This is a genomic window from Streptomyces sp. NPDC007205 (assembly GCF_040634095.1).
Classification (GTDB): domain Bacteria; phylum Actinomycetota; class Actinomycetes; order Streptomycetales; family Streptomycetaceae; genus Streptomyces.
In genome coordinates this window covers 57,672-115,342 of the sequence record NZ_JBEYEW010000022.1, presented here as the reverse complement: position 1 = coordinate 115,342, position 57,671 = coordinate 57,672, and the positions used below count along the sequence as shown (strand labels likewise).

General features: G+C 70.2%; 48 protein-coding genes (2 of these 48 cut by a window edge). 11 read left to right on the top strand and 37 right to left on the bottom strand.

The features are described 5' to 3' along the window. Positions 1-1,609: the 5' portion of a polyribonucleotide nucleotidyltransferase gene (locus tag ABZ624_RS29630; RefSeq protein ID WP_360095499.1), read on the bottom strand. 614 nt of this gene lie to the left of the window's left edge; the window shows 1,609 of its 2,223 coding nt (coding positions 1-1,609); it begins with the start codon at positions 1,607-1,609; its stop codon lies beyond the left edge, outside the window. Positions 1,610-1,947: 338 nt separating this feature from the next. Next, positions 1,948-2,235 (bottom strand): 30S ribosomal protein S15, encoded by a 288-nt coding sequence (gene rpsO / locus ABZ624_RS29625; protein ID WP_360095496.1) that lies wholly within the window; start codon positions 2,233-2,235, stop codon positions 1,948-1,950. A gap of 265 nt (positions 2,236-2,500) precedes the next feature. Between rpsO and ABZ624_RS29620 the strand changes: the two genes are divergently transcribed. Continuing rightward, complete coding sequence (locus ABZ624_RS29620) at positions 2,501-2,794, top strand: DUF397 domain-containing protein (protein WP_351240478.1); 294 nt, start codon at positions 2,501-2,503, stop codon at positions 2,792-2,794. A 47-nt stretch (positions 2,795-2,841) separates the two neighbouring features. Here ABZ624_RS29620 and ABZ624_RS29615 read toward each other — a convergent pair whose 3' ends face one another. After that, the gene (locus ABZ624_RS29615; protein WP_360095493.1) at positions 2,842-4,323 is read right to left on the bottom strand and encodes a PQQ-binding-like beta-propeller repeat protein; all 1,482 of its coding nucleotides are present in this window, start codon (positions 4,321-4,323) and stop codon (positions 2,842-2,844) included. A 90-nt stretch (positions 4,324-4,413) separates the two neighbouring features. Next, positions 4,414-5,907: a type VII secretion integral membrane protein EccD gene (gene eccD, locus ABZ624_RS29610; protein ID WP_360095490.1), complete on the bottom strand. Its 1,494-nt coding sequence runs from the start codon at positions 5,905-5,907 to the stop codon at positions 4,414-4,416. 304 nt (positions 5,908-6,211) lie between these two features. Between eccD and eccCa the strand changes: the two genes are divergently transcribed. Then, positions 6,212-10,177, top strand: a complete 3,966-nt coding sequence (gene eccCa / locus ABZ624_RS29605; protein ID WP_360095487.1) for a type VII secretion protein EccCa — start codon at positions 6,212-6,214, stop codon at positions 10,175-10,177. Between the two features lie 191 nt (positions 10,178-10,368). Here eccCa and ABZ624_RS29600 read toward each other — a convergent pair whose 3' ends face one another. The 11 genes from ABZ624_RS29600 to eccB all read right to left on the bottom strand — a co-directional run bounded on the left by ABZ624_RS29600 (position 10,369) and on the right by eccB (position 20,439). Further along, entirely contained in the window at positions 10,369-10,746 is a 378-nt protein-coding gene (locus tag ABZ624_RS29600; RefSeq protein ID WP_360095484.1) for a hypothetical protein, read from the bottom strand. A gap of 146 nt (positions 10,747-10,892) precedes the next feature. Beyond that, positions 10,893-11,390: a hypothetical protein gene (locus tag ABZ624_RS29595; RefSeq protein WP_360095481.1), complete on the bottom strand. Its 498-nt coding sequence runs from the start codon at positions 11,388-11,390 to the stop codon at positions 10,893-10,895. Between the two features lie 28 nt (positions 11,391-11,418). Beyond that, positions 11,419-12,645, bottom strand: a complete 1,227-nt coding sequence (locus ABZ624_RS29590; protein ID WP_360095478.1) for a hypothetical protein — start codon at positions 12,643-12,645, stop codon at positions 11,419-11,421. Positions 12,646-12,746: 101 nt separating this feature from the next. Next, positions 12,747-13,067 carry a hypothetical protein gene (locus tag ABZ624_RS29585; protein WP_360095475.1) on the bottom strand — a complete coding sequence of 107 codons (321 nt, stop codon included), beginning with the start codon at positions 13,065-13,067 and terminating at the stop codon, positions 12,747-12,749. 239 nt (positions 13,068-13,306) lie between these two features. Beyond that, complete coding sequence (locus ABZ624_RS29580) at positions 13,307-13,612, bottom strand: WXG100 family type VII secretion target (RefSeq protein WP_360095472.1); 306 nt, start codon at positions 13,610-13,612, stop codon at positions 13,307-13,309. A gap of 23 nt (positions 13,613-13,635) precedes the next feature. Continuing rightward, entirely contained in the window at positions 13,636-13,974 is a 339-nt protein-coding gene (locus ABZ624_RS29575; RefSeq protein WP_360095469.1) for a WXG100 family type VII secretion target, read from the bottom strand. A 78-nt stretch (positions 13,975-14,052) separates the two neighbouring features. Next, positions 14,053-15,216, bottom strand: coding sequence for a S8 family serine peptidase (locus tag ABZ624_RS29570; RefSeq protein WP_360095537.1), 1,164 nt, complete (start codon positions 15,214-15,216; stop codon positions 14,053-14,055). Positions 15,217-15,301: 85 nt separating this feature from the next. Next, a complete protein-coding gene (locus ABZ624_RS29565) occupies positions 15,302-15,496 on the bottom strand; it encodes a hypothetical protein (protein ID WP_360095466.1) in 195 nt (64 codons plus the stop codon). Positions 15,497-17,061: 1,565 nt separating this feature from the next. Continuing rightward, complete coding sequence (locus tag ABZ624_RS29560; protein ID WP_360095463.1) at positions 17,062-17,430, bottom strand: hypothetical protein; 369 nt, start codon at positions 17,428-17,430, stop codon at positions 17,062-17,064. A gap of 211 nt (positions 17,431-17,641) precedes the next feature. Further along, positions 17,642-18,901 (bottom strand): type VII secretion-associated serine protease mycosin, encoded by a 1,260-nt coding sequence (gene mycP, locus ABZ624_RS29555; protein ID WP_360095460.1) that lies wholly within the window; start codon positions 18,899-18,901, stop codon positions 17,642-17,644. A gap of 11 nt (positions 18,902-18,912) precedes the next feature. After that, positions 18,913-20,439, bottom strand: coding sequence for a type VII secretion protein EccB (gene eccB, locus ABZ624_RS29550; RefSeq protein ID WP_360095457.1), 1,527 nt, complete (start codon positions 20,437-20,439; stop codon positions 18,913-18,915). 196 nt (positions 20,440-20,635) lie between these two features. Between eccB and eccE the strand changes: the two genes are divergently transcribed. The 3 genes from eccE (at position 20,636) to ABZ624_RS29535 (ending at position 26,163) form a co-directional block, all read left to right on the top strand. Then, complete coding sequence (gene eccE, locus ABZ624_RS29545; protein ID WP_360095454.1) at positions 20,636-21,973, top strand: type VII secretion protein EccE; 1,338 nt, start codon at positions 20,636-20,638, stop codon at positions 21,971-21,973. A 23-nt stretch (positions 21,974-21,996) separates the two neighbouring features. Next, positions 21,997-22,749, top strand: coding sequence for a hypothetical protein (locus ABZ624_RS29540; RefSeq protein WP_360095534.1), 753 nt, complete (start codon positions 21,997-21,999; stop codon positions 22,747-22,749). A 345-nt stretch (positions 22,750-23,094) separates the two neighbouring features. After that, positions 23,095-26,163 (top strand): SCO5717 family growth-regulating ATPase, encoded by a 3,069-nt coding sequence (locus tag ABZ624_RS29535; protein ID WP_360095451.1) that lies wholly within the window; start codon positions 23,095-23,097, stop codon positions 26,161-26,163. A 66-nt stretch (positions 26,164-26,229) separates the two neighbouring features. On the opposite strand, the gene ABZ624_RS29530 is transcribed toward ABZ624_RS29535, so the two are convergent. The 9 genes from ABZ624_RS29530 to rimP all read right to left on the bottom strand — a co-directional run bounded on the left by ABZ624_RS29530 (position 26,230) and on the right by rimP (position 38,961). Next, positions 26,230-27,177, bottom strand: coding sequence for a bifunctional riboflavin kinase/FAD synthetase (locus ABZ624_RS29530; RefSeq protein WP_360095448.1), 948 nt, complete (start codon positions 27,175-27,177; stop codon positions 26,230-26,232). A 138-nt stretch (positions 27,178-27,315) separates the two neighbouring features. Then, a complete protein-coding gene (locus ABZ624_RS29525; protein WP_360095445.1) occupies positions 27,316-31,683 on the bottom strand; it encodes a hypothetical protein in 4,368 nt (1,455 codons plus the stop codon). A gap of 259 nt (positions 31,684-31,942) precedes the next feature. Beyond that, complete coding sequence (truB, locus tag ABZ624_RS29520; protein WP_360095442.1) at positions 31,943-32,848, bottom strand: tRNA pseudouridine(55) synthase TruB; 906 nt, start codon at positions 32,846-32,848, stop codon at positions 31,943-31,945. After that, complete coding sequence (gene rbfA / locus ABZ624_RS29515; protein ID WP_360095439.1) at positions 32,845-33,300, bottom strand: 30S ribosome-binding factor RbfA; 456 nt, start codon at positions 33,298-33,300, stop codon at positions 32,845-32,847. Before rbfA ends, truB begins: the two co-directional genes overlap by 4 nt. Positions 33,301-33,341: 41 nt before the next feature. Next, the gene (locus tag ABZ624_RS29510; RefSeq protein ID WP_067008837.1) at positions 33,342-33,635 is read right to left on the bottom strand and encodes a DUF503 domain-containing protein; all 294 of its coding nucleotides are present in this window, start codon (positions 33,633-33,635) and stop codon (positions 33,342-33,344) included. Positions 33,636-33,831: 196 nt separating this feature from the next. After that, positions 33,832-36,909 (bottom strand): translation initiation factor IF-2, encoded by a 3,078-nt coding sequence (gene infB / locus ABZ624_RS29505; RefSeq protein WP_360095436.1) that lies wholly within the window; start codon positions 36,907-36,909, stop codon positions 33,832-33,834. A 145-nt stretch (positions 36,910-37,054) separates the two neighbouring features. After that, positions 37,055-37,351 carry a YlxR family protein gene (locus ABZ624_RS29500; RefSeq protein ID WP_360095433.1) on the bottom strand — a complete coding sequence of 99 codons (297 nt, stop codon included), beginning with the start codon at positions 37,349-37,351 and terminating at the stop codon, positions 37,055-37,057. Positions 37,352-37,441: 90 nt separating this feature from the next. Next, positions 37,442-38,440, bottom strand: a complete 999-nt coding sequence (gene nusA, locus ABZ624_RS29495; protein ID WP_360095430.1) for a transcription termination factor NusA — start codon at positions 38,438-38,440, stop codon at positions 37,442-37,444. Positions 38,441-38,442: 2 nt separating this feature from the next. Then, positions 38,443-38,961 (bottom strand): ribosome maturation factor RimP, encoded by a 519-nt coding sequence (gene rimP / locus ABZ624_RS29490; RefSeq protein ID WP_360095427.1) that lies wholly within the window; start codon positions 38,959-38,961, stop codon positions 38,443-38,445. Positions 38,962-39,193: 232 nt separating this feature from the next. Here rimP and ABZ624_RS29485 point away from each other — a divergent pair, with 232 nt between their 5' ends. From ABZ624_RS29485 to ABZ624_RS29475, 3 genes are read left to right on the top strand one after another with little or no spacing between them, the layout of a single operon-like run. Further along, a complete protein-coding gene (locus tag ABZ624_RS29485; RefSeq protein WP_360095424.1) occupies positions 39,194-39,691 on the top strand; it encodes a hypothetical protein in 498 nt (165 codons plus the stop codon). Continuing rightward, positions 39,688-40,197 carry a ferritin-like domain-containing protein gene (locus ABZ624_RS29480; RefSeq protein ID WP_360095421.1) on the top strand — a complete coding sequence of 170 codons (510 nt, stop codon included), beginning with the start codon at positions 39,688-39,690 and terminating at the stop codon, positions 40,195-40,197. The genes ABZ624_RS29485 and ABZ624_RS29480 overlap by 4 nt, the downstream gene beginning before the upstream one ends. Positions 40,198-40,247: 50 nt before the next feature. Next, positions 40,248-41,150: an aminoglycoside phosphotransferase family protein gene (locus ABZ624_RS29475; RefSeq protein WP_360095418.1), complete on the top strand. Its 903-nt coding sequence runs from the start codon at positions 40,248-40,250 to the stop codon at positions 41,148-41,150. Between the two features lie 229 nt (positions 41,151-41,379). Here the strand turns inward: ABZ624_RS29475 and ABZ624_RS29470 are convergent, their stop codons facing one another. From ABZ624_RS29470 to ABZ624_RS29435, 8 genes are all read right to left on the bottom strand, one after another. Then, entirely contained in the window at positions 41,380-43,086 is a 1,707-nt protein-coding gene (locus ABZ624_RS29470; RefSeq protein ID WP_360095415.1) for a proline--tRNA ligase, read from the bottom strand. A 124-nt stretch (positions 43,087-43,210) separates the two neighbouring features. Further along, complete coding sequence (locus tag ABZ624_RS29465) at positions 43,211-43,753, bottom strand: GNAT family N-acetyltransferase (protein WP_360095412.1); 543 nt, start codon at positions 43,751-43,753, stop codon at positions 43,211-43,213. A 29-nt stretch (positions 43,754-43,782) separates the two neighbouring features. Next, positions 43,783-44,631: a GNAT family N-acetyltransferase gene (locus ABZ624_RS29460; RefSeq protein ID WP_360095409.1), complete on the bottom strand. Its 849-nt coding sequence runs from the start codon at positions 44,629-44,631 to the stop codon at positions 43,783-43,785. A gap of 217 nt (positions 44,632-44,848) precedes the next feature. Beyond that, positions 44,849-45,202 (bottom strand): hypothetical protein, encoded by a 354-nt coding sequence (locus ABZ624_RS29455; protein WP_360095406.1) that lies wholly within the window; start codon positions 45,200-45,202, stop codon positions 44,849-44,851. Positions 45,203-45,308: 106 nt separating this feature from the next. After that, the gene (locus ABZ624_RS29450) at positions 45,309-49,634 is read right to left on the bottom strand and encodes a DUF6531 domain-containing protein (RefSeq protein ID WP_360095403.1); all 4,326 of its coding nucleotides are present in this window, start codon (positions 49,632-49,634) and stop codon (positions 45,309-45,311) included. After that, positions 49,631-50,014 carry a hypothetical protein gene (locus ABZ624_RS29445; RefSeq protein ID WP_360095531.1) on the bottom strand — a complete coding sequence of 128 codons (384 nt, stop codon included), beginning with the start codon at positions 50,012-50,014 and terminating at the stop codon, positions 49,631-49,633. The genes ABZ624_RS29450 and ABZ624_RS29445 overlap by 4 nt, the downstream gene beginning before the upstream one ends. 103 nt (positions 50,015-50,117) lie before the next feature. Continuing rightward, the gene (locus tag ABZ624_RS29440; RefSeq protein WP_360095400.1) at positions 50,118-50,315 is read right to left on the bottom strand and encodes a DUF397 domain-containing protein; all 198 of its coding nucleotides are present in this window, start codon (positions 50,313-50,315) and stop codon (positions 50,118-50,120) included. Then, a complete protein-coding gene (locus ABZ624_RS29435) occupies positions 50,312-51,154 on the bottom strand; it encodes a helix-turn-helix transcriptional regulator (RefSeq protein WP_360095397.1) in 843 nt (280 codons plus the stop codon). The genes ABZ624_RS29440 and ABZ624_RS29435 overlap by 4 nt, the downstream gene beginning before the upstream one ends. Positions 51,155-51,291: 137 nt before the next feature. Between ABZ624_RS29435 and ABZ624_RS29430 the strand changes: the two genes are divergently transcribed. Continuing rightward, complete coding sequence (locus ABZ624_RS29430) at positions 51,292-51,711, top strand: ATP-binding protein (RefSeq protein ID WP_360095394.1); 420 nt, start codon at positions 51,292-51,294, stop codon at positions 51,709-51,711. A gap of 26 nt (positions 51,712-51,737) precedes the next feature. Here the strand turns inward: ABZ624_RS29430 and ispG are convergent, their stop codons facing one another. The 4 genes from ispG to dxr all read right to left on the bottom strand — a co-directional run bounded on the left by ispG (position 51,738) and on the right by dxr (position 56,368). Beyond that, a complete protein-coding gene (gene ispG, locus ABZ624_RS29425) occupies positions 51,738-52,895 on the bottom strand; it encodes a flavodoxin-dependent (E)-4-hydroxy-3-methylbut-2-enyl-diphosphate synthase (RefSeq protein ID WP_360095391.1) in 1,158 nt (385 codons plus the stop codon). Between the two features lie 626 nt (positions 52,896-53,521). Continuing rightward, on the bottom strand, positions 53,522-53,650 hold the full coding sequence (locus ABZ624_RS29420; protein ID WP_360095388.1) for an ALF repeat-containing protein: 129 nt from the start codon (positions 53,648-53,650) through the stop codon (positions 53,522-53,524). Positions 53,651-53,795: 145 nt separating this feature from the next. After that, the gene (locus ABZ624_RS29415) at positions 53,796-55,088 is read right to left on the bottom strand and encodes a site-2 protease family protein (RefSeq protein ID WP_360095528.1); all 1,293 of its coding nucleotides are present in this window, start codon (positions 55,086-55,088) and stop codon (positions 53,796-53,798) included. 8 nt (positions 55,089-55,096) lie between these two features. Beyond that, positions 55,097-56,368 carry a 1-deoxy-D-xylulose-5-phosphate reductoisomerase gene (dxr, locus tag ABZ624_RS29410; RefSeq protein WP_360095385.1) on the bottom strand — a complete coding sequence of 424 codons (1,272 nt, stop codon included), beginning with the start codon at positions 56,366-56,368 and terminating at the stop codon, positions 55,097-55,099. A 177-nt stretch (positions 56,369-56,545) separates the two neighbouring features. Here dxr and ABZ624_RS29405 point away from each other — a divergent pair, with 177 nt between their 5' ends. Together ABZ624_RS29405 and ABZ624_RS29400 are read left to right on the top strand one after the other, a co-directional pair. Then, positions 56,546-57,004, top strand: a complete 459-nt coding sequence (locus ABZ624_RS29405) for a lamin tail domain-containing protein (protein WP_360095382.1) — start codon at positions 56,546-56,548, stop codon at positions 57,002-57,004. Positions 57,005-57,089: 85 nt separating this feature from the next. Further along, a complete protein-coding gene (locus tag ABZ624_RS29400; protein WP_360095379.1) occupies positions 57,090-57,563 on the top strand; it encodes a hypothetical protein in 474 nt (157 codons plus the stop codon). A gap of 34 nt (positions 57,564-57,597) precedes the next feature. Here the strand turns inward: ABZ624_RS29400 and ABZ624_RS29395 are convergent, their stop codons facing one another. Continuing rightward, positions 57,598-57,671: the end of an acyl-CoA dehydrogenase family protein gene (locus tag ABZ624_RS29395; RefSeq protein WP_360095376.1), read on the bottom strand. Its footprint extends 1,864 nt past the window's final position; 74 of the gene's 1,938 nt are visible here — the last part of the coding sequence; the start codon falls outside the window, past its right edge — the gene reads right to left on this strand; its stop codon occupies positions 57,598-57,600.

Genomic DNA, 57,671 nt, shown 5'->3' with positions numbered 1-57,671 from the left:
TGTCGAGCTGGAGGGCGGTCACGAACTCCTTGGTGCCGGCGACCTTGAAGTCCATGTCGCCGAAGGCGTCCTCGGCACCGAGGATGTCGGTGAGGGTGACGTAGTGCGTCTCGCCCTCGATCTCCTGGGAGATCAGGCCCATGGCGATACCGGCGACCGGGGCCTTCAGCGGCACACCGGCGTTCAGCAGCGACATGGTGGAGGCGCAGACCGAGCCCATGGACGTCGAGCCGTTGGAGCTCAGCGCCTCGGAGACCTGACGGATCGCGTACGGGAACTCCTCGCGCGTGGGCAGCACCGGCACGAGCGCGCGCTCGGCGAGAGCTCCGTGGCCGATCTCGCGGCGCTTGGGGGAGCCGACGCGGCCGGTCTCACCGGTGGAGTACGGCGGGAAGTTGTAGTTGTGCATGTAGCGCTTGCGGGTCACCGGGGAGAGGGTGTCCAGCTGCTGCTCCATGCGGAGCATGTTGAGCGTGGTGACGCCCAGGATCTGGGTCTCGCCCCGCTCGAACACCGCGGAACCGTGCACCCGCGGGATGGCCTCGACCTCGGCGGCCAGCGTACGGATGTCCGTCACGCCACGGCCGTCGATGCGCTTCTTCTCCTTGATGACGCGCTCACGGACCAGGGCCTTGGTCAGCGAGCGGTACGCGGCGGAGATCTCCTTCTCGCGGCCCTCGAACTCCGGCAGGAGCTTCTCGGCGGCGAGCCCCTTGACGCGGTCCAGCTCGGCCTCGCGCTCCTGCTTGCCGGCGATGGTGAGCGCCTGGGCGAGCTCGGGCTTGACCGCGGCGGTCAGGGCCTCCAGGACGTCGTCCTGGTAGTCCAGGAAGATCGGGAACTCGCCGGTCGGCTTGGCGGCCTTGGCGGCGAGGTCGGCCTGGGCACGGCACAGGACCTTGATGAAGGGCTTCGCGGCGTCCAGACCGGCGGCGACGACCTCCTCGGTCGGCGCCTCGGCACCGCCCTCGACCAGCTTGATGGTCTTCTCGGTGGCCTCGGCCTCGACCATCATGATCGCGACGTCGCCGTCCTCCAGGACACGACCGGCGACCACCATGTCGAAGACGGCGTCCTCGAGCTCGGTGTGCGTCGGGAAGGCGACCCACTGGCCATTGATCAGCGCGACGCGGACGCCGCCGATCGGGCCGGAGAAGGGCAGGCCGGCCAGCTGCGTGGACGCGGACGCGGCGTTGATCGCCACGACGTCGTACAGGTGGTCGGGGTTGAGGGCCATGATCGTGGCGACGACCTGGATCTCGTTGCGCAGGCCCTTCTTGAAGGACGGGCGCAGCGGGCGGTCGATCAGCCGGCAGGTGAGGATGGCGTCCTCGGAGGGACGGCCCTCACGGCGGAAGAAGCTGCCGGGGATCTTGCCGGCGGCGTACATCCGCTCCTCGACGTCCACCGTCAGCGGGAAGAAGTCGAGCTGGTCCTTGGGGTTCTTGGAGGCGGTGGTGGCCGACAGCACCATGGTGTCGTCGTCCAGGTACGCCACGGCGGAGCCGGCGGCCTGCTTGGCCAGGCGGCCCGTCTCGAAGCGGATGGTACGGGTGCCGAAAGTGCCGTTGTCGATGACGGCCTCGGCGTAGTGGGTCTCGTTCTCCACTAGCGTTTTCTCCGTTACATATCGTCTTTCGTCCCTTGGCTGCCCGTGTGACAGGGGGACGGTGGTGGAGAAGCGCGCCGTCTGGTGCGGGCCGGTCTTCGATCGAAGCACCCGGGGCTCGCATCCCCCGGGGGCCACTACCGAGGACCGGCGGCGGCGAGGAGCGCTTCTCCTCGTTCTTCGTCGTACGTCGTGCTGTCTCGTACGCCGTTCTGTGTCGTGCGTATTGCGTTGTGCTACCACACTACAAAGCGTGAGTGACACTCCGCACGTTTCCGCATGTACGACGAAGGGAGCGGTCCCCGGGTGCTACCGGGAACCGCTCCCTTCACGGCGTACTACTTGGCGCCCGCCGCACCACGGCGGATGCCGAGGCGGTCGACCAGCGTACGGAACCGGGCGATGTCCTTCTTCGCCAGGTACTGCAGCAGGCGGCGGCGCTGACCGACGAGGATCAGCAGGCCACGACGGGAGTGGTGGTCGTGCTTGTGGGTCTTGAGGTGCTCCGTCAGGTCGGAGATCCGACGGGAGAGCATAGCGACCTGGACCTCGGGGGAGCCGGTGTCACCCTCCTTGGTACCGAACTCGGCGATGATCTGCTTCTTCGTAGCGGCGTCGAGCGACACGCGTACTCCTCATAGTCTGTTGAGTGCCACCGAGTGCCCCCGGTCCACATCTCGGGGGAGCTTCCGTTACTCGGGAGGCGGGGATCCGCTGGGCGCGGCCACCAGAACCGACAGTTCCGGGGGTGCGTACACAAACGGCCGTCACCCAGGGTACCAGCAGGTGGCCGGCGTCTTTCCCCCGCTCCGGAAACCGCCCGGGCGGGACGCCGCGGACCACTAGGGTGAGCGCCGGACCGTACGCAGGCCGGAAGGGGATCACGCCACGATGACGGAGACGGAAGCGGAGATGAAGGCCCGCAAGGAGCGGGAGCGGGACGAGCTGTACGCGCTCGACATCTCGGGCGTGGAGTGGCACTGCGCACCCGGCACGGAGGAGCACGAGGAGCGCGTCGAGATCGCGTACCTGCCCGACGGCGCCGTGGCGATGCGCTCCTCCCTCGACCACGACACCGTGCTGCGCTACACCGAGGCGGAGTGGCGGGCGTTCGTGCTGGGCGCGCGGGACGGGGAGTTCGATCTGGAGCCCAGCGAGCGCAATGGCGGTCTTGCGGCGCAGTGAGCGGAACGTGAGAAAGGGCGGCACGCATGCGTGCCGCCCTTTCTCTTTCAGTGTTTCAGCCCTGCGGTGCCCACTCCGATCACCGAGAGCACCGGGTTCTTCGGATGGACGACGTCGCGCGCCAGCATGCGGCGAGCGAAGAAGACGTGTCCTTGTTCGTAGAGGATGTCCGACTGCTCCGGGTCGCTGAGTTCGTTCTCATCGTCCTCCGGGAGGTGGAACAGGAGGTATGGGGTCTCCTTGCCGGTCCGCAGATTCCAGTCCACCACGGCGGCCGGCTGCACGTCGTCCAGGGTGCTACGAAAGATGATCAGGTCTTCACCGTTCATGCGGACGGGGACGACCTGCTGGAAGGGCCGTCCCTCGAACCTGGTGACGACGGTGCCCGTCTTGAGGTCGAAGGCCGTGATCTGGTTCTCGGGCTTCGTGATGACGTCTTGGGTGTCCTTGCTCATGACGAAGACCCGGTCTCGGCCGACCACCATGCCGTAGCACTTGTCGACGGCGTCGAAGTAGCCCTCGACGTTGCCGCCGCACTTGGGGTCGTAGCCGTTCATCGAGATGGTGGCCAGTCGCTCGCCGTTCTCCGGATCCAGAGTGATCAGGTCTGTGACCCGGTAGTCCCCCGCCTCAACAGCGATCACAGGCGGGTCTGCTGACGGCAGGTAGATGGTCCGCAGACCGTTGCTGACTGCGTAGCGCCACAGGACCTTGCCGGTGCGCGGCTCAAGCTTCTCCACCCGGTAGGTGGGCTCGCTGGAGTCGCCGCACTTGACGAGGGCCAACAGGGCCCCACCACCGACGTAGGCCGAGTCGTGGCACTGGTTCGTGCCGAGCGTGTTCCACAGCCGCTTGCCGCTCTCCATGGCGTACGCCACCGACCCGTCGTCCCAGGCGATGGCCACGACGCCCCGGGTCAGCGAGATGTTCGTGCCGGTGATGGTGGCGCCCTCGGCCGCCGGCATCTTTGCCTGCCAGATCTTCTTGCCGGTGTCGAGATCGACCATGAGCACCTCGTCACAGACACCGTTCTGGGGGGCGTCGGTGCGCCCGGGCTCAACCACGACGGCGGTCCGGCCGTCGGCGGTGACGTCGCGGCTGACGGCACAGATGTGGCCACCCAGTTGGAGGGTCCATGCCTTCGCGTCCCAGTCAGGGTGCGGCTCGATCTTGTAGCCCTCGATGCGGTTGGCGAGGGCCCGCGCGACGATCTTGCCCGTGGCCCAGGTGGCGGGCGCGAACCGCTGCTGCTTGCCGGTGAGGCTGCCTTCGTTGTGCTTGACAACGACCTCGCCCTCCGGTGAGACGGGGGCCTTCTCCAGGGTCTCGCGCACGGCGTCCGGAGCCTGCTGGACCGCCTTGGCGTCGGTCTGCCCCTTGGTCCGGCCGATCGAGTGGTACCAGACCAGACCCGCGCCGAGGCACACGACGGCGGCCACCACCGCGGCGACCGCGCCGAGGATGCGCCTGCGGCGTCTGTCCCGCGACGGGTCGACCGCCGGCGCGGACTGGGTGGGCTGGGTATGCATGGACGGTGGCGGGCCGAAGCTCACGCTGCTGAATCCCTTTCCTCCGCTGCCGCTGGGGGGGGACCAGGAGGCCGACGAGGTCGGCCTGGGTCACTTGCTCGTCATCGCGCGGGCCGTCGCGTACACGTCGAACACAGCAAGAGCAAGGGGCACCAGTGTCAGGAGCACGAAGCCTTCGACGATCTCCAGGAAGCGGCCCCAGAAGGGGCTGAGACCCCGGCGCGGGAGGATAAGACCCAGGGCTGCCACGAGGGCCACACCAGCTGCGATGGCCGCGGTGAGCCAGATCGCACGGATGTCGAGGCCGGAGCGGTCTCCGGTGAGTGCCTCGCGCAACACGGCGTGCGGCGGGTTGAGCGCCAGGCCGAGACCGAGCAGGACGAGTGAGCCGAGACCTGCCAACAGGAGCGGAGCGACCTGCCCGGTGTAGCGGAAGAGCTGGGCGCGCATGAGCAGCGCCACCGCCGTCGCACCGGCGAGCAGGTGGGCCCAGACGTCGTCGGAGAACCCGAGCACCGCGCAGGAGGCGAGCGCGGTGAGCGCACAGCCGCCGACGAGCCCGACAAGGATCTCGTGGCCACGGCGGGCCTGAGCCTCGATCCGCGTCATGTCGACCGGTGCCTGCTCGGCGGTCTCCGTGCCGTAGACGCTGCTCGGGGCGGAGTCCGGCGGGTCAAAGCCGATGGGCAGCCGGGCGAAGCGCATGGACAGTCCCGGCAGGAAGGCCAGGCCGACCACCGCGACCGGCGCGCACAGGGCAGCGATCTCCTTCGGTGTCCAGTGCACGAGGATCGCCGTGAAGACGGTGATCAGGCCGATCACGGACGCGACGACGAAGGCGACGAACGGGGCGTCCCCGCCCGGTGTGCACAGCGTCAGGATGACCGAGACGATCAGAACCGCCGCGCAGGCGAGCAGGAACTGGAGTTTGCCGATGCCCTGGCCGTGGGCGAGAGAGAGGAGGCCCGATCCGGCCAGGCCCACATTAGGAAGAGCACCGAGACCCAGGGCTGTCGCCGAGCCCCGGTCGTCGTAGATCCGGCCCCGTACAGCGGCGAACACGGCGAAGAGCACTCCGGCGACGCCCGCGAGTATCCCGGGCAGGCTGTGCATGTCGTGCCGGGGATCGGCGTTCCAGGCGACGAAGGCGAGCAGGGACGACAGGACGCCCGCGCCCGCGAGCCCCGCGGCGCGTGTGAGGTCGTCGCTCCACAGAGTTCGGTGCCGGGTCACCGCCGACGCGACCGCCTCGGAGACGTCGTCGTAGACGGCTGGCGGCAACGACTGGGAGAAGGGGCGCAGCGTGAGCAGTTCACCGTCGAGAATCCGTTGTGCGGCAAAGGAGCGCGCGCTGTCGAGAACGGTGCCGTCCCTGCGTACGAGGTGGTAGCCGACCGGCTCACCATCGGCGGGGCTCTGCCGGGAGAGCCGGAGGATCTCCGGGTAGATGTCGGCGACCGGGATGTCGTCGGGCAGCGCCACGTCTATCCGGCTGTCGGGGGCGACGATCGTGACCCGGCAGAAACCGAGCCCCGATCCCGATCCCACGCCGGACACCGCTGCCTCCCTGGCCGTCGTGCTCACCTTGTGCCTCCCCCTCAGTGATGGCTCTGCGTCAGTGATGTGAAAATCCTGCGTCTTTCCCCGGCCGGAACCGCCGGTGGGTGACGCGGACGGCGCCGTCCGGTTCCGCCACGGGTGGCATGCGGTGACGCCTCGCACGGAGTTCCCCGGTTCGCGGCGTGTGTTCGCGTGTGCTCAAGCGAACCACCGGCACCCTACCCCGCACCGGTCACTCGTGAGTCAGTAGGATCACGCGGCGGCCTGCGTCCGTCCATCAACGGGGGGCGGACCTCACCCTGAGGCCCGGCAAAGGAATTGGGGAGCAGTGAGTCACATCGTCGTGAAGCGCCCGCCTCGGGCGCTGCCGTCCGAAGTGCCCACGGAAGAGGTCGTTCTCCAGCCTCCCCCGGAATTGCCCCGGGGTCAGCACGAGAGCGTCCTCATGCAGTTGCTGCCGACGCTCGGCATGGGTGGCTCGGTGGTCTTCTTCTTCACGAACGGACAGCCGTTCATGAAGATCATGGGCATGGTGATGATCGCGTCCACGGTCGCCATGTCCATCGCAATGGTGGTCCGCTTCCGGCGCGGCTCCCAGGGCCAACTCGCCGACGTACGGCGCGACTACATGCGGTATCTGTCACAGATCCGGCATGCGGCGGTGGAGACCGCGAAGACACAGCGCGATGCGCAGTACTACCTGCACCCCTCACCCGAACAGTTGTGGGCTCTGGTCGCCGAGGGCAGCCGGGTGTGGGAACGCCGTCCAGGCGACGAGGACTTCGCCCAAGTGCGCATCGGACTGGGCGCCCAGGAACTGGCCACGCCGCTTGTCGCCCCCGAGACCGGCCCGGCCGGCCGGTTGGAACCGCTCACGGCGGGAGCCATGCAGCGTTTCCTCGACGTCCACGGCAATCTGAACGACCTGCCGATGGCCGTGTCACTGCGCGCCTTCTACCACGTCACCGTCAGCGGTGACGCCGAATCTGTCCGCTCTTGTGTCCGTGCCCTGACCGGCTCGCTGGCCGCGCTGCATTCTCCGGGGGATCTGATCCTCGCCGTGGCGGCCGCACAGGACACGCTCCCGCTGTGGGAGTGGGCCAAGTGGCTGCCGCACGCTCAGGCGGACGGTGCCATGGACGGGGCGGGCGCCCGCCGGCTGATCGGCCCGGACGCCCGCGATCTGGAAAGCCTGCTGGCCGACCGCCTCTCCGGCCGCCCGCGGTTCCACCCGGGCGGCATGCCGCTCCTTGAGGAGCCTCACATCGTCATCGTCCTCGATGGTGTCTCCCTGCCGCCGGACTCCGCCCTGGCCAACCTCGAAGGGCTCCAGGGCGTCACGGTCATCGAGGTCGTACCCGGCGAACTCACCGCCGTCCGAGGTGACCTGGCGGTCGTGGTGCGGCCCACGACCCTGCGCCTGGAGTCGTCGAGCGGTGAGGTCTACGAGGGCACGCCGGACACCCTGTCCTACGAGTCCGCCGAAGCCCTCGCCCGGCAACTGGCCCCGCTGCGCCTCGCTTCCGGCGGTGACGACGACGAACCCCTGCTGGCAAACCTGGAGTTCACCGACCTCCTCAACCTCGGAGACGCGGCGTCCGTCGACCCCCAGCGCACCTGGCGGCCACGTGGGCTGGCGGAGCGGTTGCGGGTACCCATCGGTGTCGGCGTGGACGGCCGCCCCGTGATGCTCGACCTAAAGGAGGCCGCGCAGGAGGGCATGGGCCCGCATGGTCTGTGCGTGGGAGCCACCGGGTCCGGCAAGTCGGAACTGCTGCGCACACTGGTGCTCGGGCTCGCGGTGACCCATTCCTCCGAGACGCTGAACTTCGTCCTCGCCGACTTCAAGGGCGGTGCGACGTTCGCCGGCATGGCGCAGATGCCACACGTGGCGGCGGTCATCACCAATCTGGCCGACGACCTCACTCTGGTCGACCGCATGGGCGACTCGATCCGCGGCGAGCTGAACCGCCGCCAGGAGATGCTGCGCGACGCGGGCAACTACGCCAACATCCATGACTACGAGAAGGCTCGCGCGGCCGGCGCTCCGCTTCAGCCGATCCCGTCCCTCGTCCTGGTGATCGACGAGTTCAGCGAGTTGCTGACCGCGAAGCCTGACTTCATCGAGATGTTCGTGCAGATCGGCCGTATCGGCCGTTCGCTGGGCGTGCACTTGCTTCTGGCCTCGCAGCGTCTGGAGGAGGGCCGTCTGCGCGGCCTCGAGACGTATCTCTCGTACCGCATCGGCCTGCGCACCTTTTCCGCGGCCGAGTCCCGTGCGGCACTCGGCGTCCCCGACGCCTATGAACTCCCCAACGTCCCCGGTTCAGGGTTCCTGAAGTTCGGCACGGACGAGATGGTGCGCTTCAAGGCGGCGTACGTCTCCGGCGTGTACCGCTCCGGGAACAGGCAGACCGCATCGGCCGGGGGGCCGCTGCCCGTCGACCGACGGCCGGTGCTGTTCACCGCCGCGGAGGTGCCCTTGCAGTACGCATCGGTGCCGCAGCAGCGCAAGGAGCCGACGTCACAGGTCGACGACGCCCTCGCGGACACGGTGCTCGACGTGATCGTGCGCCGGCTGGAGGCACAGGGGCCCGCCGCCCACCAGGTGTGGCTGCCGCCGCTGGACAACCCGCCCTCGCTGGACGGGCTGCTGCCCAAGCTCACGGCCGTACCGGAACGGGGACTCACGCAGCCCGGCTACGAGGGCGCCGGACGCCTCGTCATCCCTGCGGGCCTGGTCGACAAGCCGTACGAACAGCGCCGTGAGCCACTGTGGCTCGACTTCTCCGGGGCCGCGGGCCATCTGCAGATCCTCGGCGGTCCGCAGTCCGGCAAGTCCACCCTGCTGAGGTCCCTGATCTGCTCCTTCGCGCTGACGCACACGCCGCACGAGGTGCAGTTCTACGGCCTGGACTTCGGTGGCGGCGGCATGGCGGCGGTGAGCGGCCTGCCGCACGTCGGCGGTGTCGCCTCCCGGCTGGACCCGGAGCGGGTACGGCGTACGGTGTCGGAGGTGTACGGCGTACTGCGGCGCCGCGAGGAGTACTTCCGGTCGTCGGGCATCGCCTCGATCGCGGACTTCCGCACCCGGCGGGCGCGCGGCGACATCTCGGTCACCGACCAGCCGTGGGGCGATGTGTTCCTGGTGATCGACGGCTGGGGCAACTTCCGTTCGGACTACGACAGCCTGGAACCGGCCATCCTCGACATGGCGTCACGCGGCCTCGGCTACGGCATCCATCTGATCCTTACGGCATCACGTTCGATGGAGGTCCGGGCCAACCTCAAGGACCATCTGATGAACCGCCTCGAACTGCGGCTCGGCGACACCATGGACTCCGAGATCGACCGCAAGGTGGCAGCGAATGTTCCGGCAGGTGTGCCGGGTCGCGGTGTGTCACAGCAGAAACTGCACTTCATGGCGGCGGTGCCGAGAATAGACGGCCTGACGTCCGACACGGACCTGGCCGACGCGACGGCGGCCTTGGCGGCCGAGGTCTCCCGGCACTGGCAGGCGCCGGGGGCGCCGCAGGTCCGGCTGCTCCCGCGGGAGCTCCCCGCCGAGCAACTGCCGCCGGGGGACCGCTTCCCGCAGCACGGCGTCGCCTTCGGCCTCGACGAGGACAACCTCGAACCTGTCTTCGTCGACTTCGAGCAGGACCCGTTCTTCCTGGTCTTCGGCGAGAGTGAGTCGGGCAAGTCGAACCTGCTGAGGCTGCTCATCACACAGCTGACGCAACGCCATTCGGGCGACGAGGCGAAGTTCTTCGTGGTCGACAACCGGCGGTCCCTGCTGGACGTCACACCGGCCACGCATCTGGCCGAGTACATCCCGATGTCCAACGCCATGGACCACCACATGGTGGCCCTCGCCGACCTGATGAAGCGACGCACGCCCACCGCCGACGTCACGGCCCAGCAACTGCGGGAGCGGAGCTGGTGGCGGGGCCCGACGGTGTACGTGGTCGTCGACGACTACGACCTGGTGTCGACGTCCAGCGGAAACCCGTTGGGCGGTCTCACCGAGCTGCTGCCGTTCGCCCGTGATGTCGGCGTGCGGTTCATCATCGCGCGCTCGACGGCGGGGGCGGGGCGGGCCTCGTTCGAGGCGTTCATGCAGCGGATGACGGAGCTGGGCGCGCAAGGCGTGGTCCTGGCCGGTGACCCGAGCGAAGGGGACCTCCTCGGCGGGATACGGCCACGGCCGATGCCCGCGGGGCGGGGTGTCTTCGTCTCGCGGAGGCGGGGGAAGATGCTGGTGCAGACGGGGTTGGTCAGCGTCGACTGCTGAGTGAGCCGCAGACGCTCGGCGGTCACGGCGGTCGAGGGGCGGGGGGCGGACGAATGGGTCCGCCCCCCACCCTGCCACGTCGACGGTGGGGACCGCGGCGGACGACAGCGACGACGATGGCCGTGGCTCCTGCGAACGCGGTGAAGAAGCCACGCCCGTGACTCTGTGCTTCCAGGCTCAACGGCGTCCGGTCACAGCTTGAACACTCCGCGCCAGGTCCATCCGGCTTCGAGGACCGTTTCCCGAAGGGGATCCCGCATGGTCCGCGAGTCGAACTGGATGACCTTGTGCCGACGGCCGTCCGGGCCACGCTCGTACGTCCACTGTCGCTGGACGTACGGTCCGCGACTCCACTGGCGCGACAAACCCCGCCGCGGGGGGTTGCCGACCAAGGCCACCTCCCGTACCTCGTCGAGGACATGTACCTCACGCGTGGCGTGAACGAAGCGCATCCGGGTCTTCATGGTCCGCTCCACCTCGTTGGCGGAGAGCGCGTCGCCGTAGTAGGGCAGCACAATCTGCCACTCCGCGACCAGGTCCGCCTTCTCCGCTCCCGAAGCATTGCGCACGCGGAACGGCACCTCCGCCTCGTTGAGAGCGAGCAACGCGGCGCGAAGTTCCTGGGCGGGCCGCGGTACGACTCCACTCTCGGGATACTTGGTGCCGGTTCGCCGATCCCGGTAGCGGGCCCAACTGTTCCGAAGGCGGCCCATCATCACGCCTCGGCCGTGGTGTCCGCGCGAACGGTGCGGACGAACTCCTGGAAGTCCGGCAGCACCGCATCGTGCCGCGCTGCGGTGGCCGTCAGAGCCAGCCTGATCAGCGCGCGCCGGTGGGGGTCCTCGACGTCCACCAGGGAAAGGTACACCTGGGACTGGACGAGGTCGCGGCGCGCTTGCCCGACGAGGGCCGAGAAGGCCAACCTCTGGGTCAGGGCGGGCGCATCGACGGAGCCGACCTCGCGGCGGTCGGTCACCGTGACCGACTCGGCGACCTCGTCCAAGCGCCTGGCCGACGCGTCGGCGAGATCGGCCAGTGTCACCCCGTCCAAGGGAAGCCCGCCGTCGACGGTGATGTTGGCAGCGAACCCGGCGTCCGGGTGGGGATGCACTGCGGCAAAGGCCACTCCGGGGTCGGCGACCCCCTCGGGACGGGCGGGGAGCCAGCCCTCGGGCAGCCGGAACTCGATCGGCACCGGCAGTGTCGTGGGCACTCAGGCCCTCCTTCCATGGTGAAACAGATCAGAGCAGCCCGCCGAGGGTGTCCTTGACGGAGCCGGCGAGATCACCGACCGCGTCAGCCGCGCTGTCGACGGCCTTGCCCAACTTGTGGGTATCGACGGTGATCTCGACTCCTCCACCCCCGCCCACGGCCGCTGCGGCGAATCCTCTGCCGCCGAACTTCCAGACACCGTTCTTGTGCTTCCAGCCGATCCAGGCATCGGTACCTTCACCGACCCCGGCTTCGGCCGTCCCGCCGATACCGATCCCTGCGACCTCCACGCCGCCGGCGATGCTCTGCTTCGCCCCGTAGAACGCTTTGACGCCGACGGTCGCCTCGTCCTTGGTCGCCTTGGCAGTGACGCCGACCTCGGCACCCGCGAATCCGTCCGTACGCCCGTAGACACCGCCCAGATCGCCGTAGTCCAACCGGACCTCCTCCAGGTCCCGTATTCCTATGGATGCCTCAGCCTTACCGCTGACGCCCTTGTCGCTGAATCCATAGTTCGCGGTGGCCCTGGCGCCGCCGTAGACGTCGCCTATCCCCGAAAGCTTCCACGCACCGTCGGTGTGCGACCCCTTCCAGGTCAAGTGGAAGAGGTCCGCATACACCTTGGCCGAACCCTCCTTGCCGTACTTGGGGTCGCCACTGATGCTGTAACCGAAGCCTGGCCCTGTCAGCTTGAATCCGCCGTGCCCGTCAGGCTTTGTGCCCACGTCCTTCTGTGGCGGGTACGCGGCAATCTGCCCCTTGGCCTGCCCGTTGAAGCCCCCCACGACGCCGTCACCGGTGTCGCTGTCGACCACCACGGCCGTCAGCGCACGCTGGACGTCCACGTCGGCGTCGCCGACGTCCTTCACCCTCTGGTCGATGAGCTGCTGCCAGGAGCTGACGGACTTGCGGACGCTGTCCTGATAGTCGCGGTCGTGCACCCAGGCGGTGCGCTCGCCCTTGCTCAGCTTCTCGGTGTCGAAGGACACCACACCCTGGTCGGACACCTTCATGCCCGCCTTCACGGCGTCCTTGCGGGCCGATTCGAGTTTGCCCCGCAGGCTCGTGAACTGCGTGTTCGCTTCGCGGAGAAGCGAGGCGACGGCCTTGGCCTCGGTCTGGGCCCTCTGGAACTCTTTCAGAGTGACCTGGAAGCGGGCGCTGGCGGCCTCCACGCTGAGGCCCACCTGCGTCAGGGTTATTCCGTGCACGTCACGCTTGTAGGCGAGTTCCTGTGCGTGGAACTTCTTCGCCATGCCGTCCCAGCTCTCGGCGGCCGTGGTGAGCGCGGACAGGTCCGTATTCATGATCTCGTGGTAGGTCGGCACGCTTTCCCCGTTATGTGCGCCTGCTGCCGTCAGAGCCGGTCCAACGCGGAGATCCCGCGAACGCCGGAGCCCACGCCGATGTCTGTGCCGTGTTGCAGCGTGGCGTTGCCCCGCAGCGCGGCCTTCTCGTGCGACAACCTGTTCATCAGGGTGACCACCTGGTGGCCCCACGTCTCGTGGGCGCTCTTGAGGGCTGCCGACGTGAGCCAGCCGTCTCCGTCCTTGGGCTGGAAGGCCTTGACCGCTGTGTTGGTGTCGTGGTCCGCCGCGGCCCCGGCGTCCTTGGTCTGAGGTTCGATGTCCGTCTCGATCTTCTGGGCCGCGGCTCGATTCTGGGCCGGAGAGGACACGAGGTCCTTCTGCCCTCCGGCCAGCCCAGAAGGTCCTGCGGCCCCTGTCTGATCGGCCGGAAACTGGTTCAGCTGCATACCGACAGGGTGTGCGCTGCCGGCCGCGTGCTGCGCTTGTGATGACTCCGTCACGGACAATCGCCCCCGTATGTGCTCAGTTGGCCTGTGCCGCCGAAATGAAAAACGGGGGTGGGCACCTCCCGCGCGTGCCCACCCCCGCTGTCATGAGTGCGCGTGCCTCACTCGAAGTAGCTGGCGCCCTTGAGGTCACCGCCGCGGTAGTCACCGCCGGCTGCGTGGACGCGCTGCGTAATCGAGAGCAGCGCCTGGTGGATGCCGTTGGCGTGCTGGTCCCACTTCGTCGACTTGCGCTGGAAGGCGTCGTACGCCTCGCCGCCCCAGCCTTCGGCCACGTCGAGAACGCCCTTCTTCAGAGCAGTCAGGTCGTCCTCGAGCTGCTTGGCCACGTTGCCGAGCTCCGTTGCCAGCGCGTCCAGGGTGCCGTACTTGACGGACAGGTCCTGGTAGTGCGGTGTGCCGGTCATGTCTTCCTCTTCCTTCGGTTCCGTCAGTAGAGATTCAGTGCCGAGGTGTTCGCGCCGGCGTCAACCTCGATCTTGGAGATCGTCGAGTGGAGCTCGTCCTCAAGCTTGTGCTTGTCGCTCTTGTTGAGGCTGACGCCCTCGAGGAAGTCCTCGAGCATGCGCCCGATGGCTGCCATGTGCTGGTTGATCTCGTGCTGCTTCCCCTTGAACGCGTTGGCTCCGTGCCCCGTCCAGTTGGCCTCGATCATGTCGATCGTGCCCTGGAGCCTGCCGAGCTGCTTCTTGACGGACTCGTACCGGTCGATGACGTTCGCCTGGAGCTTTTGTGCGTGTTCGTCATGAAACTTGCGGCCATCAGCCATTTCGGCACTCCCCTTCGTGAGAGCTGTACTTCTTCTTTTCTGAGCGTCACCGGGTGGTGACGCCCTTCCTGTGAGTCGTCAGGCGCGTCGTCGTGACCGGATGACGGCGAAGGCTGCGCCACCGATCACCAGGAGCGCGGTGACCACGCCTATGGCTACCCAGGGCAGGGAACCATGGGAGGATTTCGAGGCTGCTCCGGTCGCCGAAGACCCGTCGCCCCAGGATGGCTTGGCGGGCGACGACGAGGATGCGGAGCCAGAGGGTGAAGCCCCTGCGCTGCCGGAGGAGTTCTCCTTGGCCAGCGGGTCGACGTTCGCCGGGCCCGGGTTGTAATGGGGGTCCTCCAGCACCATACGGGGGCGGATCAGGCCGTAACCGAGATAGTTGCTGGGCGTGTCCTTGGGCCAGTCCCGGCCGGCCGTGTCGATGAGCGAACGGAGCACCTGGTCGGCGGTCCAGTTGGGGTGAGCGGACCAGACGAGGGCGGCGGAGGCGGAGGCTACGGCGGTGGCGGTACTGGTTCCATTCGCGTGAGCGCAGTATGAACGGAAGGTCGAGTCACACCACGCGGGCACATCGACACCGGGAGCCGCGAGATCGACGTTGCGCCCGTGGGTCGAGAACTTCCCCACCGTACCCGTCTTGTCCGAGGCGGAGACGCCTACGACATAGGGATATGAAACTGGGTAACCGGCGTTGTTCTTCGTCTTTGCGTCGTTACCTTCCGCAGCGAACATCAACTTACCTCTGGAAGCGGCGTACTTGATCGCCGCCGCCTCGTCGTCGTAGCTGATGTCGCTCCCGAACGACATGTTGATGATTTTCGCGTCGCTGTCGGCGATGGCCTTGATCACCGCACTGAGTCGAGGCGCTTTGTTCTCCTCAGGCAGCGACACCTGACCACCGGCGATGCGATAAGGCACGATTTTGGCGCCGGGGGCAAGACCTTTCAGCCCCCCTCCGGCACCCGTACCGGCGATGATTTCAGCCATCGTGGTGCCGTGGCCGTCGGAATCCTTCGTGGCTCCGTAGGCGACTGATTTCGGTACTTCGTCCCCCAGAACCTGCCCTCTGAGGGACGGAGTGGAGGCATTGACGCCCGAGTCGATAACGGCCACCTTGACGCCCGTGCCAGTGCTCACCTTCCACATCTCGTCGGCCTTCATGGCCGACAGGTACCACTGCTGCGACTGGACGTCGTCGGCTGCCGCGCCGGGGGCAAGGCTCACCGACACAGCCATCAGTGCGCCGAGTGCTGCGCATCCGGCGGTCACTCGTCTCCTGCTCGCTGACAACATGCCTCTCGTACGTCCTCGCTTCATCTGCCTACTCGGTCTCCGGCGACTGCTGTCGGCGCGACTTCGTCTTCTCGTCGTCCCGCGCGCTGCCCCGTCGTGCCCCGGAGGCGCGACCGTCCTTGCTGGCCGCCGGCGCCTTGCCCACGGACGTCCCGACCGCACGGGCGGTAGGCATCACATCCCTGCGCGGCGCCTGTCCGGCGCCGCCTGCCTGCTCGGGCACCCCGATCACCCCGCGCTGCCCAGGTCGCTCACCGGTTCGCGGGGTCCGCGACGCAGGCTCACCCCCGATGACCGTGCCGCGCGGCACGTTCGAGCCGTTCACGGACTGCGCGGGCGGTGCGACCGGTTTCCCGCCGACGACACCGCTGGTACGTGCTGCGCCGGTCGGGCCGCCCGTACCACCCATGTGCTCCGAAGGCACGCCTACCGGCCTGGACGTTCCACCGATGACATTGCGGGCGACCGGGGCCTTGCCGACCGGAGCTCTGCCGACGGGTGCCTCACCCAAGGGCGCCCTGCCCACGGGCTCTCTACCCACCGGGGCCTTGCCGACCGGAGCTCTACCGACGGGTGCCTCACCCAAGGGCGCCCTGCCCACGGGCTCTCTACCCACCGGGGCCTTGCCAACCGGCGACACAGGCCCGCGCGGTTCCATCTCGCCAGGCAAGGCAGTCCGTCCCACGGGGCGGGCAGGGCCACGCCCTGTGCCGCCTCCCACTCGGAACGATCCGCCGGCAGGAGGAGCCAGACGCGGCGTGTTCGGCATCGGGCCGCGTGGACCGCCCGTTCCGCCGGGCCCGACGGGCAGCCGCACGGGGCCGACGGGGACTGGTGGAATGGGTCCGCCGCCTCCACCGGGGCCAGGGGCTGTCGGCGGAGTGACAGGTGCTGTCGGCTTCCCTGTGTCCGGCGGGAGAGTCTTTACGCTGTCGATATCGGTCCCCACGTGCTGGGGCGAATCCGTGTGCACATGCCGATCCGGCGCTGTGACAACGTCATGGAGCTTCTTCACCGGTTCGGGAGTCTGTCCCGTATCGGGGCCGGCCGGAGCTGTGAGGGAATGATGCCGCACTGGTTCGCCGCTTCCGGCCCCGGGCGCTCCAGGGGGGGACGTCTGATCCCCACCTCCGTCCCGCCACTCCGTGCGCGCCCGCGGCACCCCCATCTCCGGCATCTTCCCAAACCCAGGCTCCTGATCGGCCCCGGCCTGCAACGACTTTGTGCTCACCGCGTAGTAAGACGCCAACCGGTTCATCTGGTTGATCGCTTCCTGGCGGTGCTTCTCGACCTGCAGGGCCTCCTGGTAGTCCTTGTTGCCGGCGACCTGGGTAACCACGGGGAAGTCGTCGAGGCTCTTGGGGAACAACCGGGTGTCGCGGGGCGGCATGGAATTGCGTACGGAGGTGAGTCCGGTGCCGATCGCGGTGATCTGCGAACCCACGTTCTCCACGTGGTCCGCGAAGGTGTAAACGCTGGAGACGAAGCCGGAGGCCCACGTGTGGAACGCGGTAGCTGCCTCACCGTGCCAGTCGATCCGGCCTATGTGTGCGAACAGTTCGTCGGCGGCGGCAAGGATCGCGTCCCGGGCGTCCCAGAGGGCCTTGCCCACGTCCTCCAGATGCTCTGGATGCGCGAGGTCCACCATGTCCTTCATTTCGTTCAGCTGGTGCTTCTCGAAACTGGTACGCCCTTGGTGGATGCCCCCCGCGTCCGCGTCGTGGATCGCGGCCTTGGCCAGCTCCCGTTCCAACTGGTAGCGATCCGGCTGGCTTTGGTGGCTTCCCATCAGTACCCCGTCTTGGCCTGTTGGTGATCGTTGCGCTTCTGCTGGTCGCTCTTCTGCGCCTCGGCCTGCTCGTCGATCTGCTCGTTGATCTCGGTCCGGATCTCGTGGAAGCGACGCCGGAGGTCGTCCTCCAGCTTGTCGTACCCGATGTCCGCGCCGTGCACGGCGATCTGCATCGCCTCGATCTGCAGCAGCAGGGTCTGGGAGAGTGACCTGATGCGCTCGTGCACGGTGTGGTACTGGCTGTGGAGGTCTGTGGCCTCGGCGAACTCGCCCTTGCCGCAGAGCGAGGCAGGGGTGAGCTTGTGCATCGCCACCTTCTTCGGACTGCCCGGCGAACGCTCGAACGTGTCGAGAAGGTGGTCCACCCGTGATTTGAAGGTCTTCAGTGCATCCAGACCGCGCCTCAGGTCGCTCCCGCCTCCGTCAGGCAACACCTTGCGTCTCCCCCGTTTCTCTCCCCTGCCCGAGGCAAGCGCACTCCCCGGACATTCGTTCTCGCAATGCAGTCACTCTAGTCAATGGGACTGACACCCCCAACTGGCTTGTGTGACAACTCTGCTACTGCCATTGGGCCCTTCACGCATCATTCACGGCTGCGGTCTTGCCCGCGCCGGCCATCGCCTTCCTGCGCGCATCGCGGATCGCCACCGCTGCCCCACCTAGGGCGGCCACCAGTACGACCGCGCCCACGGAGACATAGGTCGCCAGGCGGGCGTTGCGTTCGTCAGCCGTCTCACCGAGTTCCAGCTGGGCCGGGGTCGGAGCCTCGGCCCGGCTGAGGCCCTCATGCGGCACGGGCGTCTCGATCGGGTGGTCGTCCTCTGTGAGGGCCCTGACCGGGTCCACCACACCCCAGCCGACCAGGCGGTCGTGGCCGTCGATGGAGCGTTCTGCCGTCTGCTCGATCTGGGCCACGACCTCCTGGGCCGTCCAGTCGGGGTGCTTGGCCTTGATGAGGGCGGCCACGCCTGCGACGTACGGTGCGGAGAAGCTCGTGCCGTTGTCGGAGCAGTGGCCGCCCTTGGGTACCGTCGAGATCATGTCGACACCTGGGGCGGCGACACCGACCCAGCTGCCGGACTGGGAGAAGGCCGCGCGTTCGTTGTTGCGGTCGGAGGCGGCGACGGCGAGGACTCCTTCGTAGGAGGCGGGGTACGTCGGCTTGACGTTGCCGTCGAGGCCGTCGTTGCCCGCCGAGGCGACCACGACGATCTTGTGGTTCAGGGCCTCGTTGATCGCGTTGTGCAGGTCGTCGCCCGGCGGCAGGGCGTTCGCCGTGTCCTGGGAGATGTTGATGACCTGGGCCTTGACCGCGATCGCGTGCCTGATCGCCTTGGCGAGGCTGGCGGCCGTGCCATGGCCCTCGGCGTCGTTCTGCTTGATCGGGACGATCGTGGCCTCGGGGGCCAGACCGACGAAACCGGTGCCCTTCATGGGGCGGGCAGCGATGATGCCCGCCACGCGCGTGCCGTGGCCGACCGTGTCGGTCGTGCCGTCCTGCTTGCCCACGTCGATCTTCTGACCCTTGTTGTCCTTGGTGGGCAGGTAGTTCGCGCCCGCGGACGCGTCGACAGCATGGGTCAGCTGGGGGTTGGTCGTGTCGACGCCCGTGTCGATCACGGCCACCCGCACGTCCTTGCCCTTGGACTGGCTCCACAGTTCGTCGAGGTTGACGCGCTGCAGGGCCCACGGTGTGCCGGCGTACTTGTGGTTCTTCTTGGAGAACGTGCACTGGTCGGACGCGGAGTCCGCGGCGGCCACCGGGGCCGCCAGCAGCGAGGCGGTGATGGCCAGTGCCGCCGCCAGGGTCGTACGGGTGCGCAGTGTGGACCGCATCGGCGTACCCCTCACGAACCCTGCGGCTGGCGCGCGGCCGCCGTCGACAGGCGCGGGCCCGTCGGCAGGAACTCCGACCAGGCGGCGGGGATGGGGGACGGATTCACGTCGGCGTAGCCGAGGTGGGTCTGCGCCAGCTTGGCCTCGGTCTGAAGTTGCTTGCGCTGCGTGGCGGTGATGCCGATGCCCTTGTCGTCGGTGGCGCTGTCGTCGTTGGACTGCAGGGCGTAGCGCAGGCCGGTGTCGGTGACCAGGAAGACCGGGCCGTCCTTGGTCGCGGTGCCCTGGAACTGGCGGTAGAGCTGGCCGGAGCCGGCGGTGACGTACGCGCTGGAGGAACCGGTGGGCAGGACCGCCGGGAAGTCCTCGCCCGCCCAGGTGGTCAGGGTGGTGCCGCCGTGGTCGGGGTCGACGTGGTTGAGGACGTTGCACACCGTGTTGCGGCTGCCGTCGGCCGTGGAGGCGTCGTTGACCGCGGTGGGTTCCTCGGTCGGCCAGTTGTACTGGGAGGCGAACGGCTTGCCTCGGCTGATGGCGCCCGCGCTGACCTCCTTGGGGTGCCCGGCCTGCCCGAGCTTCACGAGGTCCTTCTTGACCAGGAGCAACTGGGCGACGAAGCGGGAGACGGGGGCGACCCGGCCGGGCAGGACCACGAAGTACTGCTCCTGGCGGTTGACCAGTGCCCTGAGGACCATGCCGACGCGGTTTGCGTCGCCCAACTGCCCGGGGGCGTTCGCCTGGGCGCCCGGGACGCCCTCGATCGACGGGAACGTGATCGGGTCGCCCTGGTGCAGGGTGTCGATCCACGATCTGGTCACCTGCTGGGGCTTGCGGTCCGCGCCGACGAGGGTCTGCAGCAGGAGGTTGTTGGAGGCGTCCACCGGATACGCCGTACCCCGCGCGTCGACCACGTACTGCTTGCCGCTGCGGGTGGCGACGTAGAGGAGTTCGCCGCCGTGCAGCTTCTGCCCGGCACCCTCGGTCTTGTCCTGGTCGCGCTTGGCCAGGACGAACGCGGCTTTCTGGACGGAGCTGCCGCTGCCGCTCGGCCGCTCGCACACGGCCCATGTCTTGTCCTCGCCCGCCTCCTGGGTGGAGGGCAGCCGGTCCGGGGCGTAGGGGATGCCAATGGTGACGCCGTGCGGGATCTTGCCGTTGTCGAGGATCGACTCGTCCACGGTGACGACGTCGACGTCGCTCTGGCTGCTGAGGACGAGCTTGGCGGACGCCATGTTGAGGACCGGGTGGAGCTGGACCCTGCCCTTCGTCTTCAGTACGACGTACCGAGTGGTGGACTTGCTGGCGATGATCACCTTTTGCCCGGGTGTATCCCAGCCCTGCGGAGCCGTCGGCTTGAACATGCCCCAGGCGCCGAAGGCGGCGAGGACGACGACACCGACGACGGCGCCGGGCAGAATGGCGCGCAGCGGCCGGGGCGCCCCCTCGTCGGAGGCATCGGGTGACGACTGCACGAACGACGCGAGCATGCGGCGCTTCGCGAAGGTGTAGGCGTTGAGTTGGTCCCGCCGAGATGCCATCTGTGCCTGTTTCTCCCCGTGTCTCAGGCGGAGCGCGCCCGGGACAACGCTCCCCCGCCGTCCGTTGTCGGACCCGGCCCCTACTATGCCTGTTACGGAGCCGGTCTCGTGGAGCGGGTAGGGTACCTGGGCCCTCAAGGGCCTTGTTCAGTGGCCTGGTTCCAGCGAGTTATGAGCAAATCGGGGGGATGTCGTGATGGCTTCCGGAACGCGGACGCGAGCGCGCGGCCGATCGGCGGCACGAGGCCGCGCAGCCGGGTCCGCGGCGCCGGCGCGCGGGTCGTCCGGTCAGCGCGGCGCTGCGTCGCAGCCGGTCACGCTCGGCCTCAGGCCGCGGCCGGGCCAGCCCGGTTCGTTCCGTTTGCAACGGCTCGTGCTGGTGGAGCTGGCTGCCGCCGTGCTGGTCGTCGGCCTCGCCATCGGCATGGTGGCCCTGGTACCGGCCGCGGTCGTGGCCGTGGTACTGGTCCTACTCGCCTTCGTACGGCGGCGGGGCCGGTCTTTGCCCGAGTGGCTGGCCACCGCGCGCGCGTTGCGGGCTCGCCAGAAGCGCGCGGCGACCACCCCGATACCGCCTGGCACGGAGCCCGGGCTGGTCCCCGCCGTGGAGTGTGACCCCGCCCTGCGGACATACTCCTACGGCCCGCGGGACCGGCGGCCGGTCGGTATCGTCGGGGACGGCACCTTCGTCACGGCAGTGCTCCAGGTCGAGGCCGACGCCACCGCGCTGCGGGCCGAGCGGAGCCGGCAGCCGCTGCCGGTCGCACTGGTGCGGGACGCTCTGGAGGTGGACGGGATCCGGCTGGAGTCCGCCCAGATCGTGCTGCACACCCAGCCGGCCCCCGCGCTGCACCTGCCCCAGCAGTCCGTCGCCGTCGCCAACTACGTTCCGCTGCAGGAGCAGACGGGAGCCCCGGCCGTTCGCATCACCTGGATCGCGCTGAAGCTCGACCCCGAGCTGTGCGCGGAGGCCGTGGCCGCGCGCGGCGGTGGGCTCCTCGGTGCGCAGAAGTGTGTCGCCCGGACCGCGGACCACCTGGCGAGCCGGCTGACCGGCGCCGGGTTCCGCGCGCGGGTCCTCGACGAAGAGGAGCTGATCGCCGCGCTCGCCACCTCAGCCTGCGCCAACCCGCTGGTCACCGCCGAGGCCGGACGTAGCGAAACCAGGGAGCGGCGCACGGAGGAGTCCGGGCGCAGCTGGCGCTGCGACAACCGGCGGCACACGACGTACTGGGTCAGGCGCTGGCCCCAACTGACCGGTGGCCGGAGCGAGTCGCTGCCGCAGTTCGTCGCCCGGGTCACGGCGATACCAGCCCTGGCGACCACGTTCAGCCTCACCCTCGCGCACGGCGAGCGGCAGGAGGTGTCCCTGTCCGCGCATCTGCGGGTGACGGGGCGCAGTGACGACGAACTCGTGGCGGCGCGGCGCGCGCTGGAGGGTGCCGCCCGCCAGGCTGGGGCCGGTCTGTCCCGCCTCGACCGTGAGCAACTGCCCGGCATGCTGGCCACGCTGCCCCTCGGAGGTGCGCGATGACGACGAGTCCGACGACGTCCGCGATGCCGGGCACGGATGCGCCGGGGGTGTCCGGTCCGCGCCGGATGGGCGAGTTGCTGCGGCACGGACTGGGCCTGCTCGGGCCCCGGCACGGCCGGCACGGACTACCCGTGCAGCACTTGGACGCGCTCGCTCTGCCCATTGGAGACGACGGCGTGGTGGCCGGCGTCGACGCCGAGGGACAGCCGGCCGTGCTGGGCATCAACCGACCGACGCCCTACGACGTCGTGCTGATCGGCGGCCTGTGGACCGCGCAGGTGCTGGCGCTGCGCTCGGCGGCCACGGGTGCCCGGGTCGCGGTGGAGACCGGTCGGCCACAGGCCTGGATGCAGATGGTGCACGCCATGGGCGGCGGGCAGAACGGGCTGGCCGTGTACGACGTCGGTCGCGTGCCGCCGCAGGGTGCCTCGGCCGGTACGCCCGTGCTGGTGGTACGGGACTGCGGTATGCGGCCGCCGCGCGGACGCGTGGTGTCCGGGCCCTGGCAGTCGGTGCTGACCCTGCTGCCGTATCTCAGCCCGGTCGCGCCCCGGCTGCTGCGACAGGCGCGGCTTGCCGGTATCCAGCGGGTCTCACCGGACGAGGCCGCCGAGTTGGGGCGCACCATGGGGCTGACCCGCACCGAGGTGGAGTCACTTCCGGCGCTGCCCGACGGTGTCACCCTGTGGTGCACGGATCGTGACCGACAGTACGTGCTGACCCAACCGACCGATGCCGAGGTCGGATTGCTGGGCACCCCGCGCCGGATGGACTGAACAGCCCCTGCGGTCCGTTTTGTTCACCTCTCCGCGTTCCCTGTTCGCCACAAATCTTCCGTTTACTCACCTATTCCCCCGACAAGCCACGAGGTCGCTGAGGCAGTTCGGGGCGGTCCGTGACCCGGCGGGCACCTGCTCAGAGGTGGGCGGCCCTGCCGAGGTACTGCTCGTGGTGATTAGGCTGGGAGCGGGCGCGATGACACGACCCGTGGACCGGGCGTCGGTGTCCCAGGGGGAGGACCGCCGGATCGGACTGCCCCGAACGACTACGGACGACTCGGAACGACACGACTTGGTCGCCCCGGCACGGCATGAGGGTGCTCGACCACACCAGGAGGAACTGTGAACAGCGATCGGGACGGGATCCGCGGGGGCTGGGACACACCCGACGACGACCAGACCGACGCGGAGTCCGCCATCGAGATGACGGGCGAGTTCACCATCGACTACGCCCCGCCCGCCTGGTACACGCAGAACGCGTCGGGTCCGTCCGATGCGCCTTCGTCAACCCCGGTGCCGCCTCCGCCTCCGCACGCCGCACCCATGCCGCCCGTCGGGAATCCCGTGCCGATGCAGAAGCTGCCGGACGAGTTCGAGCTGCAGCAGGCGCAGCCCGTCCAGCAGGCGCAGCCGGTCCAGCAGGCGCAGCCCGTCCAGCAGGTGCAGCCGGAGGCCGTGGCGTCGGCCGGGGCGGTCGAGCCGGAGACGGGCAACGGGGACCTGGAGAGCGGGGCCACCATGCGGTTCTCCGCCGTGGCCCTGAAGCGCGAGGTGGCCGAGATCGCCGAGCGTGCGGCGGCAGCCGCCAAGGAGGCCGGGTCCGGCGACGAGGGCTCCGCCGAGGTTGCGGGTACGGCTGAGGGCGACGGGGCGGCCACGCCGTCCGCCGGTGCCGAGGGCGTTGTGTCCGAGGAGTCCGCGCCGGATGCCGCGGCAGCACAGCAGGGCTCCGCGGAGCCTGCGGGCGCGGAGTCCGGAGACAGGGTCGCCGGGGAGGACCGCTCCGGGGCCGATGCCGCTGTCTCCGACGGATCCGGGGACGCCGTGCAGCCTGCGACCTCCGACGCCGATGGGGCTGAGGAGCGGGGCGACGGCGGGGCCGAGAGCAAGGTCCAGGCCGAGGGCGACACCGGTGCCGCGGCCGGCGACGCTGCCGGTGCTCGGGCAGGTTCCGCCCCCGACACCAAGGCCGATGGCATTCAGGCCGACGACACCACGTTCGATGAGGCCGAGTCCGCCGACACCGCGGAACCCACGGACGTCATACCGGCGGACGCCACCGTCCAGGACGGCAGCGTCCAGGACGACACGTCCCAGCCGGGCACGCCGGAGAGCGGCGCCCAGCCGCAGGGCAGCCAGCCCCACGGCACCCTGCAGCCCGGCGCGCCCCAGGCCGCCGTACCGCCCGCGCCGCAAGACGCCCCGCCCGCCTGGACGCCTCCGCCCGCGCCGCAGAACGGGGTACCCCCGCTGCCGCCCTCCTACCAGCCCGCGGCGCCCGTTCCGGCGGCCCAGTGGCCCGTGCAGCAGCCCGCGCCGCAGCAGCCCGGTCCGATGCCGGGGCAGCCGCAGCCGGCGCCCGCGCAGGGGCCCGGCGGTGTGCCCGGACAGCAGCCGCCGTTCCAGCCCCAGGCCCCGCAGCCCGCCCCCGCCGCCTGGAACCAACCGGGTCAGCCGGGTCAGCCGGGTCAGGGCCAGCCAGGTCAGCCGGGTCGAGGCGACCAGGTCGGCGCGCCTGCGGCGGTGCCGCAGCCGGGGCAGCCGACGGCGGGACCGGGACCGCAGCCGGCCCCGGCGGGACCCCCCGCGCCGAGCGGCTACGGCTTCCCGCAGCCCGGCGCCCCCAACGCCCAGCCACAGGCGCAACCCCAGCCGCAGCCGGGTGGTTATGGGTTCCCGCAGCCGCCGGCGCCGCAGGTGAACCCGAACGCGCCCGTCCCGCCGAGCGGTTACGGCTTTCCGCAGCCTGGCACACCCAACGCCCAGCCGCAGGCGCAACCCCAGCCGCAGCCGGGTGGTCACGGATTCCCCCCGCCCCCGGAGAACCCGCACGGGCCCCAGGGGCCGCAGAACCCGCAGGCGCCGGTCGATCCGCGGTCCGGTGCCGCGTGGCCGCAGCCGGTTCAGCACGACCAGCGGCAGCCGACCAACCCGGGTGCGGCTCCGCTCGGTTACACCGCCGCCGTGGAGCTGTCCTCGGACCGACTGCTCAACAACAAGAGGCAGAAGGCGAAGAGCGGGCGGCCCGCTGCGGCAGGCGGCCGGTTCAAGATCGGCGGCAAGAAGGAGGAGGCCGAGCGGCAGCGCAAGCTGGAGCTGATCCGCACGCCGGTGCTCTCCTGCTACCGCATCGCGGTCATCAGCCTCAAGGGTGGTGTCGGAAAGACCACGACCACCACGGCCCTCGGCTCGACCCTCGCCACCGAGCGGCAGGACAAGATCCTCGCCATCGACGCCAACCCGGACGCCGGTACGCTCGGGCGGCGTGTGCGCCGGGAGACCGGGGCGACCATCCGTGACCTCGTCCAGGCGATCCCGTATCTGAACTCGTACATGGACATCCGGCGGTTCACCTCGCAGGCGCCCTCCGGGCTGGAGATCATCGCCAACGACGTGGACCCGGCCGTCTCGACGGCGTTCAACGACGAGGACTACCGGCGCGCGATCGACGTGCTCGGCCGGCAGTACCCGGTCATCCTGACCGACTCGGGTACCGGTCTGCTGTACAGCGCCATGCGCGGGGTGCTCGACCTCGCCGACCAGCTCATCATCATCTCCACGCCGTCCGTGGACGGTGCGAGCAGCGCCAGTACGACGCTGGACTGGCTGTCCGCGCACGGGTACGCGGACCTGGTCTCGCGGTCCCTCACCGTGATCTCCGGGGTCCGCGAGACCGGCAAGATGATCAAGGTCGAGGACATCGTGTCGCACTTCGAGACGCGGACCCGCGGGGTCGTGGTCGTGCCCTTCGACGAGCATCTGGCCGCCGGTGCCGAGGTCGACCTCGACATGATGCGGCCGCGGACGCGCGAGGCGTACTTCAACCTCGCCGCGCTGATCGCCGAGGACTTCGTACGGCACCAGCAGTCGCACGGGCTGTGGACCAGCGACGGCAACCCACCCCCGGTGGCCGCCCCGCCCATGCCGGGCCAGTCCATGCCGGGCCAGCCCTACCCGCAGGCACCGGGCCAGGAACTGTACACCGGGCCGCCGCAGCCCTATCCGCCCCAGCAGGGGCAGCCGCCGTACCCGCAGGCACCGGGCCAGCAGCCCTACCCGCAGGCGGCCCCGGGCCAGCAGCCGTACCCGCCGCAGCAGGGCCAGCCGCCGCAGCACCAGGGTCAGCCGTACGGCTACCCCCAGCCGCCGCAGGGGCAGCAGCCGCCGCAGCCCGGCTACCCGCAGCAGTAGGTAAGCAAAGGGCGGCCGGTGCTCATCGCACCGGCCGCCCTGTCGCTTCTCAGCACCGCCGAAGGCCTACCCCTCCGCCGCCACGATCTCCCGGCACCGCTTCACATCCGCGGCCATCTGCTCCAGCAGGGCCTCCAGCGAGTCGAACTTCGCCTGGCCGCGCACATAGACGAGGAAGTCGACGGCGACGTGCAGCCCGTACAGGTCGAGGCCGACGCGGTCGATGGCGTACGCCTCCACCGTGCGCTCGGTGCCGTCGAACTGCGGATTCGTGCCCACGGAGATCGCGGCCGGCATGGCCTCGCCCTGGACGTGCAGATAGCCGGCGTACACGCCGTCCGCCGGGATGGCGGTGTGCGGGAGCGTCTCGACGTTGGCCGTCGGAAAGCCCAGTTCACGGCCGCGCTGGGCGCCGCGCACGACCACGCCCTCCACGCGGTGCGGGCGGCCCAGGATCTCGCGGGCGCCCTCGACGTCGCCCTCGGCGACCAGGCGACGGGTCAGGGTGGAGGAGAACGGCTGTCCGCCGCCCGCCTCGCCGGTGACGTACAGGTCGACGACCTCGACCTCGAAGTCGTAGGTCTTGCCCTGCTCGGCGAGGAACTCCACGTTGCCGGCGGCCTTGTGGCCGAAGCGGAAGCTCGGGCCCTCCACGACCGCCTTCGCGTGCAGCTTGTCCACCAGGACCTTCACGACGAACTCAGCGGGCGAGAGCTTCGAGAACTCGGTGGTGAAGGGGAGGATGAGGACCGCGTCCACGCCCAGGTCCGCCATCAGCTCGGCGCGGCGGTGGTGCGGGGCGAGCAGCGGCGGGTGGCTGCCGGGGCGGACGACCTCGCTGGGATGCGGGTCGAAGGTGACCACGACGGCCGGGACGCCCAGCTCGCGGGCACGGTCGACGGCGTGCTTGATGATCAGCTGGTGGCCGCGGTGGACGCCGTCGTAGGAACCGATGGTGACGACGCTGCGCCCCCAGTCCTGGGGGATGTCCTCCAAGCCACGCCAGCGCTGCACTGTGACCGCTCCTCGAACCCGTGTCCGTGTCTGTCCTGACCTCTTGTGCAGGTCTAAGGGTGCCATGCCGGGTGCTCCGGGCCCGCATCGGTACCGGGGCTGTGACCCGGCGCACGTTCACCGCTCCCCCGGGGCGGCTCACGCCGGTACGCGCAGGCCCGCCAGGTTCTCGAGCATGCGGCGGGTGCTGGGGCCCACCACCGCGGCCCACTCCTCCGGGGCGGCGGCCAGCCAGCTGGCCATCCGGGCGGCGAAACCGGGCACGTGCCGGCCCAGGTCGACCAGGCCGCGGTCGAAGTGGGTGGCACCCTCGGGGGTACGGACGAGGAGCAAGCCGGTGCGGTGGACGAGCCCGCGGGCCTCCTCCTCCCAGTTCTCCCACTCCTCCCACTCCTCCCGGTCATCCCGGGCCTCCTCCTCCCGGTCCTCCCGGTCCTCCCGATCGCCATCGGCGTCGCCGTCGCCTTCTCCACGGCCATCTCCCCCGCCGTAGCCGTACTCGGCCGCCGCGTGCAGGACGGCGTCCAGGACGGAGGCGGCCTGTTCCCGGGCGAGCAGGAACTCCAGCAGCTCGCGGCGCAGGGGGCGGGAGTCGGCGGTGCCGGGAGCGGCCAGGACGGAGGCGAGGGCGGCGCGCAGCTGTTCGGGGGCGTCGTCGAGCAGGCCGGTGACCAGCGGCAGCAGGACCGGGCGGGTGGTGGGGCCCTGGGCGAGGCGGCGGTCGACATGGGCGGCGACGTGTCCGGCGGTGGCCGGGTGCAGTCGTACCGCCTCCCGGATCAGGGCCGCGACGCGGCGGGCGAGTGCCGGGGTCGTGACGTCGGTCAGGGTGCCCAGCGCCTCTCGCGCGTGGGGGCCGCGCAGCCGGGCGCGGAAGGCCTCCAGGACGGGTTCGGGGTGGGTGGTCAGTGCGGGGGCCAGGGCGCCCGGCGGGAACTGCGGGTCGCCGTCGGCGAAGTGCCGCAGGGCCTCGGCGAGATGGCGGCCGCGGGTCTGCGGGTCACCCACCAGCAGGGCGAGGGCGCCGCCGTGCAGGGTGCAGTCGGCGGGGCGGGCGAGCAGGGCGAGGGCGGCGTAGCGCAGCAGCTCGCGGTCGGCCGCCGAGCGGACGTGCGGGGCCGCCCGCAGCCCGAAGGCCACGGCCGCGACCCGGCGGGCGGGGCGCTCGTCGTGCGCCCAGCGGTCCACGGCCCGGCACACGGCCGACGGCTCGTCCTCGGCGAGGGTGGTGAGCAGTTCGTCGGCGCGTCGGTGCGCGCTGGCCACCAGGATCTCGGTGAGGTCGTCCAGCGCGCCGTGCCGGTGGGTGTGCAGCAGTGCCTGTGCGGCGGTCGCGACGGTGGCGTGCGGGGTCGCGGGCAGCGGCCGTTCGTCGTCGAACCAGCGCGTCAGCCGCGGCTGTACGACGGCGGGGGCGGCGGCGAGCAGCCGGGCGACGGCGTCCAGGTAACGCTCGCCGGCCTCCGGGGGCGCCTGGTCGGCCAGCACGAGCCGGCGCAGCAGGTCGAGTCGCTCGGTGTCGCAGACCGGCAGCTCGGTCCAGAAGACGGGACCGAACTCGGCCGGTACGGGCCGCTGGGCGCGGCGCCAGTCGACGATGCGGTCGGCGAGCAGCCGCAGCACCTCGGTGTACGGGGTCGCGTCCGGGACCTGGAGCAGGGTGCGGGCGAGCAGCCGGGCGGCCCACCAGGAGCCGGGGTCGCGATCCAGGGCGTCCGTCAAGTCCCGCAGTCGGGACGCGAGTTGGTGTTCGCCGTACTGCCGGGCGAGGAGCAGCAGGGCTTGGACGACGGGGCCGATCCGGTGGTGCGGCACCGGCACGGGAGCGGTTTCGTGGTCGGCGCGGGGACGGTGGACCAGGGCGCGCAGGGCCTCGTCGAGGTCGAGGTGCAGGCCCTGGATCCAGTCGGCCAGCTCCTCGTGCGCGAAGCGGTAGCCGCGGCCGGCCGGGACGAGGAGGCCCTCGGTGAGGACGGCGGACGCCCAGCCGTTGCCCCCGCCGAGCCGGGCCGGGGCCGGGCCCCAGGGGAACACCGCTTCGAAGGACTCCCGGTCCAGCTCGCCCTGGCCGGGCCCGAGGCTGCGCCGGGCGGCCTCGTGCACCTGCCCGGCGACGCGTGCGGCGAGCCGGCGTACGGCCGTGCCGCGCAGGCCGCTCCCGGCGGCGAGCCGGGCCGCGATCCGCAGGCACACCAGGTCCAGATGGGCGGCGAACACCTCGTGCCGGTCGACCGGCCCCGTGACCGGCATGTCCGGCACGGCGGCGCGGACCTCGGCCAACAGACGGAGGGTCAGCGGATGCCGGGCCTCGCGGTCGGCGAGGACCCCGTCCGGGATCCAGTAGCGGGCCCGGGCGAGACGCGCCTCGTCCTCGGTGAGGTCGGGGAGGTGCAGGTGGGGCGGGAGGGGAGGAGCCGGTTCGGTGGGGATGTGTGTGGCCTCCGGCACGGTGGGCCCGGAGGTGGTGGGGGGCGTGGCCTGCACGGTCGTGATGGCGGTGGCGGTGCCGACGGCGGACATGGCAGCGGTGCCGGTGCCGGTACCAGCGGCGGTGCCGGTGCCAGCGGTGGGCACGGCGGCGGTGGGCACGGCGGCGGTGGGCGCGAAGACGGGGCTCGGCGTGGAGGCGGGGGCGGCCGGAGTTACGGGACCCGCAGGCGCCGCGGCGACCCATGAAGCGTCCGGAGGAGCGAGGGGTGCCGGACCGGCCTGGGCGGCTGACGCCCCGAAAGCGGCGGCACCGGCCGAAGCGGGCCGAGGCGTGGCACCGGCCGAAGCGGGCGGAGGCGTGGGAGTCGCCGAAGCGGGCGGAGGCGTGGGAGTCGCCGAAGCGGGCGGAGGCGTGGGAGTCGCCGAAGCGGGCGGAGGCGTGGGAGTCGCGGAAGCCGGCGAAGTGACCGGCGTTGCGGGAGCGGTGGGAGGCGCCGGAGCGGCCGGGGCTGTGGCGGGGCCCGGGGAGGGCGGGGTGTAGAGCAGGTCGGTGGGGAATTCCGCCCCCGCGCGCTCCCAGTACTCCTCCCGGCAGGCCACCACCAGCCGTGCCCCGGTCTCGCGCAGCCAGGCGGCCGTTCCCCTGGTCCACTCGGGCAGCCGGTGGGCGACGACGGGGGGCATCTCCTCGGGACCGTCGAGGAGGAGCAGCAGCGGGCGGCCGGCCCGTGCGGCGAGGCGGGCCAGGCGTTCCGGGCCGAGGTCACCCAGGTCGGCGGGGTGGACGGCTCGGGCGGCGGCGACGATCCGTGCGGCCCGATCCAGGGTGCGGCGGGCCGCGGCGGCCACGGAGTCGTCGGCGTCCTCCAGGTCGGCGCCGCGCAGCCACAGCGTCGGGGCCGCCCGCTCGCCGTGGGCCCGCCGCGCGACAAGGGCGGCGAGTTCCGTCGTACGGCCGCTGCCCGGGGCGCCGACGAGCCCGAGCACCGTGCGATCGCCCTCCGTGAAGGCCGTCAACTCACGTACGACATCGCCTCGTTCGACCGGCCCCACGGCACCCGCGAGGAAGCCCGGGGGGCTGTCCTGGCCGGCCGAGGTGGCGGTCAGCTGCAGGATGCCGGCCAGGTTGAGGTCGGCGCCGTAGGCGGGCACGGTGGCCGCGTTGCGGGCGAGCAGCTCCGCGAGGGGACCGTCGGCGGGCCGAAGCGGCACCGCGAAGCCCGTGTCCCGCTGTGCGGAGTGCAGGGCTGTGCCGAGAACGCCGAGCACCGCGCCGGTGCCCGCGTCGAGCACCGGTCCCCCGGCCGCCCCGCCGCCCAGCCGCAGTGCGTCCTGGCCGGCGGTGCCGATGGCCAGCTCCAGTGCCTCCTGGACGAGGTGGAAGCGGTCGGTGGCGGTGTACGTCACCTCGGTGGCGGCCAGCACCCGTGCCTCCCGCCAGCAGCCCGCCGGGAGCCGTACGTACGTTCCGGCGTCGACACGTTCCCGCACGGTCAGCGGCAGCGGGTCCAGGCCCACGCCTTCGGTGCGGATCAGGGCCAGGTCGAGGGCGGGCAGGGAGGTGACGGCGTCCGCGGCCACCACACAGGTGCGGTCGTCCGCGGTGCGGAGGACGAGCTGGGGCAGACCGTCGACGGTCTCGTGGCTGGTGAGCAGCGTCCCCTGGTGATCGGCGAGAAAGCCGACGCCCCGGGGGCGTCCGGCGAGATCGCGGATCTGGACCAGGGCGGGGTAGGGGCCGGGGCCGACACCGTCGGCGACACCGTCGCCGGGCGTCCGGGTGGCGTCGGGGACTGTTCCATTGGTGTCGCCGACGCTGCCGATGCCACAGGTACCCGTGGTGTACCGGGTGCCGGCAGGGTTGCCGGTGTAGCAGCTTCCGGCGGTGCCCGTCGTGTACCGGGTGGCGCTTTCGCCCCGCCTGTCAGCCCTGCTGTCCCTGCGGTTCCCGCCGCCCCCGCCGTCCCCGTCGTGCCCCCGGTCCCGATACTCCCGTCGAGCGCCGTACGCCGGTTCTCCCGTGCCGTCCGCCGCAGCCCCGCGACCGCTTCCGGTGCGCGGGCCCCGTCCCGCCATGCCGTACCTCCCCGCCCGTACCCGCGTGCCCTGTTTCCCGACGGTAGGCACGCCGTGATCGACGGGACAGATCGCTTGGCGAAAGCGCCCCCTTCCGCTCCCCCGATTCACTCCGAGCGCCTGCCCGGACGGGTGAATAGGCGGAAGCCGTTGGATAACCCTAGAGGTGGGGGAACCGAGGGGGGACCGTGGAGCGGCGGCAGGGGCTCACCCCGTGGCCCGGCCGCCGTTCCACGGGCGACGCCCGTGGCGGGGTGTCTCAGCCGAAGACGGCCAGGCTCTTGGCCTTGCCCTTCTGCTGCTCGACGAGCGCGAGAAAACGGCCCTCGGGGCCGAACACGGCGACGGGACCGGCGCCCGCGTACTCGTCGGGCATCTCCAGCCGGACGCCGTTCAGCAGCAGCCCGGCGCGCCGGGTGTCCACCTGCCAGCGCGGAAACGCGGCCTCGGCGGCCTGTGCGATCGGCATCACGGTCAGCTCCTGCTGGAGCTGGTCCAGCGTCTTCGCCGTATCGATCCTGTACGGTCCGACGCGCGTCCGGCGCAGCGCGGTGAGGTGGCCGCCGACGCCCAGGTCGGCGCCCAGGTCACGGGCCAGGGCGCGGATGTAGGTGCCCGAGGAGCAGACCACGGAGACGACCAGGTCGAGCACCGCGGTGCCGTCGTCGGCGACGGCGTCCCGGACGTCGTACACCGTGAAGGAGGAGACCGTCACCGGCCGCGCGGGGATCTCGAAGTCCTCGCCCTCGCGGGCCCGCTTGTACGACCGTACGCCGTCGATCTTGATGGCGCTGACCTTGGACGGGACCTGCATGATGTCGCCGGTCAGCTTGGCGATGCCGGCGTCGATGGCGTCCCGGGTGACCTTCGCGGCGTCGGTGGACGAGGTGATCTCGCCCTCGGCGTCGTCGGTGATCGTGTTCTGGCCCAGGCGGATGGTGCCCAGGTACTCCTTCTCGGTCAGCGCGAGGTGCCCGAGGAGCTTGGTGGCCCGCTCGACGCCGAGGACCAGGACGCCGGTCGCCATCGGGTCGAGGGTGCCGGCGTGGCCGACGCGGCGGGTCCTGGCGATCCCGCGCATCTTGGCGACCACGTCGTGCGAAGTGAAGCCCGACGGCTTGTCGACGATGACGAGGCCGTCGGGCGGGGTGGGCTTGCTGGTCATTCGGCGGTGTCGTCCGTCTCGTCGTCTTCCGCGCCCGGTTTCCGGTAGGGGTCCGCTTCACCGGCGTACGTGGCGCCCGCGGACACCTCGCGCACCTTCTCGTCGGACTGCCGTGCCTTGTCGAGGAGGTCCTCGATGGTCCGGGCGGTGTCCGGAAGGGCGTCCGCGACGAAGGTGAGGGTCGGCGTGAACTTGACGCCCGCGGCCGCCCCGACCGCCGAACGGAGCACGCCCTTGGCGCTCTCCAGGCCGGCAGCCGCGGCCTTCCGCTCCTCGTCGTCGCCGTAGACCGTGTAGAAGACGGTCGCCTCCCGCAGGTCACCGGTGACCCGGGTGTCCGTGATGGTGACGTGTGAGCCGAGCCGCGGGTCCTTGATCCCGCGCTGCAGCTTCTGGGCCACCACCTCCCGGATGAGGTCCGCCAGCCTTTTAGCCCGCGCGTTGTCGGCCACTGGTCCGTCTCCCGTTCTTTCTTCTTCTTGCGTTCTGTCGATCAGTCGTCGTCGCCGTGGAAGCGCCGTCGTACGGACAGCAGCTCCACCTCGGGGCGGCCGGCGACCAGCCGTTCGCACCGGTCCAGTACGTCGGTGAGGTGCGCCGCGTCGCCGGAGACCATGGCGAGGCCGATGATCGCTCGCCGGTGGAGGTCCATGTGGTCCACCTCGGCCGCGCTCACGGCGTATTTCCGCTGGAGTTCGGCGACGATCGGGCGGACGACGGAGCGCTTCTCCTTCAGCGAGTGGACATCGCCGAGGAGGAGGTCGAAGGACAGAGTCCCCACGTACATGTGTGTAACCGGTTCACCCGCCGGTACGGGATCGATGGCCCCGGAGCCGTGTGGACCGGGGACACCAAGAAGGTTACGCGAACCCGTGGGACGGCTCGACGGGGTTTTGTGTGTACCCCCGCTGCCCGGCCCCGGGAACGGCGCGCTGGCCGGCAGGACCGAAGTCCTGCCGGCCAGCTTCAGATACCGTCGGCCGTTACGCCCGCGGCTTCTCCCGCATCTCGTACGTCGCGATGACGTCGTCCACCTTGATGTCGTTGAAGTTACCGAGGTTGATACCGCCCTCGTAGCCTTCGCGGATCTCGGTGACGTCGTCCTTGAAGCGACGCAGACCCTCGATGTTGAGGTTCTCTGCGATGACCTTGCCGTCGCGGACGAGGCGTGCCTTGGTGTTGCGCTTGACCTCGCCCGAGCGGATGAGGACACCGGCGATGTTGCCCAGCTTGGACGACTTGAAGACCTCGCGGATCTCCGCCGTACCGAGCTCGACCTCCTCGAACTCCGGCTTGAGCATGCCCTTGAGGGCCGCCTCGATCTCCTCGATCGCCTGGTAGATGACCGAGTAGTACCGGACGTCCACACCCTCGCGCTCGGCCATCTGCGCCGCGCGGCCTGCCGCACGGACGTTGAAGCCGATCACGATGGCGTCGGAGCCCATCGCCAGGTCGATGTCGGACTCCGTGACCGCACCGACACCGCGGTGCAGGACGCGGATGTCGACCTCTTCGCCGACGTCCAGCTGGAGCAGGGAGGACTCGAGGGCCTCGACGGAACCAGAAGCGTCACCCTTGATGATCAGGTTCAGCTGCTGGACCTCGCCGGCCTTGAGCACCTTGTCCAGGTCCTCCAGGGACACGCGGCGCGTGCGCTTGGCGAAGGCCGCGTTGCGCTCACGGGCGGCACGCTTCTCGGCGATCTGACGGGCCGTACGGTCCTCGTCGACCACCAGGAAGTTGTCACCCGCACCCGGGACGTTGGTCAGGCCCAGGACCTGGACCGGCGTCGACGGGCCGGCCTCGGCGACGTTGTTGCCGTTGTCGTCGAGCATGGCGCGGACGCGGCCGTAGGCGTCGCCCACCACCATCGTGTCGCCGACCCGCAGCGTGCCTCGCTGGACGAGGACCGTCGCCACGGCACCACGGCCGCGGTCGAGGCGGGACTCGATCGAGATGCCCTGCGCGTCCTGGGCCGGGTTGGCCCGCAGGTCGAGCGAGGCGTCGGCCGTGAGGATCACGGCCTCCAGCAGCGAGTCGATGTGCAGACCCTGCTTGGCGGAGATGTCGACGAACATGGTGTCGCCGCCGTACTCCTCGGCCACCAGGCCGTACTCGGTCAGCTGACCGCGCACCTTGGTCGGGTCGGCACCCTCGACGTCGATCTTGTTGACCGCGACCACGATCGGCACGTCGGCCGCCTTGGCGTGGTTGAGCGCCTCGACCGTCTGCGGCATGACGCCGTCGTTGGCCGCGACGACCAGGATCGCGATGTCGGTCGACTTCGCACCACGGGCACGCATGGCGGTGAACGCCTCGTGACCCGGGGTGTCGATGAAGGTGATCTTGCGCTCTTCGTCGTTGACCTCGGTCGCGACCTGGTAGGCACCGATGTGCTGGGTGATGCCACCGGCCTCGCCCGCGATGACGTTCGTCTTGCGGATCGCGTCGAGCAGTCGGGTCTTACCGTGGTCGACGTGACCCATGACGGTCACCACCGGCGGACGGACGACCAGGTCCTCCTCGGAGCCCTCGTCCTCGCCGAACTCGATGTCGAAGGACTCGAGGAGCTCGCGGTCCTCCTCCTCCGGGCTGACGATCTGAACGTTGTAGTTCATCTCGTCCGCGAGGAGCTGCAGGGTCTCGTCGGAGACGGACTGCGTCGCGGTGACCATCTCGCCGAGGTTCATCATGACCGCGACGAGCGACGCCGGGTTGGCGTTGATCTTCTCCGCGAAGTCGGTGAGCGACGCGCCGCGGGAGAGACGGATGGTCTCGCCGTTGCCGCGCGGCAGCATCACGCCGCCGACGCTCGGGGCCTGCATGGCCTCGTACTCCTGGCGCCTCTGACGCTTCGACTTGCGGCCACGGCGCGCGGGGCCGCCGGGACGGCCGAAGGCGCCCTGCGTGCCACCACGACCGCCCGGACCACCGGGACGACCGCCGAAGCCGGGACGGCCACCGCCGCCACCGCCGGGACCACCGGGGCGGCCGGCGAAGCCACCGCCGCCGCCACCGCCGGGACCAGCCGGACGGCCGGCGAAGCCGCCGCCACCGCCACCGGGACGACCGGCGAAGCCGCCGCCACCCGGACGACCGCCGCCGCCACCCGGACGACCACCGCCACCGGGACCGCGGCCGCCGGGGCCACCGCCGCCCGGACGCGGACCCGCAGCGGGACGCTGCGGCATCATGCCGGGGTTCGGACGCGGACCGGCCGGGCCGGGACGCGGACCGCCGCCCTGCGGCCTGGGCATGCCGGCCGGCGACGGCCGCCCGGAGGCACCGGGGTGCCCGCCGGGACCCTGCGGACGCGGACCGCCGCCCTGCTGGCCGGGAGCCTGCGGACGGGGACCGGCGCCGGGGGCACCAGGGCCGCCGGGACGAGGTCCGCCCTGCGGGCGCGGGGCCTGCGGACGGGCCATGCCGGTGGAGCCACCGGAGGTGAAGGGGTTGTTGCCCGGACGCGGACCGGCCGGACGGGCACCCGGACGCGGGGCCTGGCCACCGGAACGCGGGGCACCCTGGCCCGGACGGGCCTGGCCCTGGCCGGGAGCCGGACGGCCACCGGGCTTCGGGGCACCCGGACGGGCGCCCGGACGCGGACCCTGCGCGGCCGGGGCCTGCGGGGTCTGGGCGGCCGGAGCGGCCGGCGGAGCGGTGAACTCCGGGGCGGCCGGAGCCGGACGCGGCGCGGGCTTCGGGCCCGGACGCGGACCCGGCGCGGGCGCCGAGGGAGCCGACGGGGCGGCCGGCTGCTGGGCAGCGGGCGCCGTCGGAGGCTTGGGGGCAGCCGGCCTGGGGGCCGGGGCAGCCGGACGTGCCGCCTGCACCGGAGAGGGCGCGGCGGGCTTGGGGGAAGCCTTACGGGGGGCGGGCTTGCCGGCGGACTTGCCGTTGCCACCGCCCTGGAAGGCGTCGGTCAGCTTACGTACAACCGGCGCTTCGATGGTCGAAGACGCCGAACGGACGAATTCACCGAGTTCCTGGAGCTTGGCCATGACGACCTTGCTCTCGACACCGAACTCCTTGGCGAGTTCGTAGACCCGGACCTTAGCCACTTCGCTCCTTTGAGGTCCGGGTTGAAGCCGGACCGTCGCTAGTTCATGGGCGTACTCATCGCGTACTCATCGAGTGCTCATCGCAATCTCGACCTGCTTTCGACTCGCGAGGTACCAGGCCGCACGGGGTTCCGTACGGCACGTCTTACGGTGTTGCCTGCTCGGCAACTGTTGTCTGCTCGACGTATTGGCGCAACGCCTTTGTGTCGAGCGGCCCCGGGACGCGCAGTGCCCGCGGGAACGCCCGGCGGCGTACCGCCTGGTCGAGACAGATCAGGGCGGGGTGTACATACGCACCCCGGCCGGGCAGCGTACCGCGAGGATCGGGGGCGCATGCGTCCTCGATCCTCACGATCCGCAACAGATCGTTCTTGGCCGCCCGCTTCCGGCACCCCACACAGGTGCGTTCAGGGCATGCTCCGGCGTGCGTCCGGCCAGACACAGTTAAGTCTACCTCCCCGTAGCGACCTCACCCCTTTGGGGCAAAGATCGAACGGTTGTTGTCGTGATCTCAGCGACCCGCGGCCGGGATTTATTCCCCCGCCTGGTCCCCGGCCTGCTCGGTGTCGGGCCGGATGTCGATGCGCCAGCCGGTGAGCCGGGCGGCGAGGCGGGCGTTCTGCCCCTCCTTGCCGATCGCGAGCGACAGCTGGTAGTCCGGCACGGTCACCCGGGCGGAGCGGGCGGCCATGTCGACGACCTCCACCTTGCTCACCCGAGCGGGTGACAGGGCGTTCGCCACCATCTCGGCCGGGTCGTCCGACCAGTCGACGATGTCGATCTTCTCACCGTTCAGCTCGCCCATCACATTGCGCACCCGGCCGCCCATCGGGCCGATACAGGCGCCCTTGGCGTTCAGGCCCGAACGGGTGGACCGTACGGCGATCTTGGTGCGGTGACCGGCCTCACGGGCGATCGCGGCGATCTCGACGGACCCGTCGGCGATCTCCGGCACCTCCAGGGCGAAGAGCTTCTTCACCAGGTTCGGGTGCGTACGGGACAGGGTGACCGACGGTCCCCGGACGCCCTTCGCCACCCGGACGACATACGACCGCAGGCGCATGCCGTGCGGGTAGGTCTCGCCGGGCACCTGCTCCTGCACCGGCAGGATGGCCTCCAGCTTGCCGATGTCGACCAGCACGTTCTTCGGGTCGCGGCCCTGCTGGACCACGCCGGTGACGATGTCGCCCTCGCGCCCGGCGTACTCGCCGAGCGTCGCGTCGTCCTCGGCGTCGCGCAGCCGCTGCAGGATCACCTGCTTGGCGGTGGTGGCGGCGATACGGCCGAAGCCGGTGGGGGTGTCGTCGAACTCGCGGGCCTCCTGGCCCTCCTCGAGGTCCTCGGGGTCCTCCTTCGCCCACACGGTCACATGCCCGGTCTCCCGGTTGAGCTCCACGCGCGCGTGTCGGCGGCTTCCCTCGGTGCGGTGGTAGGCGATGAGGAGGGCCGACTCGATCGCCTCGACCAGCAGGTTGAAGGAGATCTCCTTCTCCCGAACCAAGCCCCGCAGGGCACTCATGTCGATGTCCATGGCTACGCCTCCTCCTCTTCCTTCATGTCCTTCTTGACCTTGTCGTCCTTGCGGTTGAACTCGACCTGCACGCGCGCCTTGTCGATCTCCGGGAAGCCGAGTCTGCGGGTGGTCGCCTTGCGGCCCTTGACCCCGGGGACCTCGACGTCGAGACCGTCCTCGTCGGCCTTCAGGATCCTGGCGACCAGCTCGCCGCCCTCGGTCAGCTGGAACTTCACGAGCCGCTCGGTGGCGCGCACGAAGTGCCGGTGCTCGGTGAGGAGGCGCTCCGCGCCGGGGGTCCCGACCTCCAGGTCGTACGCCGCGTCGCCCATCGCGTTGGTCTCGTCCAGCTTCGCCGAGAGCGCACGGCTCACATCGGCGATGGCGTCCAGGTCCGCTCCGGTGTCGGAGTCGACGACCACGCGCAGCACCCGCTTGCGTCCGACGGAGTCCACGGCGATCTCTTCGAGATCCAGTCCCTGGGAGGTGACGAGCGGTTCCAGCAGCTCTCGCAGCCTCTCGCTCTGGGTGGTGCTCATCCGGGTGACTCCTCGGCCGCGTGTGCTGTTGTGGGATGGGGCGCGTGTCTGGTCAAAGGGTATCCGGTCGCGAGGACTGTTGCTGTCCCCTCCAGGGGTGGGGCTGCCCCACGCCCCTCGGGGCGGGTCCGCTGAGCCGGTGACAAGAAGCGGAGGTGTGCGCGGGTACCGTGATCACGGCGGGGTGCCCTCCCGCCCGTGTGTTCGTACGAGGCCCCCGAGGACGTCAGCCGTGCCGTACCCGCCACCCCTCCGCACCCCCTCGGGGCCGCGCAGAAGATCCCTGCTCGCCTCGGCCGCCGGCGCCGCGCTGCTGGTGGGTTGCTCAGCCGATCCGGACTCCGGCGGCGGCCCGTCGGCGACGGCACGGGCACGCGCGCGTGCGGCGGGGGACAGCCGTGGGCTGCTGGAGCGGTACGACGCCGTCCTCGCGGCGCATCCGGGGCTCGCGGAGCGGCTGCACCCGCTGCGCGCCCAGGTCGCCGCCCACGCCGCGGCCTTCACGGACGGTGCGCCGCCCACGACGACGGCCTCGGTGTCCCCCTCCCCCGCCCCCGTTCCGGCCGCCGAGAAGGACGCGCTGGCCGGGCTGGCCGCCGCCGAGCGCGCCCTCGCCGGCCGGCGTGCGAAGGAGCTGCTGGAGGTGCCCGGCGAGCTGGCGCGGCTGCTGGCGTCGGTGGCGGCGGCGGGCGCCACGCACGCGTACCTGCTGACGGAGGCGGCGAAGTGAGCGGCAGAGCGAGGGACGAGGCGAGGGCGGCCGAGCTGACCGCGCTGCAGGCGTCGCTGGCGGCGGAGCACGCGGCGGTGTACGGGTACGGCGTCGTCGGCGGCCGGATCGGCGCGGCGCGCCAGTCGGAGGCGCGGGCGGCGTACGACGCCCACCGGGCGCGCCGGGACGCGCTGACCCTGGAGGTCCGCGATCTGGGCGGCCAGCCGGTCGCCGCGAACGCCGCGTATGCGCTGCCCTTCCCGGTGCCGGACTCGGCCGCGGCCGTACGGCTCGCCGCCCGGCTGGAGGAGCGGGTGGCCGGTGTGTACGCGGATCTGGTGCGGGCGGCGACGGGCGCGCGGCGTGGTGCGGCCGCCGCGGCGCTGCGGGAGGCCGCGGTGCGCGCGGTGCGCTGGAGCGGGGAGAGCGTAGCCTTCCCTGGGCTCGCCGAGCGGGCCGACGAGGGGACGAGTGCGGCCGGCGCGGCCCCGCCGGCCTCCGCCTCGGTGGCACCGTCGCGGTGACCCGGTGACGCCCGTACGACAGGAGCCGACTGGAAGGGAACGACTCGCGCATGGCTTTCGAACCGCCGCCGCGCCTGGTACGGGCGCTCGGTGAGACGGCACCGGCCGGGGACGCCTGGCTGGCGGAGCTACCCGCGATCGCCGAACGGGCCGTCGCCCAAGGCGACTTGACCGTGGAGCGGGTCCAGGTGCCGGGCGGGCGCAGCAGCCTGGTGGTGCTGGTGCGGCGGGCGGACGGCACCCCGGCCGTGCTGAAGCTCGCCCCGCCGAGGGCCCGCCCGGAGAGCGAGCGGGCGGCGCTGGCGCGCTGGGGCGGACGGGGCGCCGTACAGCTGCTGGAAGCCGGTGCCGAGGACGGTGTGCTGCTGCTGGAGCGGCTGCACCCGGATGTGTCGGTGCGGTCGCTGCCGGAGGCGAAGGCCCTGCTGGAGGCGGCGGGGACGCTGCGGCGGCTGTGGGTCGAGCCGCCGGCCGGCCATGCCTTCGAGACCGTCGCCGAGCGCACCGGGCGGCAGGCGACGGCGATGCGGGCGGGCGCGGACGCCGACCCCGAGGTGGCGCCGCTGGTCGACGCGGCGCTCACGGCCCGCGACGAGCTGCTGGCCGCGCCGCTCGAACAGCGCTTGCTCCATGGCACGTTCCGGCAGAGCAAGGTGCTCGCCGGGGAGCGGACGCCGTGGCTCGCGGTGGGGCCGGATCCGGTGGTCGGTGAGTGTGCGTTCGATCTGGCGCGGCTGGTACGGGACCGGGTGGAGGACCTGATCGCGGCGCCGTCCGGAGCGGCCGTCGTCCGGCGGCGGGTGAAGCGGCTCGCGGAGTCGCTGGAGGTGGACCAGGAGCGGCTGCGGGGGTGGACGCTGTTCCGGGCTGTGGAGTCCGGGGTCCGTGCGGTCCGGGTGGGGCGGCCGAAGGACGCGGAACTGTTGCTGGAGTTCGCGGGCTGGCTCTCCTGACCCGGGCGGGGGGGCGGCGGCCTGTCACGAGATGGCGCAGCCGGCAGGCCTTCCTCGGCGAGCCGCGCAGCTTCTTCCACGACGGTGACAGGCGCCTGTCCGCGGACGAGGTGGGCGATCTCTTCCGGGAAGGCGTGCTGCTGAGCGGCACGGCGGTCCCGGAACGCCGAACCGGCCCGCTCGCGCAGGCGAGCGGGCCGGTTCGGGGAGTATGCGGCCCGGGCGGCGGTCAGGCGGCCGTGAGGCGGGCGATCGCGTCCTCCACGGACAGTTCCTCGCGCTCGCCGGTCTTGCGGTCCTTCAGTTCCAGGACGCCCTCGGCGGAGCGGCGGCCGGCGACCAGGATCTGCGGGACGCCGATCAGCTCGGCGTCGGTGAACTTCACGCCCGGGGAGACACCGGCCCGGTCGTCGACGAGGACGCGCAGGCCGGCGGCGCGCAGCTTCTCGGAGACGTCGAGGGCCAGCTCGGTCTGCAGGGCCTTGCCGGCGGCGACCACGTGCACATCGGCCGGGGCGACCTCCTTGGGCCACACCAGGCCCTTGTCGTCGGCGGTCTGCTCGGCGATGGCCGCGACCGCGCGGGAGACGCCGATGCCGTAGGAGCCCATCGTGACGCGGACCGGCTTGCCGTTCTGGCCGAGGACGTCGAGCTTGAGGGCGTCGGTGTACTTGCGGCCCAGCTGGAAGATGTGGCCGATCTCGATGGCGCGGTCCAGCTTCAGCCCGGTGCCGCACTTGGGGCACGGGTCGCCTTCCTGCACGACGACGACGTCGACGTACTCGTCGGCCTCGAAGTCACGCCCGGCGACGACGTTCTTCGCGTGCGTGTGCTCCTTGTTGGCGCCGGTGATCCAGGCGGTGCCGGGGGCCACGCGCGGGTCGGCGATGTACTTCAGCTTCTCGCCCAGGCCCTGCGGGCCGACGTAGCCGCGGACCAGGTCGGGGCGGCCGGCGAAGTCCGCCTCGGTGACCATCTCGACGACGGCCGGGGCGAAGTGCGCCTCGACCTTGTCCAGGTCGACCTCGCGGTCACCGGGCACGCCGACGGCGACGATCTCGCCGTCCACCTTCACCAGCAGGTTCTTCAGCGTGGCGGAGGCCGGTACGCCGAGGGAGGCGGCCAGCGTCTCGATGGTCGGGGTGTCGGGCGTGGGGATCTCCTCCAGGGCCGGGACGGCCGAGCCGTCCACCGGCTGGAGCGCGTAGGTGATCGCCTCCGTGTTGGCGGCGAAGTCGCAGTTCGGGCAGTCCGCGAAGGTGTCCTCGCCGGCCTCGGCCGGGGCCAGGAACTCCTCCGACTTCGAGCCGCCCATGGCGCCGGCGGTGGCCGCGCAGATGCGGTAGTCCAGGCCGAGGCGCTCGAAGACGCGCTGGTAGGCCTGGCGGTGCAGGGCGTACGACTGGGCGAGGCCCTCGTCCTCCAGGTCGAAGGAGTACGAGTCCTTCATCAGGAACTCACGGCCGCGCAGGATGCCGGCGCGGGGGCGGGCCTCGTCCCGGAACTTGGTCTGGATCTGGTAGAGGATCACCGGCAGGTCCTTGTAGGACGTGCACTGGTCCTTGACCAGGAGGGTGAAGATCTCCTCGTGGGTGGGGCCGAGGAGGTAGTCGCCGCCCTTGCGGTCCTTGAGCCGGAACAGCTCCTGGCCGTACTCGTCCCAGCGGCCGGTCGCCTCGTAGGGCTCACGGGGCAGCAGGGCGGGGAGGGTGACCTCCTGGGCGCCGATGGCGTCCATCTCCTCCCGGACGATCCGCTCGACGTTGGCGAGGACCTTCTTGCCGAGCGGCAGCCAGCTCCAGATGCCGGCGGCCGTGCGGCGGACGTAACCGGCGCGGACGAGGAGCTTGTGGCTGAGGACCTCGGCGTCCGCCGGGTCGTCGCGCAGCGTCTTCGCCATCAACTGGGACATGCGCTGGACCGGTGCGTTCGCCATGGTTCTCGTACTCCTGCCGGGTAAGGGTGATGGCATAGGAGGTTAGCCGGGCTGGCTGTGCCGGTGGAAATCGGATATGACCCCGGCTTTGCCCGCGGCCTTGCCTAATACTTTGCCTGCGGCTTTATCCGCGGCTCTCTCTGCGCCGCAGCGGCAGAGGGGCGCCCATCACCACGTACGGCCGTGGCGCGCTCGGGAAGTGGACCTGGCGGGCGAGGTCCACATAGCCGAGGGAGTGGTAGAGGCCGCGGGCCGGGCTGTCGGTGTCGATCGCGGAGAGGATCGAGCGGGGTTCGGCGGCCGTGTCGGTGATCGCGGTGATCAGGCGGCGGCCGATGCCGCGGTTCTGGTGGTCGGGGTGGACGTGCAGCTCGGTGATCACGAAGGAGTCGTCCAGCCAGAAGTCATGGCCGCCCGCGCGGAGGTAGGGCTCCACGACGGTGGACCACCAGTGGGTGCGGGCGTTCGGCATGCCGTACACGAAGCCCACGAGGTGACCGCCCACCGTGGCCCCGAGGGCCCGCGCTCCCCGGTACTGCATATGGCGCTGGACGATCTGGCGGCGTACGGCGACTTCGTCGGGGCCGAGCCCGAAGGCGACGGCCTGGACGGCGAGGGCCTCGTCGACGTGAGCTGCGAGGTCCAAGGGGCCGATCACGAGGTCCATGACGGGAGCGTACAGGGGTGTACAGGGCTTCAGAACAGCACACTCATGAAGGCGCCCACCTCTTGGAAGCCCACCCTGCGGTACGTCCGCCGCGCCGCCGTGTTGAAGTCGTTCACGTACAGGCTCACCACCGGGGCCACGTCGGCGAGCGCATACCGCAGGACGGCCGCCATGCCGGGGGCGGCGAGTCCCCTCCCCCTGTACTCGGGGGCCACCCACACACCCTGGATCTGGCAGGCCTGGCTGGTCGCCGCGCCGATCTCCGCCTTGAAGGCGACCCTGCCGTGCTCGTCGAGGCGGGCGAAGGAGCGGCCGGCGCCGACGAGTTCGGCGACACGGGCCTGGTACAGCAGCCCGCCGTCACCCGCCATCGGCGATACCCCGACCTCTTCCGTGAACATCGCCACGCACGCCGGCATGATCGTGTCCATTTCGTCCTTGCGGACGCGGCGGACATAGGGGTCCGGGGCGATGTCGGCGGGCATGCGGTCGGTGACCATCAGCGGCTGGTGGGCGCGGACCTCGCGGGCGGGGCCCCAGTGGGGTTCCAGCAGGCGCCACAGCGCGGCGGTGGGGTCGGCGGGGCCGACGATGGACGAGCAGCGCCGGCCGGCCCTCCTCGCCCGGTCCGCGAAGGCGCGGACGGCGCGCGGGGTGGCACAGACCGGGACCAGGTTGGCGCCCGCATAGCAGAGGGACGTGAGCATGCCGTCCTCGTACCAGCCCCACATCTCCCCGCCCAGGCGCCACGGGTCCAGCCCGGCGACCTGGACCCGGGCCGCCACGAAGGCGTTCGTCACCGGCTCGCGGCCGAGGACGGCGAGCGCGGCGTCGAGGTCGCTCGGTTCGAGCACCCGAGAGGTGGTCTGGGTCAACACGTAGGGGGGCCTCACCCTGGGGTTCTGCTGGTCCCGGAACTGTACCCCGAGGGGTTGTGAGGCGCTTCGTGGTGCGGACGGCTCAGCAGGACGACATCGAGGGCGAGCCTCGCGTGAACACCCCGTCGGCGTCGCGCATCCGTCGGCCCTGCATGCGGGTCGAGTACATCAGGCCAGTAGGGGCCAAGGCGCGTGCCACAGGAAGCGTGGCGTCGACCTACCCGGCCGAAGACTGCACCGACCGGAGGAACTCCCTGACTTCGTCGATGGTCGTCTGCCACTCAGAGATCTCATGCCCATCTTCATCGATCGTGGAACGCGGTTCCACGAAACGCCAAGGCTCGTTCGGCGTGAAATCATCTGCGATTTCTTCGAGGAAAATAATCGAGTTCTGGACGTAGACGACGCTTCCCGACCGGTAGAGGGGCCAACAGAAGATAAAGTTGCTGTTCGCCGGATCCGTGATGGATGAAACAAGGCACGATACGGCATACTCCGCCCGTTCGAGAACCTTCAACGCCCGGATCCAGCTGGCTTGGTACTGTTCCACACCCCAATAGGTCAGATCCATCGGAAAATTCTCCCCGAAGTCTCGCACCGTAATGCGGCCAACCGCGCCAGCGCCTGCCGCGGCTTCGGCGGGCTGTGGCACGGAGACGACTTGAATAGAGAATGCGTCACTTCTTGAGGTAGTTGAGATCTGGGTCGTAGGTGCCAACCCTCTGCCCCTTCTTGTTGAACATCTTCCAGCCGTCGGAGACGTTGTGACCGTCGACGTCCGGCGTAATGTAGTTCTTCCCGTTGGAAAATACCTCTTGCCCGTGGGAATTAAAGGGAGCTTTCTGAGGTGAAATCCTGCGGGTGTACCCGAGGTCGGCAGCCCTGTCCGCCGGGGTCGCAGCAAAGAGTTCTGCGTTCGCGTCCCTCCGCTTCCCCACCATATCCGGATGATATGGGTCCTTCTCCAACGCTGGAGATGGCGTATAGCCTTCGGGAAGGATCTCGTCGTCGCAGGGAGTCAGACCGAGTGGGTCGGCCCAGGTGTGAGGGTTGTGAACGTAGGTGACGGGGTTCGGAGCAGGGGTGAGCCCAAGCGGGTCGGGCGTGAGATAGCGCGCAGTTTCGGGGTCGTAGTGACGGAAGTAGTTGTAGTGGAGGCCGGTTTCGGGGTCGTAGTACTGGCCCGGGAAGCGCAGAGGCGTGTAGGCAGTGCTGTTCACGGTCCACGCCGTCGTTCCCCAGAGAGTGCTGCGGGTGTGCCAGGCGATGTCACCCTGCTCGTCGATGAGTTCGCTGGGAGTGCCGACCAGGTCGGTAATGATGGCGAAGAAGCGGGAGTCGATCTCCTCTTGCGGGGCGTGGGCCGCCATGATGCGCTCTGTTTGAGCCAGAGGGCGTAGGCCCTGGTGGTCCCAGGTGAGGGTAACCGCATTCGTGAGGTTCGGTGAGGTCGTTGTCTGTTCGCAGAGGGTGGTGCCGTCCCAGGTGAAGTCCACCCTTTCCAGCACCGTTTCGCCGTCCTCCGCCATGCGGAGCTTCGCTATGCGGCGACCCAGAGGGTCGTAGGCGTAGCGCCAGCGGGTGCCGTCCGGGGTGATGACCGACGTCAGGCGGTCCTCAGCGCCCCACTCGTAGTGCCAGGTGTCCGGCTTCCTCGACAGGCGGGTCTTCTGGCGGAGCGTGATGCGGCCGAGCACGTCGTGTTCGTAGCGGACGTGGCCGGCTCGGGTGATCCGAGTGCCCGTGTAGGTGCGGGGACCGGTCGCTTCCTGGCCCGGGTGCTTTGCCGGCCAGCTTGCTGTCGTTTGGTTGCCTGCGTCGTCGTACGCGTACCGTTCCGTCCAGCCTGTCGCGTGGACCGCCGTCACCCTGCCCGTCGCGTCCAGGTCGAAGCGGCGGGTGCCGGAGAGATGGTCGTCGATGGCGGTCAGGTTGCCGTCGGCGCGGTAGGTGTACGCCCTGCTCTGCAGCAGGCGGCCCGCTGCGCCGGTCACCGCTTGCGTCGTCAGGCGACCCAGGGGGTCGAAAGTCTGTCCGAGGGTGACCGTCTCACCGATGTGGCGGGTCAGTTCACCGCCCGCTTCGTCATAGGCGAAGTCAATCGTGCGGCCGTTGGTGGTCAGCCGGGTGCGGTGGCCCGCCGCATCGTACTCCCAGGTGCTCTGAGCTCCGGTGGGGGTGGTGCGAGAGATACGGCGACCCAAGGTGTCGTAGGCGTACGTCACTGTCCGGCCATTGACCGTCTCCGAGTGCAGGCGGCCGTAGCGGTCGCGCAGCAACGTCACTGTCGTGCCGTCCGGCCCCGTGGCCTGGGCCAGATGATCGGTGAAGTCGTAGGCGTACGTGGTGAGGTCGCCGGCGGCGTTCTTCGTGGTGATACGGCCCAGGGCGTCGCGTTCGAAAGACGTCACCTCGCCGAGGGCGTTCCGGCATGAGACCAGGCGACCCGCCGCGTCGTACTCGTACGTCAGCGTGCGATCGTCGAAGTCCTTCTCCGTCACCAGCTGGCCGACCGGGTCGTAGGCGTACTCCCACGTCAGACCCTGTGGATTGGTGACCTTTGTCAGGCGGAGCTCGGTGTCGTGGTCGAATGTGTAGCGGGCGCCGTCCGGGCCCGTGCGGGCGGCAAGCAGGTCGAAGTGGGTGTATTCGAAGAGGGAGACGCCGCCGACGGGATCTGTGTGCCTCGTGCAGTTGCCCTCGCCGTCATAGGTCCACGTCTTCGTCGCGCCGTCCGGGGCCGTGCGACGCGCCAGATAGCCTTCCACCGTCCATTCCAGGTGCGTCGTCGCGCCGGTGGGGTCTGTGATCGCGATCGGGCGGCCGAAGGCGTCCCGGGTGTAGCGGGTGACCGCGCCCAGCGGGTCGGTCACCTCGATCGGGAGGCCGGCGCGGTCGCAGATCACCGTCGTCGTGTTGCCCAGCGGGTCCGTCACCGACGTCAGGTGGCCGGCTTGCGTATAGGTGAAACGGGTCGTCTGGGCCGCCGGGTCTGTCACCGACGTGCGGTTGCCCCGGTCGTCGTAGGCGGTGCGGTGGGTGTTGCCGTCCGTGCCGATCACCTTCACCGGCAGGCCGAGTGCGTTGTACTCCGCCCTCGTCTCTCGGCCGTCCGGGCGAGTGATCGACGTGAGGTTGCCCTCGTCGTCGTAGCGATACGTCGTGGTGTGGCCCAGGGGGTCCGTGACGGACAGCAGGCGGTTGCAACGGTCGCGGGCGAAGTGGGTGGCCGCGCCCAGGGGGTCGATCTCCGTGACGACCTGGCTGTTGGCGTTGATCAGGTAGCGGCGGGTGTGGCCCTCTCCCGTCACCGTGGTGGTGACGCGGTGGCCGGTCGCCGGGTCCGTGTCGTCGTAGGAGAGGCGCAGGGCCATGTGGCCGTGGGAGCCGCTCTCGGCTATGCAGCGGTCCCGGTCGTCGTACTCGTAGGTGTAGCTGCGGTCGTTCGTGTCCGTCCAGGACACCACCCGGCCGCGGTCGTCGTAGCCGAAGCACAGGGGCAGGCCTGAGCTGTTGATGACCTCCGTCAGGTGGCCTTCGGCGGAGTAGCCGTAGCGCTTGATCTCCTGGTCGGTGCCGTCCTTGGCCGCGCCCGCCAGGTGCAGGGCCGTGATCCGGTCGCCGGCCGTCGTGATCTTCAGGCGGTAGCCGGCGGAGGAGGCGATCGCGAGCGGGGTGCCTTCGGCGGTGTACTCGAAGGTCAGCCAGTTGTCGTTGCGGTCGTCTATCTGTTCCAGGACCGCCCGGTCTTCGGTCTGGTCGGCGAAGTGCCAGACGCGGCCGGAGACGGGATCCGTGATCGTGTAGCCGTCGTCCACGCGGGACAACGGCCAGCGGCTGCTGCCGTGGGTGGGGAGCGTGGGTGCGCCGGGCTCGGGGTGGGAGTAGGTCAGGAGGCGGCCGTCCTCCGTGACGAAGACGATCCCCTCGGCGTCGATCGCCAGGTGCTGGTCGACCGTCGAGGACCAGGACGGGCCGAACCAGTGGCCCAGCCGGTAGCCGGACTCCACGCGGCGGGTGAAGACCAGGGGCAGGGTGCCGGGGAGTACGACATCCGTCTGCGGCAGGTACATCTTGCCGGTGACCAGGTCGACCGGGTCGGTGTTGTCATCGCAGACCTTGTTCTTCGGGTTCTCCGCCACGCCCTCCGGATCCTCGCCCACGGCCTCGCGGGCCGCGCTGCGCGCGTCACCCGCCGCGACCTCCTCGCCGGTGCGCAGCCCGGAGCCCAGCCCGTCGAGTTCGCTGGGCAGGGCGCGGGCGCCGGGAATGGAGACGCCGTCGAAGAGGGCGCGGAAGCCGCCTGCCTCGCCTGCCGCCTTGGCGAGGGCTCCCCCGCCGCCGAACATGCCGCCGAAGACCATGCCGGTCGTCGCCGCGTCGCTCGCCTCGTCGAGGCTGAAGCCCTTGCTCTCGCCGGTGGCGATGGCGACCGGCTGGGTGACGGCCAGGTCGACGGCGACGGACTCGACGCCGCCGAACGCGGCCGTGGCCAGGGTGGTGCCCGCGATCGTGGCGACCTCGGTGGAGACCTCGACGCCCAGGGTCCCGGCGAGTTCCACGATGCTCGCGGTGGCCGCCGCTGCCGCGCCTTCGGAGATACCGGCCGTGAAGATGGCGAGCGCGGTGCCGGCGACGATGGTCGCGCCGACGATCTCCAGCTCGTGTTCCAGCTGCTTGACCGCCTTGTGCACGACGTCGGCGTACTTGTCCAGCGCCTTGGCCATGCCCCGGGCGGCGTCGGCCATGTCCTTGAGCCAGCCGTGGCCGTTGTAGTAGTAGCGGCGCCAGTACGGGTCGTCGAAGGCGGAGATCGCCTCGCCCTTGTTGTTGTCGATGATGCCGCGGGCCGACTTGTTCGCCGCGGCCAGTACGTCTTCGATGTCATCGGCGAAGGCCCGCCAGGCCTTGGCCGCGTCCCGCAGCCCGTCCTCGTCGGCCGCCGGCCACCACATGCCGGTGAGGTCCTGGACGATCTGCTTCGCCTTGTCGGCCGCGCTCACTTCGGCTGGCCCCCACCCTCGCCGTGGCCGTCGTGCTCCACCTGGATCCTGCTGAACATCGAGCGCACGAGTTGCTCGTTGTCGATGTGGCCGTCCGCCATGTCGGTCATCGCCTTCTCGATGCTGGCGAGGCCCTGCGCGAGGATGGACGCGGCCTTCTCGATCTTCGTGACGTTCGGGTCGTAGACCTTGTGGAACTCCTTGCCCTGCTTGTCGTCACCCCATGGCGAACCGGCCGCCGCGAGCGCCGTCTTGAGCTTGGTCAGCGCCTTGGTGAGATCGGTACTGTGCGTGTGGAAATGCGGAGCCGTCTGCTTCAGATCGGCCATCTTGATGTCGAGTATCTTGCCGTCGCCGCCGCTGCCGCCCTGGTCACCCATGGTGCCGCGCCCCTCCCCGTCAATCTGCACACCAGCCCGAAACCCTAGTGAGCAGGACGAGTTCGCAATCGGGAGCGGCACCAAAGGGACGGTAAAGTTCCGTTCAGGAGTGCGTAAGCCTGAGGAACGCCTCCCAGGCCGCGGGCGGTACCGCGAGGGTGGGGGCGGTGGTGGGGTTCTGCTTGGAGTCGCGTACGTGGATGCTGGTGGGGCTGGTGGCGACCTCTACGCATTCGCCGCCCGACCCTGTGCTGTAGCTGCTCTTGAACCACGCCAGCTCGGATGACTCTTCGACCTTCATGTCTCTCCCAGCAACTTCTCTACGAGGGCCAGTGATTCGCTCGGTGTCAGGGCCTGAGCGCGCAGGACGCCGTACTGCTGCTCCAGTTCCCTGACCGTCTCACGATCGGTGTAGAGGCGGCTGCTCTTGTAGGCCTCCACATAGGCGATCCTGCGCCCGTTCTTCGTTTCGATCAAGGTGAACGGGCCTTCAATTCCAGCGTGCGCCTCGCGAGCCGTCGGCATCACCTGGATTTCGACGTTACGGCGCTGCCCGTGGAGCAGGATTTGCTCCAACTGCCCACGCATCACCGCCTGTCCGCCCAGCGGTCGGCGCAGCAGGTGCTCCTCGATCACGAAGCTGATGGTCGGGAACACCGGTTGGGCAAAGATGTCCTGCCGGGCCAGACGGGCCGCGACCCGCTTTTGCACAGTCTCCTCGTCCAGGAGTGGACGCCACATCCTGCACACCGCAAACGCGTAGTCCTCCGTCTGGAGGAGACCCGGGATCGCCTTCGTAGCGAACACGTGCAGCTCGACGGCCTTCTTCTCCAGAGCCGCCGCATCCTGGAAGAACGCCGGATACTGCGCCTTCTCCATGTCCTCGATGAACTCAACCAGCATCCCGCGCGCGTTCAGCCCCTCGTCGGCCTGCATGATGAACTTCGCGTTCGGAATGCGCCTTCCCTGCTCGTACGAGGCGATGGTCGCCCCTGAGTACCCCGTACGGGAACCGAGTTCGGCACGTTCCATGCCCGCCTGTGTCCGCAGCCGCTTCAACAGCCGCCCGAAGAGGAGCGGGACAACCGAATCCGGCTCGACCTCCGGCGCTTCTTGCTCCGCCTGTACTTCCTCGCTCACGTACACCCCCAATGCCCTCGCGCCACCGTCGGTCACGGCGCGCCCGCGTACAGCGGCACCCCACGCTCGTACAACGCATGAACAGTCATGGTGCTGCCGCTGTTCAACGTTACTGAGCGTGCGGGAGCGTGAACGGTATGAAGTCAGAAATCTCCACCCACGAATTCGCCATGCGCTTCACCTCCACCCCGCGCGGCGCACGTCTCGCCCGGCGGCTCGTCTCGCACCGGCTGGACGAGTGGGGGCACCCCTACGACGGCCCCGTCAATGAAGCCGTCACGCTGATCGCCGCCGAGCTCGCCGCGAACGCCGTACGGCACGGGCACGTACCTGGTCGGGACTTCCGCCTCCAGCTCACCGAGTCGGCCGGCACCCTGCGCCTGGAGGTCTCCGACACCCGTACCGAGCGACTGCCCGAGGTGCGGGTTCCGCAGGATGAGTCCGGCCGCGGGCTGCTGCTGGTCGAGGCGCTCTCCGACAAGTGGGGTGTCACGACGCGACAGCCCGGCAAATCCGTCTGGGCGGAGGTACACGTGAGTCCCGCCACCGAGCGGTGACGGGACTCACACGACGGTCGGAGGGGTCAGCCGGACACCGACACCGACGGCTCGCCCGACTCCACGCCCTCGTCCTGCATCTGCTCGGCCAGCTTCATGGCCTCCTCGATGAGGGTCTCGACGATCTTGGACTCGGGGACCGTCTTGATGACCTCGCCCTTGACGAAGATCTGGCCCTTGCCGTTGCCGGAGGCGACGCCGAGGTCGGCCTCGCGGGCCTCGCCGGGACCGTTGACCACACAGCCCATGACAGCCACGCGGAGGGGTACGTCCATGCCCGTCAGGCCCGCCGTGACCTCCTCCGCCAGCTTGTAGACGTCGACCTGGGCCCGGCCGCAGGAGGGGCAGGAGACGATCTCCAGGCCGCGCTGGCGCAGGCCGAGCGACTGGAGGATCTGGAGGCCGACCTTGACCTCCTCGGCGGGGGGCGCGGACAGGGACACGCGGATCGTGTCGCCGATTCCCTGGGACAGCAGGGCACCGAAGGCGACCGCCGACTTGATCGTGCCCTGGAACGCCGGGCCGGCCTCCGTGACACCCAGGTGCAGCGGGTAGTCGCACTGCGCCGCCAGCTGCTTGTACGCCTCGATCATGATCACCGGGTCGTTGTGCTTCACCGAGATCTTGATGTCCCGGAAGTCGTGCTCCTCGAAGAGGGACGCCTCCCACAGGGCCGACTCGACCAGGGCCTCGGGGGTCGCCTTGCCGTACTTCTGGAGGAGGCGCCTGTCCAGGGAGCCCGCGTTGACGCCGATGCGGATCGGGGTGCCGTGGTCCTTGGCGGCCTTGGCGATCTCCTTGACCTTGTCGTCGAACTGCTTGATGTTGCCGGGGTTGACGCGGACCGCGGCGCAGCCGGCCTCGATGGCGGCGAAGACGTACTTGGGCTGGAAGTGGATGTCCGCGATGACCGGGATCTGGGACTTCTTGGCGATGGTCGCGAGGGCGTCGGCGTCGTCCTGGGTGGGGCAGGCCACACGGACGATCTGGCAGCCGGACGCGGTCAGCTCGGCGATCTGCTGGAGGGTGGCGCCGATGTCGGACGTACGGGTCGTGGTCATCGACTGGACCGAGACGGGGGCGTCTCCGCCGACCGCCACGCTTCCGACCTGGATCTGCCGGCTCTTCCGGCGCTCGGCGAGCTTGGTCGGAACGGACGGCATGCCAAGAGAAATCGCAGTCATCTGCTGTGCAACCCCAAGTCGTGGATCAAGGCCCGGTCCCGTCAGCAGCGGGCTCCGAGCTCCGAGATTACGGCACGGACGTGAACGGAGGCACGCGGCGTCCCAAGGGTCCACCCGATGGCGTCCCGTCGCACAGGGCCGGGCATGGTGTGGGGCCCGGAGGAGCAGGATCTCTGGTCGATCTCCATGCCCGGCCCGTGGCCGAACGCCACTGGGCGGGTTTCGGCGTCGATGCGGCACCACCCTACGGCCGGCCCGGGAGCCGGCCGACACCTACGGGGCGCACATCCGGATCGCTGTCGCGCCCTTGCCGGCGCCCTTCACCCTCACCTTCTCGGCGTAGGGCCGACGCCAGGAACGTGCCGGTCATCGGTGTCAGCCGGAGCACCAGGGTGTGGCAGGCGTCCGCGGTGATCGGCTGGTGCCGAAGGTGACCGCGGGTGGCCCGTGCCGAATCGAACATGCGGACTGATCGCACACGGTTCTGATGCGCCAGATCAGCTCCGTCATCTCCGGTTTCCGCGATGAGCTGCCCCGGCAGCGGCCACCCCGGGCTTTCCCGCACCGAGCCCGGCAGCAGCCCCGGTTTTGGATTGCTGGGCGACTGCGCCGTTCCTTAGGGCCTTTCAGGGCGCGATCCGGGCCGCGGACTTGACCTGAGGGCCGCCGCTGTCGATCAGCTGGGCCGCGCGGACCCGTTCATCCTGGGTACGGGCCTGGTACTGGCCTGTGGTGAGGAACGCCGAGACCTGCACAAAAATGAATGGTCGAACGAGACCTAAGCAGCGCCGCAGGCGGAAACAACGTGATCACAATGAGGGGCGGACATAGCCGCGCAGAAAGGACGCAGGGGCGGCCCGTGCGAGGCCGCCCCTGAGAAGCCGTCGATCTGCTGGAGTATCAGCTGATCTTGACGGGATTGACGATATCGGCCGCCAGGACGAGCAAGGTGAAGCAGACGAAGATCCCGGCCACCACATAAGCCACCGGCATCAGCTTCGCCACGTCGAACGGACCGGGGTCCGGGCGGCGCAGCACCCTGGCCAGGTTTCGCCGCAGGGCCTCCCACAGGGCGCCCGCGATGTGCCCGCCGTCGAGCGGGAGCAGCGGGAGCATGTTGAACAGGAAGAGGGAGAGGTTGAAGCCGGCGAGGAGCATGACGAACCCTGCGACCTGCTGGGAGGCAGGGATGTCGAGGGTGGCGATCTCGCCGGTGACCCGGGCCGCGCCGACGATGCCCATCGGGGAGTCCGGCTCGCGCGGGCCGTTGCCGAAGGTGGCGTCCCACAGGGCGGGGATCTTGCCGGGCAGGGCGGCGAGGGAGTCGACGGCGTCGCCGACCCGGTCGGTCATCCAGGTCACGGACTGGCCGAAGTCCTGGTGGACGACGCCGGTGGCGGCGCTGAAGCCGAGGAAGCCGGCCTCGACGTACTTGCCCTGGACGTACTGGCCGCTGGAGTCCTTCTTGGCGACCCTGTTCGTCGCGATCGTCGTGTGCAGGGTCAGCTCCTGGCCCTTGCGGTCGACGACGATCGCGACCTGCTTGCCGGCGCTGTCGCGGATGAGGTCCGAGAGCGTGTTCCAGTTCTTGGTCGGCACGCCGTCGAAGGAGACGATCCTGTCGTGCGGCTTCATGCCGGCCTGCGCCGCCGGGGACACCGGGTCGGACTTCTTGCAGGTGTCGCGGTGCTGGCTCTGGTCGATGGAGCACGGCGAGACCGAGGCCACGGTGGTGGTCTGCTGCTGGATGCCGAAGCCCATCAGGACCGTGAAGAACAGGCCGATCGCGAGGATCAGGTTCATGAACGGGCCCGCGAACATGACGATGACGCGCTTCCACGGCTTGCGCGTGTAGAACATGCGCGTCTCGTCGCCCGGCTGGAGCTCCTCGAAAGCCGCCGAGCGGGCGTCCTCGATCATGCCGCGCCACGGGGAGGTGGAGCGGGCGGAGACGCGGCCCTGGTCGTCGGGCGGGAACATACCGATCATGCGGATGTAACCGCCGAGCGGGATGCCCTTGATGCCGTACTCGGTCTCGCCCTTCTTCCGCGACCAGACGGTCGGGCCGAAGCCGACCATGTACTGCGGGACGCGGATGCCGAAGAGCTTGGCCGTGGACAGGTGCCCCAGCTCGTGCCACGCGATCGAGACCAGCAGGCCGACCACGAAGACCACTATGCCGAGGATGAACATCAAGGTCGTCATGCACGCGCCTCCGCGGTCGCCGTCGTGGCAGTCAGTTCACGGGCCCGGGCTCGTGCCCAGGTCTCCGCTTCGAGGACGTCCGACACCGTGAGTGAAGTTCCCGTGTCCGGGGTGCCGTGCTCCTCGACGACCCGGGTGACGGTTTCCATAATCCCGTTGAAGGGCAGCGCGCCGCTGCGGAAGGCCTCGACGCACTCCTCGTTGGCCGCATTGAACACCGCCGGGGCGGTCCCCGCGAGCCGCCCCACGTGCCGGGCGAGGTTCACCGAGGGGAAGGCCTCGTTGTCCAGCGGGAAGAAATCCCAGGTGGAGGCCGTGCTCCAGTCGAAGGCGGGCGCGGCGTCGGGGACGCGTTCGGGCCAGCCCAGCCCGATGGCGATGGGCCCCCGCATGTCGGGGGGCGTCGCCTGGGCGATCGTGGATCCGTCGGTGAACTCGACCATCGAGTGAACATACGACTGGGGATGCACGACCACCTCAATGCGGTCGAAGGGAATGTCGTAGAGGAGGTGCGCCTCGATGACCTCCAGGCCCTTGTTGACGAGGGTCGCGGAGTTGATCGTGATCACCGGGCCCATGGCCCAGGTGGGGTGGGCGAGGGCGTCCTCGACCGTGACGTTCGCCAGCTCGGCCTTCGTCCGGCCGCGGAAGGGGCCGCCGGAGGCCGTCACCACCAGCCTGCGGACGTCGGCCCGGGTGCCCGCCGCCAGCGCCTGGAAGAGGGCGGCGTGCTCGGAGTCGACCGGGATGATCTGGCCGGGCTTGGCGAGCGCCTTGACCAGCGGGCCGCCGACGATCAGCGACTCCTTGTTGGCGAGCGCGAGGGTGCGGCCGGCCTCCAGGGCGGCGAGGGTGGGGGCGAGGCCGATGGAGCCGGTGATGCCGTTCAGCACCGTGTGGCAGGGGGAGGCGGCGACCTGGGTGGCGGCGTCCGGTCCGGCGAGGATCTCGGGGAGCGGCTCGCCGGGGCCGTACTCGGCGGCGAGCGCCTCGCGCAGGGCGGGTACGACGTCCTCGCGGGCGACCGCGACGGTCCGCACCCGCAGCCGGTGCGCCTGCTCGGCGAGGAGGGCGACACGGCCGCCGTTCGCGGACAGGGCGGTGACCCGGAAGCGGTCGGGGTGGCGCAGCACGAGGTCGATGGCCTGGGTGCCGATGGATCCGGTGGAGCCGAGGATCACCACGTCCTTGGGGCCGTGGCCCGCGAGGGGGTCGTAGACGAGGTGCGGGTCGGCGAGGGGTGCCGGATGGGCGGGGCTGTCGGTCATCCCTCCATTGTGGCCGCAAGCGATGACGGTCAGGACAGGGCGTCCCCCGGGCGGGTGCGTGAACATGTTTCGTCACCGGGCGGAGTGATTTTCCCGTTGTGAAGTATCGGTGAAGATCATGTGATAACACTTCAGTCGCATCACTTTCGCGGACGACATCCTTGGGGGGATCTCTCCATGCGTACTGTGCGCCTTCGCGCCGCCCTGCCCGCCCTCGCCGGCGCGGCCCTGCTCACCGGCACCCTGCTCAGCACCCCGGCCCAGGCGGCCGGGGGCGTGCAGATCCACCACGTCTGGTTCGACAGTCCGGGCAGCGACAACCGCTCCAACGCCAGTCTGAACGCCGAGTGGGTACAGATCAGGAACACCGGAGGCACGGCCGTCTCGCTGGGGGGCTGGGTGCTGAAGGACGCCTCCGACCACCGGTACGTCTTCCCGAACGTCAAGATCGGCGCCGGGAAGTACATGAAGATCCACACCGGTCGCGGCTCGGACACCGCGTCGGACAAGTACCAGGGCCGCCGCGCCTACGTCTGGAACAACGACAAGGACACGGCCACCCTCACCCGGGCGAGCGGCTCCAAGGTCGACTCCTGCTCCTGGACCACGCGGGACCCGAGCGACAAGTACTGCTGAAATGGTGCGCGGCGGGCCCCGGGGGATGGCATCCTTCTCTGTCGGGGCCCAGTCAAGAAGGGCCAAAGGGGGAGGAGTCACCACCATGAACCGTATGCGCGCGACCGCGGCCGTCCTGGCCACCGCGGGAGTTCTGACCGCTGCTCAGCTCGGACTCGCCGGAGCGGCATCGGCCGCCACCCGGACGCCGGCCGGCACCGGTTGCCCGGTCAACATCGTCTACCCGAGCCGCTTCTACGTCGACTCGCACGGCTGGGTCACGAACGGGGGCCTGTACTTCGGCATCAAGAGCAAGACGGCCCAGAGCTTCAAGAGGGTCACGTTCAACGTCACGAACGTCAAGAACCTCCGCTTCGGCAAGGCCAAGCCGACCGGTGGCCGGATCACCCGCAACTCGTCGACGTCGGTGTCCGTCTACACGGGGACCTTCAAGGGCAAGGCCAGCCTGGGCTTCAGGGTGCCCTCGCACCTGCTCAACACGCGCTCCTACCAGCTGAAGTTCAGCCTGTACGGCTCGGGCTGGAACTGCGCCGTGAAGCAGGGCACCTGGGGAGTCTGACCCCAGGCGCACTGCCGGCCGGCACAGGAGCGGCTCAGTCGCCGTAGGGGCGACGCTCGCTCGGTCGTGTGGCGGCTCCGGGGGTCGCGTCAGCGATCCACGGGCCGT

What these genes read in the sequence shown, in the direction of transcription:
- ABZ624_RS29540 (WP_360095534.1), top strand. Translation starts at nt 21,997, where the DNA reads ATGCCGGGCACGGATGCGCCGGGGGTGTCCGGTCCGCGCCGGATGGGC.
- ABZ624_RS29430 (WP_360095394.1), top strand. Translation starts at nt 51,292, where the DNA reads ATGAAGTCAGAAATCTCCACCCACGAATTCGCCATGCGCTTCACCTCC.
- ABZ624_RS29525 (WP_360095445.1), bottom strand. Translation starts at nt 31,683, where the DNA reads ATGGCGGGACGGGGCCCGCGCACCGGAAGCGGTCGCGGGGCTGCGGCG.
- ABZ624_RS29575 (WP_360095469.1), bottom strand. Translation starts at nt 13,974, where the DNA reads ATGGCTGATGGCCGCAAGTTTCATGACGAACACGCACAAAAGCTCCAG.
- ABZ624_RS29440 (WP_360095400.1), bottom strand. Translation starts at nt 50,315, where the DNA reads ATGAAGGTCGAAGAGTCATCCGAGCTGGCGTGGTTCAAGAGCAGCTAC.
- ABZ624_RS29455 (WP_360095406.1), bottom strand. Translation starts at nt 45,202, where the DNA reads ATGGATCTGACCTATTGGGGTGTGGAACAGTACCAAGCCAGCTGGATC.
- ABZ624_RS29570 (WP_360095537.1), bottom strand. Translation starts at nt 15,216, where the DNA reads ATGGCTGTGTCGGTGAGCCTTGCCCCCGGCGCGGCAGCCGACGACGTC.
- eccE (WP_360095454.1), top strand. Translation starts at nt 20,636, where the DNA reads ATGGCTTCCGGAACGCGGACGCGAGCGCGCGGCCGATCGGCGGCACGA.
- ABZ624_RS29590 (WP_360095478.1), bottom strand. Translation starts at nt 12,645, where the DNA reads ATGGCGAAGAAGTTCCACGCACAGGAACTCGCCTACAAGCGTGACGTG.
- ABZ624_RS29465 (WP_360095412.1), bottom strand. Translation starts at nt 43,753, where the DNA reads ATGGACCTCGTGATCGGCCCCTTGGACCTCGCAGCTCACGTCGACGAG.
- rimP (WP_360095427.1), bottom strand. Translation starts at nt 38,961, where the DNA reads ATGAGCACCACCCAGAGCGAGAGGCTGCGAGAGCTGCTGGAACCGCTC.
- truB (WP_360095442.1), bottom strand. Translation starts at nt 32,848, where the DNA reads ATGACCAGCAAGCCCACCCCGCCCGACGGCCTCGTCATCGTCGACAAG.
- ABZ624_RS29405 (WP_360095382.1), top strand. Translation starts at nt 56,546, where the DNA reads ATGCGTACTGTGCGCCTTCGCGCCGCCCTGCCCGCCCTCGCCGGCGCG.
- ABZ624_RS29620 (WP_351240478.1), top strand. Translation starts at nt 2,501, where the DNA reads ATGACGGAGACGGAAGCGGAGATGAAGGCCCGCAAGGAGCGGGAGCGG.
- mycP (WP_360095460.1), bottom strand. Translation starts at nt 18,901, where the DNA reads ATGCGGTCCACACTGCGCACCCGTACGACCCTGGCGGCGGCACTGGCC.
- eccB (WP_360095457.1), bottom strand. Translation starts at nt 20,439, where the DNA reads ATGGCATCTCGGCGGGACCAACTCAACGCCTACACCTTCGCGAAGCGC.
- ABZ624_RS29445 (WP_360095531.1), bottom strand. Translation starts at nt 50,014, where the DNA reads ATGGGTGACCAGGGCGGCAGCGGCGGCGACGGCAAGATACTCGACATC.
- ABZ624_RS29510 (WP_067008837.1), bottom strand. Translation starts at nt 33,635, where the DNA reads ATGTACGTGGGGACTCTGTCCTTCGACCTCCTCCTCGGCGATGTCCAC.
- nusA (WP_360095430.1), bottom strand. Translation starts at nt 38,440, where the DNA reads ATGGACATCGACATGAGTGCCCTGCGGGGCTTGGTTCGGGAGAAGGAG.
- dxr (WP_360095385.1), bottom strand. Translation starts at nt 56,368, where the DNA reads ATGACCGACAGCCCCGCCCATCCGGCACCCCTCGCCGACCCGCACCTC.
- ABZ624_RS29400 (WP_360095379.1), top strand. Translation starts at nt 57,090, where the DNA reads ATGAACCGTATGCGCGCGACCGCGGCCGTCCTGGCCACCGCGGGAGTT.
- ABZ624_RS29615 (WP_360095493.1), bottom strand. Translation starts at nt 4,323, where the DNA reads ATGCATACCCAGCCCACCCAGTCCGCGCCGGCGGTCGACCCGTCGCGG.
- ABZ624_RS29470 (WP_360095415.1), bottom strand. Translation starts at nt 43,086, where the DNA reads ATGGCGAACGCACCGGTCCAGCGCATGTCCCAGTTGATGGCGAAGACG.
- ispG (WP_360095391.1), bottom strand. Translation starts at nt 52,895, where the DNA reads ATGACTGCGATTTCTCTTGGCATGCCGTCCGTTCCGACCAAGCTCGCC.
- ABZ624_RS29475 (WP_360095418.1), top strand. Translation starts at nt 40,248, where the DNA reads ATGGCTTTCGAACCGCCGCCGCGCCTGGTACGGGCGCTCGGTGAGACG.
- ABZ624_RS29580 (WP_360095472.1), bottom strand. Translation starts at nt 13,612, where the DNA reads ATGACCGGCACACCGCACTACCAGGACCTGTCCGTCAAGTACGGCACC.
- ABZ624_RS29415 (WP_360095528.1), bottom strand. Translation starts at nt 55,088, where the DNA reads ATGTTCATCCTCGGCATAGTGGTCTTCGTGGTCGGCCTGCTGGTCTCG.